This window comes from Sphingomonas sp. IC-56, assembly GCF_021043375.1.
Lineage (GTDB): Bacteria > Pseudomonadota > Alphaproteobacteria > Sphingomonadales > Sphingomonadaceae > Sphingomonas.
This window is the reverse complement of sequence record NZ_JAJNDV010000006.1, coordinates 230,687-285,515: the sequence shown is the minus strand read 5'-3', so window position 1 is coordinate 285,515 and position 54,829 is coordinate 230,687. Positions and strand designations below refer to the sequence as shown.

The following is a 54,829-nucleotide window of genomic DNA, read 5'->3' as shown; positions in this document are numbered from 1 at the left end:
CAAATCCTGTCCCCGCAACCAACAAAAAGCCCGCAAGTCACATGACTTAGCGGGCTTTTTAGCGTTCGGCGCTCTCGCTGCAGAACGGGATGTAAGCACTCCCGAAGCAAGAGAGCGCGTAATCCTGCGTATGATGCGGGTGGCGGCAGCTTTGCGCTATATAAGCACCCATCGGCAACCTATTCTGGGGGTCTTGGAAGCGGACGGTCAGCTTTTGGACCCTGCTACGGCGGCTGAGGTCAGCTCTTGGGTGGTTTGCGGACAGGCAGCTTACAGGAAGCCGAAGCATGATAGCTGCCGTTCCGGATCGCGAACGTGCGAACGGCAGCTAACGACCCAATAGCAGACATTGTCGTGCGTGCTTAAACAACGGTCGAGGAGGAGCCACATGATCGACGATATGATTTGCCGACGTGTTTTCCGAATTGACTGGCATGAGGCGGAATGCCGTTTCTACAGGCCAGAGGAGGAGCGCGGCAGCTTCTTCTGCCGCGTTCAAATCGACTGGCCGGAAGGCACAAAGACCAAGAGGGCTGGCGGCGTGGACGAAGTGCAAGCACTCCTGCTCGGGATGATGCTGGCGCACACAGACCTACTGGCTGCGCGAAGCATGGACGGCAGGGCAGTCGAGTGGCTCGATGACAGGAGCCTTGGCCTTCCCGTGCCGCCCAATCTCCGAGATTGTGACCCCGACAATCGTATGTGATGACAACCGATGTCCGCTTCCTATCCAGTTGCGGACGTTCAGCGTCCTGGCGTCGATGATCGTGCGGGAACGTCCGAGATTGGGTGGGAAGCGGCCGCTCGCCCGAGTTGCTCAGGCGCCTAGCTGCGGTTCCGAAAAGAAAATGCGGTAGCAAGTGCGAGCACCGTGAGAGCGATGAGCATAATCGTCACGAACGTCGCGTTCTTGCTTGCACCGCAGGCCTGAGGCGTCACATCCGTCCTGCAGTCACCAAACATCGAAACGAAGAATGCGACAGGCGTAATCAGCGCGAGCCACAAGGCGACGTTCAGCAGGCGCTTCATAGGCCATCTATCGTTCAAGCGAACAACGTCCGCAACTGAGGCGAAAGCCGCCTGTCTGCTTCTGGCGTCCGCTTTGCCGATCAGGACGGCTGAGATTGGGTGGTTCGCTGTCCGGCAGCTTTCGCGCGGCGAGACGGCGTAAGCGGACGTTTTTACATGAAGCTCACAACGGCAGCGATGCGTCTAAATCCTGTCGTTCAGCCTTCGCGGAGGTGATCCTGAAGGCAGCCGCTCGTTGCCCGGCGCACGCTTATGTCATGCGCCGAGTATGGCGGAACCGAGCGTAGCGGTTGAGCAGATCGTTGATTATCTGCTCGTTCGAATAGCCTGTCACGTCGTGTGGCTGGTCACTTTCGGACGAATGGGCCACTGCGCGGTAATGGAGGCGCACCCGCTCAGGTGCGGTGCGCGGCTCCGCCCATGCGAAGCTCGCCGCTCGAAAACCGCGCGCGCGCACGCCATAGCGGAACTCACCTCGATCATCGTGGGGAACCCTGAGTTCGACGTGCTCCCCCTCCTGAATAAGATCAGGTGAGAAACCGCTCTCGCGCATCTGTGCCGCCACGGCTTCGAGCGCCGGCTTGGCTGTTTCCGAAAGGAAGGCTTCTACTTCGCTCTTGTCGTGGAAACGAGTGATGGTGGCGAGGCGTTGCTGCCAACTCAACGCCGTATCAGTGGCCGAAACGGCACTCACTACCGATAGATCCATTGCTTCCTTGCCCTCGGTCTGGAGCGCGCGCAGCAAGCCATAACAAATGAACACCATCACAACCGCGAATGGCAGCGCGCTAGCGATGGCTGCGGTCTGGAGTGCCTGGAGACCGCCAGCCACCAACAGGACCGCCGCAACACCACCCGCGCACACCGCCCAGAAGACGCGCTGCCACACAGGCGGGTTCTCCGCCGCGCCCGAGGTGATCATGTCAATGACGAGAGCCCCAGAGTCCGCAGATGTTACGAAGAAGGTGATGATCAGGAGCGTCGCGACACCGGAAACGACAACCGAAAGCGGCAGCTGCTCGAGCGTCTCGAACAGGGCTACCGGAAGGTTATTGGCAACCGTGTCGGCGATACTCGCAGTGCCGTTCAGATCGATCGCGATCGCCGTGTTGCCAAACACCGTCATCCACAAGAACGTGAAGAGAGTTGGCACCAGCAGCACGCCGCCGACGAACTGCCGGATCGTGCGGCCGCGTGAGATGCGCGCAATGAACATGCCGACAAATGGCGACCAGGCAATCCACCAGCCCCAGTAGAACAACGTCCAGTTTCCTAGCCAAGGATTGGGTTCATAGGCGTATAGCCGGAAGGTGCGCTGGACGACTTCGCTGAGGTACGTGCCGACATTCTGGATGAACGCTTGCAGGAGAAACACGGTGGATCCCGCAACCAGCACGAAAGCTAGCATCAACCCGGCGAGGATGATGTTCAGTTCCGACAAGCGCTTCACGCCCCTATCCAGCCCCAAGACGACTGACAGTGTTGCCATGCCCGTAATCGCGACGATTAAGACAAGCTGCACGAGCGTGTTGCTCGGGAGACCGAACAGGTAACTGAAGCCTGCATTGACCTGGAGCACGCCGAGCCCGAGCGATGTCGCAACGCCAAACATTGTGCCGAGAACCGCGAAGATGTCGACGGCATGGCCAATTGGACCATAGATGCGATCACCGATCAGCGGGTAGAGCGCCGACCGGATGGTGAGCGGCAGACCGCGCCGAAAGGCAAAATAGGCAAGCGCCAGGCCGACGACAATGTAGATGGCCCACGCGTGCAGCCCCCAGTGGAAAAAGGTCAGCACCATCGCTTGGCGGGCAGATTCGATCGTCCGACCTTCGCCAACCGGTGGCAGCGCATAATGCTGGATCGGTTCGGCAACGCCGAAGAAAATGAGGCCTATTCCCATGCCGGCGCTGAACAGCATCGCGAACCAAGAAAGGTAGCTGTAGTCGGGTTCACTGTCGTCCGGGCCGAGTTTTACATCGCCGTACCGACTGAACATCAGGAACAGGACGAACACCAGAAAGCCCGCCACCGCCGCGATATAAAACCAGCCGAAGTCCGCAACGATCAATGCTTGAGCTTCCGCGAACACACTGCTTGCTAGCTCGGGTGCAAGGGCACCGAAGAGCGCGAAGGCAAGGATCAGCCCGGCCGAGACGAAGAAGACCGGAGGGTTGATCTCCATCCTACGATTCGCGCCTGGTTCTGCCGCCTCATTCATTACCGGTTCGCTCAACTCACCTCCTTTTAGCAGCCAAGGTTTTTTCTCAAAAACCGAACGTGGCGAAACGTCGTCGGTTGCCACCCCTTGCTGACCCAAGCGCTTCCGCTATGGCAGCCGTCAGTCCGCATCCGGCCCAGTTTTGCCCGCGCCTGGTTGCCTGAACGCGCGTCCGCTTTAGACAAGCCGGGATCCGGTCCTGAGCGTCTGCAACTGGGGCGGAAGCGGACAGGATGCTTTCAGGGTCTGATTTGCCGATCAGGAACGTCTGAGAGTGGGTGGATAGTTGCCTGTCCGGTTTCGGGAGAAGACTGGCGTAAGCGGACATCTGTTCAAGAGTGGACGGGAACGCCGCCTTAGCATCCTGGTTCTTCCCCCCGAGACCGACAGAACGCTTCATCCGCTGCGATAGCCTTCTCCCGATCAACGACAAGGAAGCGTAGCTGGCTCTCAGCCGCAATTAGTACTCGGTCCACCTCAGCCCTAGCTCCCAACGTGGATGCCGCTCGGCGTGCTTCCTTCCGCGTTGTCGACCTCAGGCCAGCGCACCGTTTCAGAATTGCGGCCACAATTTGCTCTCGCTCAGTTCGCTCCTGAGGCAGACTTTCTCCTGTCTCCTTGGCGAGCGGATCAAGGAGGCAGCTAGAATACGCGACAAGGGCGCGGGTCGCTGCCCGCGGCAGTTGGGTGGCAGGCGAACTCTGCGTTGCAAGGATCACCATCAGCGTCAGCGCGGTCATCATATGCTCCCCGAAGCCGTCCTGAACTGCCGAAGGTCATCTCCAATGAGGTATGAAGGCTTCACTGACTGTCGGCAACTGACTGGCGCTTGGCATAGGCGGAAGTTGGGTGATTTGTGGTCAGTCCGCTTTGAGGCGACAGAGGCGGAAAGCAGACGTCAAACCACCGCTGGTTCACCCGCTGAATTTGCTTCTACATACCAGACGAAGCACATCGCGTCGCGAGGATCACCTCCGCTCGCAGCGAATTCGTCTAAGTACCGGTCGAAAGCAGACTGGCCCTCGGTTAGGAAATCGAACCGCCGTTGAAGGTCCTCGAATTGGGACAGGGCGGTAACGGCTGTTCGCTCGACCTGTTCTTCCCACGGGAGGTCCGGTGGAATGACCTTCAGCGTGTCGACCTCAATCCAGTAAAGTTCACATGTGCCTCCGTTTGGAAAGCGAAACTGAAGCTGACCTCCAATGCTGACAAGCTTTGCCAACCGAGCTGCTTCGACAACCAAGGGTATATCGGCAGGCGGCCATGCCCATTCGTTTCCGCGTAGCGTGCCACGCGCGCGGACATCTTGAGGCAGCAAGCTTTCTGACTGGGTACACATTCGGCGAACATCACAGATAAGCTGGTCGTCCACAAACGGGATCGGAGCTACCGCGGCCGAACGGCCAACAATGGTGCCTTAGCGGACGGCACGGTTCTCACGGCGAGAGCGCCAGCGGCGAAACAAAAGGGCGCTCCAGATCAGTGGGGTGAGCAACGCCATCCAGGCGAAAAGTCTCAGAAAAAGCCTTGCATCAAGTGTAAATAGGTCGCGGACGATTAAGCTTATCGACAAGAGCTTACCACCTGAGAGCCCGACACCTAAAAGGGTAATCGGAAAAACCGTAATCATGAAGATGGCTAAGAGCGCCAACCGTGCTCCAAGGCTGGTCGATTGAGCTTGGGTAGTCATTACCGCCACCTTCCACGATCTGTTGGTCGCCCAAAAGGAGGCGTTGCAACGATGGCTGGTTTGTCTGAACGAGTGGCGGGTTTCGGGTCACGCAGCATCACGAATGACGGGGATTGGGGCGGAAGCGAACAGGCGGCTTTCGGCGAGTAGACGGGGGTAGCCGCCTTCCCCGACAAGGATGATTGGTTGAGAATGCTCCCGTGCTTCAGAACATCTCGTCCAGCAGCAAGTGGAACTGGAGCTTGCGGTCGTCCGCAACGGCGATGCCGTACTGCTCGAGGAACCGGTCTTGCAGCGATACGCCGAACTCCCCGAGGTTGTTCCACAATATGGCGAGGTCCTGATAGCGGTCAGCGATGCCGACCTTTCCGGCATCGATGCAACCGACTACCTCGCCATCGAGCATCAGGATGTTGTCGAGCGAGAAGTCGCCGTGTGTGACAACGGGGTCGGAGGGGATCGGCAGCAGACGCTGCATGGCTCCCCACACCTGTTCCGCCGTCCAGCCTTCGTGCTTGTCGTCAAACTCATCTTCCTCGACCAGGCCCGCTTCGATGCGCTCCCGCGCCCGTGCGAGCCGGTAGGCGTGATCGCCAGTGAAAGGACATGCGCTGATTGGGATCGCATGGAGGCGGCGCAGGAACATCGCCAAAGCATCGACGACCCCGATGCGGGTATTAGGATGCGCCTCCAGGAGTTGGTGTGCGGTATGTCCGGGTATCGCCGTCATCAACAACCAAGCCTCGTTCTGGTCGAAGACGAACCCTTCGACAGCCGGGACGGGCATATGCCTCGCCAACCAACGCAATCTGACCATCTCGTCCGCTATGTCACCAGCGGTGGAGCCTTGGCCATGCTTCAGGAAAAGGTCAGGCGCGCCGACTTTGCCGTGCAGCCGGTAAACGGTCCCGCCTGACTCTCCGATGTTATCCCGAGCCCATTCATACCCGATCAGGGGCAAGGACATGCTCGCCGGCGTTGGAATGGCTGCACATGCTTCTTCCCGATCCGTATCCATCACACGCCTACCTTTCAACGACCGGTTATGACGGTCAAAAAGGGCTGATGGTAGGGCCGCTATTAAAGCGGTAGCGGGCGAAATCTCTTCACTCGCGGATTGTCCATGCCGCGCCCGATTGCCGGGCCTACACTCCTGTTCGACTGAAACGCAATTTCGTTTTGCTGCAATTTCGCTCTCTCGTTGACCGACATCAAGAGCGCGCCCCATCGCTTGGCAAACGTCCTTCCCCATCTGCTCGCGACCGCAGTCATAGTCACATTGCCATAACATTCCGGGCCTAGCGCCCCGGCCGTACACAAGAAGCGGCTCAAGGTGTCGCGCCATAGCCTTTCGGTTCAGGAAGCGGGCGCTGCAACGTCACCTTGATCGTGCAAAAATGGGGAATGCAATGAAATTGATGTTGGTTCGCCGGGCGCTGCTGTCCGGTGCAGCGCTTGCTGTTGCCCTCAGCGCCGAGAATGCCCATGCTCAGGACACCGGCGCGGCCGGAAGCGCCGAGGAGACTCAAGCCAGCGACATCGTCGTCACTGCGCAACGCCGCGAAGAGCGATTGGTGGATGTACCAGTCTCTGTGGCAGTCGTGCGTGGCCAGCAGTTGCGCGACTTCCAGGCCGCGGGTGATGACACGCTCGCGCTCGCTGGCCGAGTGTCTGGCTTGTATGCTGAAACCACCACCGGCCGCATCTTCCCGCGCTTCTACATCCGCGGTCTGGGCAACATCGACTTCTACCTCGGCGCTTCTCAGCCCGTCTCCATCATCCAGGACGACGTCGTGCTTGAGCATGTCGTCCTTAAATCCAACCCGGTCTACGATCTTGACCGCGTGGAAGTGCTGCGCGGTCCGCAAGGCTCGTTGTTCGGGCGCAACACCACCGCCGGCATCATCAAGTTCGACACGATCCGCCCGAGCGACACGTTCGAGGGCCGGGCGTCGGCGTCGGTCGGCACCTATGCCAGCAGCAACATCGATGCGGGCTTTGGCGGGCCGATCGTCAGCGATCTGCTGTCCTTCCGCGTCTCGGGCCTCTACCAGCACCGGGATGGCTGGGTGGACAACAGCTATACCGGCCCGTCCTTTGACGGCACTCGCGGCGGCTACAACGTCATGGGCGGCTTTGATGACCGCAACCTGCGCCTTCAGCTGCGCCTCACCCCCAGCGACCGGCTGACGGTGGACCTGTCGGGGCATGGCCGCTGGTATGAGGGCACCTCCACCATCTTCCATCGCGGCGCGCTGGTCCGCGGATCGAACAGCGTCGAGAACGAACCGCGCGACCGTGTCGCGCTGGACGAGGCGATGAACAACCCGCAGGCATATGACACCTACGGCGCGTCGGGTCGTATCAGCTATGATTTTGGCGGCGTCGTGCTGACTTCGATCTCGGCGTGGGAAACGACCAAGGGCTATAGCCGCGGTGACACCGATGGCGGCGCCGCGACGCTGTTCGCCGGCCCAGCCTATTACGGCGAGTCGCAGGGCAACATCCGTGACCTCGACCAGTTCAGCCAGGAACTGCGTCTGGCCAGCCCCGGCACCGGCCGCTTCAATTGGCAGTTCGGCGGCTATTATTTCGACAGCCGCGACATCACCGATTTCTACCAGCGCCGCTTCTTCCTCACCACGCCGTTCAGCCCGACCAACGCGAACAGCAACAACCCCAACAACTGGGTGCGGCTGCGCAACACCAACACCAGCTGGGCGGGCTCCGGCCAGGTCAGCTACGCGCTGACCGACAGCTTCACCCTGACCGGCGGCGCGCGGATCACCAACGACACCAAGCGCACGCGTCTGCTCAAGACGGCGGACAGCGGCACCGGCCAGGTGACCTATACAGGCCGCCGGGACGTCGAGCTCGACGACACGCGGGACAGCTGGGATGTCAGCGCGCTGTACAAGCTGAACCCCGATGTGAGCGTTTATGCCCGCGTGGCGAGCGGCTTCCGCGGCCCGACGATCCAGGGCCGCTCGGCAGTGTTCAACTCGGACTTCACCACCGCGGATTCCGAAACGAGCCTGTCGTGGGAAGCCGGCATCAAGGGTTCGGCGCTCGATAACCGGATGCGCTTCAACCTGAACGGCTTCTACTACACGGTCGACAACATCCAGCTGAACGCCAATGACGTGAACGGCAACGGTGTGCTGCTCAACGCCGACAAGGCCGAGGCTTATGGCGTCGAGGCGGAGCTGGACTTGCGACCGATCGATAGCTTCGCCCTTTCGCTCGGCGGCAGCTGGCTGCACACCGAGATCAAGGACGATGCCGCACTGGCGCAGGTGTGCGTACTCGGCGGCGCGGTGGTGTGCACCGTCACCGATCCGATCGTGAACATCCCGGGCCGTGGCGCCTTCGCCCGCATCGATGGCAATCGCCTGCCGAATGCGCCGGAGTACAACTTCAACGTGGCCGCGCGGTATGACCTGCCCGTGCAAAACGACGGAAAGTTCTTCATCGCGACCGACTGGAACATCCAGGGCTTCACGAACTTCGTGTTGTACGACACCGAGGAGTTCAACGCGAAGGGCAACTTCGAAGGCGGCCTAAAGATCGGCTATGCAGGTGGTAACGGCAATTGGGAGATCGCGGCGTTCGCGCGCAATATCACCAACGAAAAGAACCTGAAGGGCGTGCTGGAGAACTACATGGCCGCCGTGTTCAACGATCCCCGGATCATCGGCGTGTCCTTCAACGGCAGAATGCGATGAGGAAGTGCATAGGCTCCTCCCTGCTCGCAGGGAGGAGCCTATGCATCCTTCCCGACGCATGATTTAATTTATCATACCAGTCGCGACGCTTTGTTCAATCTGCCCGTTGAATGACCGAGTTTGAGGCGAAAGCTGCCGTTCGTTTCGATCTGCGCCGGGCGCCTCGCCACATTGAGGCTATCCGCAATTCCGGCTCCTCGCCAACAACGTTTAGCCGCAATAGAAAGGCCAGGGTGACGTCAGGCAGGGTGGGCTCGCTTCACCCGCTCTACGATGGCATTGAAACGCAGCTGCGATCTATCTTCGGCGCGATTGAGGTCGTCAAATACCGGCTCAGGGATGGCGGTAAGCACCGTCTTCCACATCCGCGTCGATCGCGATGCATATGAGCGCATCGCTGCCGCCTGCCCCCTAGTATCGCATGGCTTCTGTCTCTCTGGGCAATGGGCAGGGAGCCGGCGACAATATGGGTGTCGTTACCTGCTGGCAGCCGCCCGATGCATTTGAGGGCGTGCGCGTCGATCACCTGCGCCGGGTGCAGCAAAGAGTTGCGTGCGGCACCTATCGTGAAAGCTCCCAGTCGCCTGATTGGGGTGGGGCACCTCGTCGGAGAGATCCTCGACGTCGATCCAACCACGAAGCCGGGTAAGGCACGCCTTCGGCGGATCATTGGTGAGTGGATCGGCAACGGCGCTCTCCGCATCATCGAGGGCAAGGACGACCGGCGCAAGACCGTCAAGTTCGTGACCGCCGGCGAGCCGGCGCTCGGTTGATGCTCCACCACGTTGAGGTGGAGCGGAGCACACCGGAGCAATGGAACACCTGGCTCTGCTCCACCACCACCCCTTTAGGGGTGTGGGGTGGAGCGGAGCAGCAGGAGGCCAGTGCAGGTGGAGCACTGGAGAGCTTTAGGAAGCCCACTCAGGCTGATGGAAGACGACCTCTCGCTGGGCTGCGGTGCCCCGGAACGGTGCGGTGCCGCGGAGGCTGAAATTATGATCGTGTGGCGCAGCAGCAGATTTGCTGCACTAGCTTGTGGCCCCAGAGCTGGGAATGCTTCGGTGCAGGTGAGGGGCTGTACGGCGGCTTCGGCACATAGCTAGTGGCGAGCTGATACACCCAAGCAAATTCGGAGTCAGAGGATCTCACCTTGAAATCCGATGACGAGCTTGAGGGCGGTGGTTAAGGTCGAACGATCAGCGGAGGTGGAAAGCCGAACTCCGCCGCAATTACTACTGGGGGGTGGATATGCTGATTGTTGATTATGATCGTCGAGGGTGCACGGCAGGACGGATTTCGCCGCAATGAGGGACGCCGCGCACAGCTCGGAACGCGACCGGCAGCAGCTTGAACGGCTAACTTTTTTCTCTGATGCGGTGTTCGCGATCGCAATGACGCTGCTGGTCGTCGAGGTGAAGCTGCCGCACTTGCACCAGGTGAGTGGGCCGGAACTTGGACGGGCGCTGTTAAGCCTAATACCCAACTATATCGGGTTTCTGGTAAGTTTCCTCGTGCTTGGCCGGTTTTGGCTGGTGCACCATGAAGTCATGGGGTTGCTACGTGCGAGCAATAAGCGGCTGACGGCAGTCAACCTGCTGTTGTTGCTTGCGGTGGCGTTCATGCCGTTTCCGGCAGCGGTTATCAGCGAGTACGTGCAACTGCGGGTTGGAATAGGCTTCTACACCGGATGGCTGATCGTGCTGGGCCTCCTAAACCGCCAGCTGATCCGCAGCATCGTCGCCTCACCGGAGCTGCTCGACGCAGGCCTGACGACGGATGACATGCGTCCGATTTTGCGGCGGAGTTGGATCTCGATCGCGATTGGCGTGTGCGCTTTCGTCAGCGGCATGGTCACGTGGGTAGCGGCACTCGTGGTGCTGACGTTGGGTAGCCCTCTGATCACCTTCGTCATCGGGGCGCTACGCAACGCGTAAGGATGCGACGGCCGAATGAAAGAGTAAAAGGGCGGGCTAACCTGTTCAAAGGCGAGGAGCTAAGCGCCTCCTTCACCTGTGCGACACAATCCAAGACCATCTTCGCCTCGTCGGTCCCGATGGCGCTGCTTTGGGGCGATGCGGGTTACCTGCTGTACAACGACGCCTACGCAAGCATCGTCGGCGACCTTCATCCGGCCTCGGCCGGTGCCAGCGTGTTCGAGGCGTTTCCCGACTTCGTTGACCGCAACAAGGCAGCGATGGACGCCTGCCGTGCCGGGGGCATGTTCTCACTCCACGAGCAAGAAATCGCATTGGATCGCGGAGCCGGACCCGAGCTTCGCCTGCTCGACGCGGACTACTCCGCCGTGAGGGACGTGGACGGGACCATGGCTGGCGTACTTGCCATTGTCATGGAGCGGACGGATCGGGTTGCCGCCGAGCGCGCGGCAGAGGCCGAACGCCAGCGCCACCGCGCCATGCTGCAGCAGATGCCGGGTTTTGCCGCCGTGCCGAGCGGGCCGGAACACCAGTTCGACTATGTCAACGACGCCTACCGCTCCATATCTGGCGATCGCGAGTACGTCGGCCGCACGGTGCGCGAGGTATTTCCCGACCTCGCCGGCCAGGGCATCTTCGAGTTGCTCGACCAGGTGTACTCTAGCGGCGAGCCTTACGTTGCGCGCGGTGTTCCCCTCAGCCTGGAGCAAGAGGATGGGGACATATATATCGACCATCTTTACGAGCCCATCCGCAACGATGACGGGGTCATCGGCATCTTCGTAGGGGGGTATGACGTCACCGAGAGGGTTCGCGCCGAACGGAGACGCGATGGACTGCTGGCGCTCGATGATGTGCTGCGCGGTGCGCCTGACGCAAACGCGATGGCAAGAGTTTCCGCGCAGATGCTTGCTCAGACGCTTGGCGCCTGTCGCGTCGGCTACGGCGTCATGGATGCCAGTGCTGAAACGATCACAGTAGTTTCCGAGTGGAGTATTGAAGGACTGCCAACAGTTGCTGGCGTTCATCGCTTTGCCGACTTCGGCACCTATTTCGATGATCTTCGCCGAGGCTACGCGGTCATCGTCGATGATATCTGCACCGATCCGCGCACGGCTGCCAAAGCGGAGGCGTTCGGCGCGATGGGTATCGCTGCATTCGTGGATGTGCCGATCCTGGTCGACGGGCGCGTTGTGGCGGAAATGTTCGTCCACGCCGCAGCACCTCGGCGCTGGCGGTCTGAGGACGTAGCCTTCACACAAGATGTGGCGCAGCGCACCTGGGCGGCAGTCGAGCGCATGCGCGCTGAAGATGCCGCGCGGCAGGCCCATGAGCGTCTATCGGCATCGGAGGAACGCTACCGCACCCTCTTTGAGCGGATGGATGAGGGCTTCTGCGTCCTTCAATTGATCGATGGGCCTGGCGGTCCTCTGTCAGACTATGTCCACGTGGAGGCGAACCCAGCCTACGCCCGCCATACGGGTATCGATTACATCGTCGGACGAACCGCGCGCGACGTCCTCAGTTCGGCGGAAGCCGATGACTGGGTGGCGACGTTCCGGCGCGTGCTGGAAACGGGCGAGACGGTGCGCTTCGAACGCGAATTCGAGGCGGCGGGGCGTCACCTTGAGGTCGCCGCATTCCGCCTAGACTGGGCGCAAACACGACAAGTGGCAGTCATTTTCCAGGACATTACGGCCAGGAAGCGTGCGGAACAGGCGCTTCGCGAAAGCGAAGCCCGTTTTAGGCTTATGGCTGACGCCGTGCCTCAGATCGTCTGGATCACCGATGTCGACGGCCGAACAGAGTTCTTCAACAAGCAATGGAGTGACTACACCGGAATTACTTACGAGTCGACAACCGCGGGTGAGGTCGCGGCGAAGCATGTGCATCCCGACGATGCGGTGGCGACAATGGCCGCATTCGAAGAGGCACGTCGCGCTGGTACCACGTTCGTGGTAGAGCACCGCATCCGCTCGCAGGCGGGTGAGTGGCGTTGGTTCCTTGTACGGGCAGAGCCCTATCGCGATACGAACTCAGGCGAGATCACTCGTTGGTTCGGCGTCTCCGTCGATATCCACGACCGCAAGGAAGCTGAGGCTAAGCGCGACGCACTGCTGGAACTCGATGATCGCCTCCGCGAGGCCGATGGAATTGCTGCAATGACGTTCATCGCATCTGAGGTGGTCGGACGTGCTGTGGGCGCCACCGCCGCCGGCTACTGCACGATGGATGGCGACATGGACGGCTTCGTTATCGAGCGAACCTGGTCCGCCCCAGGCACTCCGGGCATAGCGGGCCGCTACCGCATGCAGGATTTTGGGCGCTACAGCCCCGATCTGCACCTCGGTCGCGACGTCGTCATTCCAGATGTTCGATTGGACCCGCGAACCGTCGGCACCGTCGCCGCTCTCGAAGGGGCGGGCGGGCCTTCGTCAACATCCCGGTCATGGAACGAGGCCAGTTTGTCGCCGTGTTCTTCGTCCTCAACACGGCGCCTCGGAATTGGTCGGCGGAGGACCTCGCGTTCATACGCGATGCGGCAGACCGGACGCGCTCGGCGGTCGAGCGCCGAAGGGCCGAGGACGATCTCAGTGCCCTGGCGGCCTCGCTCGAGCAGCAGGTGGCCGAGCGCACGGCGGACCGCAACGAGCTTTGGCAGCTTTCCCGCGACATCATGCTCCGCTGCACGTTCGAAGGCGTGATGACCGCGGTCAATCCCGCATGGAAGGAAGTCCTCGGCTGGACCGAGAAGGAGCTTGTCGGTTCGAACCTCTTCGACCTCATCCACCCCGACGACGCGGCCCATACGGCCACAGGGGCTCGCGAACTTTCAGAAGGGATCGGGCACGCAAGGTTCGACAATCGCTACCGCCATCGTGACGGCAGCTACCGTTGGATTTCATGGTCCACGCGGTCTGCAGAAGGGCTGGTCAACGCTGTAGGCCGCGACATCACCTTTGAGATAGAACGCGCAGCCGAGCTGACCGCGGCGCAAGAGGCGCTGCGCCAATCGCAGAAGATGGAGGCGATGGGCCAGCTCACCGGCGGCGTGGCGCACGATGTAAACAATCTGCTGACCCCCATCATGGGCAGCCTCGACCTTTTGAAGCGTCGAGGCGTCGGTGGCGAACGTGAGCAGCGCATGATCGACGGCGCGCTGCAATCGGCCGAGCGGGCCAGGGTGCTCGTGCAACGCCTGCTGGCGTTCGCTCGCCGCCAGCCATTGCAGGTGACGTCAGTCGATGTGCACAAGCTCGTCGAGGGCATGGCCGATCTTGTGGCGAGCACGTCAGGGCCGCGCGTGCAGCTCGAGCTGAACCTCTCGCCCGAGCTGCCCCCGGCGAAAGCCGACGCTAACCAGCTTGAGATGGCGCTCCTGAACCTTGCCGTGAACTCAAGGGATGCCATGCCGGACGGTGGGCGCCTGACGCTCGCCGCTGCAGCCGAGACGGTCGACAGCGGGCGCCGAGCGCAGCTTGCGCCGGGGGACTATGTGCGCGTGTCGGTTGCCGACACCGGAGCCGGGATGGATGAGGCGACGCTCGCCCGTTGCATCGAACCCTTCTACTCGACCAAAGGGGTCGGCAAGGGCACGGGCCTTGGTCTCAGCATGGCGCACGGGCTCGCCGCCCAGCTCGGGGGCGCGCTCACCGTGCAGAGCAGGCCGGGCGTCGGCACGAACGTCGAACTCTGGCTGCCGGCGAGCCGGGAGGCCCCGCACAGCGTGGAGCGATCGGCGGGGAACGACGTGCGGGCGGTGGGCGCTGTGCTCCTGGTAGACGACGAGGAGCTGGTGCGGGCGAGCACTGCCGACATGCTCGCTGACATGGGCTATGCCGTCGTCGAGGCGGCCTCGGCCGAGGAGGCGCTGCGCCTTGTCGATGGTGGACTGCGCTTCGATCTGCTGGTGACGGATCACCTGATGGCCGGCATGACGGGCGCCGAGCTCGCGCGCGAGGTGCGCGCCCGCGAGCCGGACAAGCCGGTGCTAATCGTCTCCGGGTACGCCGAGGTGCAAGGCCTCGCACCCGACCTGCCAAGGCTCACCAAGCCCTACCGCCGGGACGACCTCGCCGCGAGCATCGCTACGCTGACGGCCGGAACCTAGGCCTAGCTGGTCTGTGTTTGTTCTGGAGAACAGACGGATCCCCGTTTCGGCAGCTACGCACAGCGATTACCAATGGGTGGGTGCACGAACGGCAGAAACGGGATTCCACATCCCAGAGCAGCCTTCCGTCTCCCACCAAATCGGCTTTGAACGGCCATATGAACGAACGTCCGCTTTGAGGGGGCAGACTGCGAAAGCCTTAATGACCGGGATTGGGCGCATACCTGCCATTCAGGCCAAGCGAGCGGCCAACTCCGAGGCGACATTATTAGCAGCCGCTCGCACAGGATCTCCCGCTACGTGAGCATAGCGGGCAGTGGTCTGCACCTGCGTGTGACCAAGTAGCTTGCCGATCATCGGCAGCCCGTGGCCTGAGGCGACGGCTACCGATGCGAAGGTTTGCCGCAGATCGTGGATGCGTACGTCCTTCAGACCAGCACGGGCGCGCACCCGCTGCCAGAACGGTTGAAGATCGGACAGCGGCTTGCCGCGCAGGGTGCCTGCAATCACGTGCGGGTTGAACGGCTGACGCTCAAGGGAGGCAAGGAAATCCACCGCGGCTTGGCCGAGGTGCAAGACCTTAGCACCGGTTTTGGAGTCTGGGAGGCGAAGGGCCGAGTCTCCGAGATCCACATGCTCCCACTTTAGCTTCATGATCTCGTTGAGTCTGCAACCGGTCCGAATCAGCAGCCGCACTGCTGCGATGGCGGATGCATGCTCGACCCGTTCTGCTTCCATCTCGTTGAGGACTTCCCCGAGGCGCTTTAGCTCAGCCGCGCTCAGGAAGCGTTCCCGCTTCTCCTCGAGATACTTGCGGATGTGCTTGCGGGGGTTCGAGCCGTCCGGACGCAAACCCCACATCTCGGCGAGGCTGAACATCTTGGAGACGATCTCCAGGTTCCGGTTCGCTTGGTACGGGATGTGCCGCAAATCATGGTGGAACTTGGCGATATCTGCCCGGCTGACCTCCGTCACTCGCAAGCGGCCAAGGGCAGGGAGGATGAAGCGCTTGAGGTTCCGCCGGTACTCCTTGGCCGTACTTTCCTTCACGCGGATGGAGATGTGCTCGCGATCAAGGCGTTCCGACAGCTCTCGCACCGTGACAGCCTCACGTCGGTCCTGCCGCTCTTGTGCGGGATCACCCCCAGAGCAGACATCAGCCAGTGCCTGAATGGCCATCGATCAGGCTTGGTCGGGAGTAAGCACCCCGTGTGCACCTAGGGTCAGTCTGCGGGAGCGGGTGCCGACCCGATACTGGACCAAATAGCTGCGACGCCCGGAGGGGAGGAGCCGCACGCCGAAGCCCGCGATATCACCGTCCCAGATCATGTACTCCTGAGCGCGAACCTCCGCACTCTCGACCACTCGCTTCGTGAGTTTCGCCACCTGATGCTCCTGCTACCGTTGATCGCGAACTCCGCAGTTCCGGCAGCATGGCGGAAGCAAGAGGGCGCGCGTCGCAGCGAAATGCTGCGGAACAGTCAGGCCTGAAGGGCAGGGTAGTCAACCTAAGTCACTGAAAACGCGAAGAACAAAGAAGCGCAGCGTAGTCTTGCGTACAGCTTGCCGCAGCACTCATAACCTGAAGGTCACAGGTTCAAATCCTGTCCCCGCAACCAAAAGCCCGCAAGTCACAAGACTTAGCGGGCTTTTTGGCGTTCGGCGCTGTCGCGGCAGAACGGGATGTAAGCACTCCCGAAGCAAGAGGGCGCGTAATCCTGCGTAGTCGTTCGCAAGGTGGCAGCTGTGCGCCCAAGAAGAAATAAGCGGTGTGGGGCTCACGATCAGAGGGAGGGAGGCACCCACCGATTGCTCCCTAGACGGCCACGCGTTCCAAGCCGCGGCGTGATTAACTGCTGGGGCTGGAAGGCCGCTTCTCGCAAACGCCTGGCAGGCCGAACCTCATCGTATTTTGTCGGCGCCGAAATCAGGAATGGGAATGCTATGCTCGGTAATCCACTGAGCCGTAGTCTCGAGGTCGGCCAAGTCATGGACGTCGCGGCAACCACTCGTCTCGAAGGGGAGGATCCGGGATCCCATGCACGGCCAGGGTTGCTGCCCAAGAGGATCGAATACCGCGTCGCGCCCGCGCAGCACCCAAAACGAATGATCAAAGAAATAACAGGTCGGCAGATCCTGCCGATTTGCGGAAACGCCGCCTTCTGCGACGAATGGCTCCAGCGAGCCGTCGCTTCGCAGGCGCTTCGCGCGCATTGGATGATATTCCGGATGTTGATGCGCAGGCACCACTGAGGTGGCTTCCGGATTAGCGAGCAGCAGATCGATACAAGCATCGATCTGCGCCGTGCTGACGGTACCTACATTCGCGTGCTGAACTACCAGCACATCGATTGGCCCGTCTCGCTCCATAATCTCGAAAGCGTGCCGGACGGCATCGCTGCTTTGCGCCGTCGCGCTTGCGAGCTCCGCGGGACGTTCGATCGGCCGATATCCCGCTTCCCGAGCCGTTTGCAGGATTCGCTGACAATCGCTGCTGATGTAGAAGCGGTCTACGTGACGACTGTGGCGGGCTGCCGCTGCCGTCCAGTGGAGCAGCGGAACGCCAAGCACCGGCAAGATGTTCTTGTCCTTCAGCGAGCTGCCGCCGCGCCCGATCATCAAGGCCACGATGTTCACTGGGAGATCAGCCGCATGTTGCCCTCGGTGACGGGTGTCGCCAAGCTTGCAAAAATCGCTGAGATGTCGAACCGCTCTGGACGATAAGGTGCAAGCCGTCCGGCCGCCACTCTCTCCTCGATGCCGTCGAGGAACCGTTCCGGCTGAGTAACGTCCAGGCCATCGAAATCTGCCACATGATATTGCCACCATGCGACTCGCTGGATGCGCTCGATCAGCGGCTCCGGGAAGCGGTAGCGTATGAGCCGGGCCGGCGTCCCACCAACGATGGCGAAGGGCGGCACATCCTTTGTAACGACCGCGCCGGCGGCGACGACTGCACCGTCGCCGATCGTGACCCCCTGCTGGATGAGCACGTTTTGCCCGATCCACACGTCGTTGCCGATGATCACGGGCCCGCGGTGCGACTGGAAGGGCGCGTGCTCCGGCGCTCGGCCAAAGTGGTCGCGGATGTTCGACTCGAAATAGTGCCGGAATGTGAAGACGTGGGTGCTGATAAAATCAACGGGATGATCTATGCCAAGCACCGCGCAAGACCAAGCAATGCTGCAGTAGCGAGCCACGGACGTCTCCTGCGGAAGCTGTGATCGTGAGTAGGAGAAGGCGCCTGAGTTCCAGAAGGTGCCACCTTCGAAGGTCGCGAACGGTTCGGCTAGGATAGAAGAGACCAGGCGCAACTCTTGGCCCATAATGATCACCCCATCCAGCTTATTGTGGTGGGCTAGAGAAATGTTCTTCGAGCGCAGAAAATCACGCATCTTCGAGTTGTAGTGAACGACGATAGTATCTGGATCGTACATCTTCGAAACCTACGCCGCCGCGCGAAGATATTTGTGGTGCTCGCTCGGATTGATCACTTTGTTCCCAGAGCCGACCAACTCCTCGGCCTCCCGGATCATTGCAACATAGTCGCGGAAGTCCGAGGTAGTCAGATCGACTGCCACCGCGTCGAAATGCGCCCAATCGCTATTGCCCAGCTTGACGTGCTTCTCGACCATTCGCGCGCCTGCTGCGACGGCCAGTGCTGAGGCTAGCCAACCGAAGTCGTGGCTGGAGTAGCCCGGGACGATCCGGTGGTCGGCCTGCGATAGCCCATGATAGTGCCGCACAACGGCGACGTTGCAGTCCGCCTTGGGCGTCGGATAGGCGGAGTTACACTGCAGCAGGTACAGTTCCCGGCAGTTTACGAAGCTGCCAAGCAGCCACTTTTCATACTCCAAGCCGGTCATTCCGGTCGAGAGCACAACCGAACCCCGATAGTTCCGCGCGACGTAGCTCAGATAGTCCCGGTGCTCCGAGATAGTGCTGGGCAGCTTTACCATTGCAGGATCGAACTGCAGCATGAACTCGAACGAGGGCTGATCGAGCACCGACGCGAACCAGTGTATTCCGAGTTCCTGGCACAGAGCGTCTACAAAAGCGAAATCGTCCCGATCAAGTTCAAGCTGGCGGCGATAATCGCCAAAGGTTTTTCCGAAAGGAGAGACATAGGGTGAAGCGAGCTGTTCGGCAGTGTAAAAGCTTTGAACATCACGCTTTTGCAGCTTGATGTGGTCGGCACCTGCCGCCCACGCGGCCCGGATCATGCGCTCCAGCCGGTTACGGTCGCCGAAATGATTGGTCGTAAGCTCCGCCGTGACCTGAACGCCGGCGCAAAAACGGCGCGACGTTTCCCCGTGTGAAACATGAAAGCGGCGGTTCAGGCCCTCGGCCGACAGTTGCGAAAAGGATCGGTCGCCCACATGAACAACATCCAGATCGGAATCCTTCAGCATGTACAGGCAGTTGAGGAAGAAGAATTCCTGCATGCTGATACGGAAGAACCGATCGGCGCTGTTACTAGGCGCATAATCGTGGTTGATCGCCTCCGACACGCCGGCATCTGGCCGGAAATCGAAACCAACCATGTAGACCGTCTGGCGACGACCGCGCGCGCGCGCCACCTGGCGGGCGACGTTGAGCGCCGAGAGAAAGAGAACCTCCTCGATTGCAAAGCTGTCCGAAAGGAATCGCTGCATTAGCATGTCATTATTATCGTTCTGGAGCGGCACGAACGGCGCGCGCAGCGTCTCGCGGTCAGGGGAAGTGAAATCCGTCGAAGTAACGTAGAGCCGCGATCGCAGACCATTGGCCACCACCGCCTGTTTCACCCAATCTGCATGGAACAGCGTGATATCGACCGGCGCAATCCGCTCCGCGTCGTTCACGCCGATGACCAGCGACCCAACAAAAGCGTCGGGCGAGACCGCGTCAGCCGAAGGACCCTTGCCCAGGATGAAGATCGTATCGGTGCCGTATGTCGACGCGATACCGCCGATCCGGCTCGAGAAATGCTCCATCATATGAGTGTCCATCGATCAGAATCTCGCAGTCGTTTTCGCGAGCCAGCATTAGCCCCGCGAGAAGGTCCCACGAGCGGGCGCCCTTTGGGTTTACGAACCGGGCAAGCGCACCACGCGTGACGTTAAACATATTATAGACGGCACAGCCGAAGATGCGGGCTTCGCCACCTTCAGAAATCCCCGAGACGATGGCGGGATGGATTGAGGATGAATAGCCGGTGATGCGGGAGCGCACCCGCTGAATCGGCTCGCCGGTCGCCATCCAGTCGCCTAGTTCGGGGAGCATCAACAGGCTGCCGGCATGCTCCGCGCCACGCCACAGGCTTAGCGCGACGCCCCACTCCTTCAGTCCGGAACAAAAATTTTCCGTGCCATCGATCGGGTCCAGCACGGCTATCCAGCCGTCGCGCGATCGCGGTTCCACACCCTCGCAGAAGCTCTCTTCGCCGATGAGCTGCAGCCCAGGCAGGCGTTCGCCGAGCCAGTCGGTCAGTCGCGCCTCAAGGAAGATGTCCGCCTCGGTGACTGGGCTGCCGTCCGGCTTCCACCTTACGTCGTAGCGGCGTTCGAAAAGTGAGGGCAGAGCTTCAAGGACGACGCTCCGAACCCCGCAGAGCAATGGACCGACCGAGTTGGTCACGCGGCCCAGTCCACTTCGCTTTGATACGCTTCGAACCGTTCGAGCCCGCTCTGAAGCCGGTCACGCGAGAATGGCCGCTCGACGCGGTCGAGGATTTCCGCAGCCTCAATTTTCGCAGGAGCGATAACTTCGTGCATGACGTGAAATGCGAACCAGGTGCGCGCTTGGTTGACGGAAGCTCCGGCTCGGCCTGCCCTGACGTCGCTTAGAAACGGCGTGATCTCCCCGTGCACGCCGATCCAATCGGCAGTGGGACGATGGGACAGGCGAAGCGTTGGCTTCCCGAAGAACGCGCCCGCGTAAAGCGCCTTGGTGTTCTGGACGACCAGACCATCGCAGTTCTTGATAAGCAAGGTTGTAGGCAGATACCGCGCCCCGGCGTTCGGGACCAACTGTGCCCTCGATCCGAGCGCCCTTATTGCAGAGTGGACCAGGCGATTGTCGACATGCTTGTAGTTTAGCGGGTGATCGGCGATCGCCAGCACGAACTCGTCGTCGATTGCCTCGGCCACATGGTCGATAAGATCCAGGTTGCGCGCGAAGCGATTGTGGAAGCCGGTGAATGCCTCCTCGTGCTCATATTCCAGCGGCAGGGCGATGATCTTGCGGCCTTCGGGCAGCCCCATCTGCTTCAGCACCTGGTCGCGCGGCAGGCAAAAGGGCGGCTCGTTTTCCAACCTGTTCTGCATTCGCTCCCATGTCGTGGCGAAAGCTGCGTCTAGGCTTTCACGATCCTCGTCGCTCAACACGGGCATAGCGCCGTGGTGCCAGAAGTCCCGCTGCAGTATCATTCCATCGAGCGGTAAGGCGAACGGAGAAGCGCCTGATTCCAGCAGGTGGACAATCTTACCCGGAAATCTGGACGGCGTCGCAATATCCGCGCTTCTGCAGAAGACATAGTCGGGCGCGATTTTCTGGACGAACTCGACCACGCCGTCCGAGTCCGCCGGATACGTCCTCAACGAGCGGTGGTCAGGATCATTGACGATATGCCATTCGACACCGTGAATGGAGCTGCACCCCTCCACCTGCGCCGGACCGACACCCGTATTCCGCCAGAGCGGCGGTACAACGACGTGAACCTCTGTCTCGGTGGCGAGAGCCCCAATCAACGGAGAGATCATGTGGTCGAACCACCAAGGGGTTACGACGGGTAGGTAGAAGAGAACTCGCGCCATTTTCTAATTATAGTAAACGGCTGAAGGGGCGCGGGGTACGCAGCGAAAAAGGGTGCTCCTCTCGTCTCCAGCTTGGCTGAACGAACTCGGCGCTACGCCCGCTGGGTTATCTGCGCTGCTTATTGCCTCGGGAGCCACGAGATAGGCTCCGCGTTGAGGCCGAGTGCGGAGATGCTTGGAACCGGTAGCGGAGGAAGATCAAAGACCAAACCGACTCCCGCGCCGATTGATCACGCTATGCCCTACTTGCCGAAATCAACAGCCGTTTAGATGAGGATCTCGCGGCAACGGCTTGACGGTTCGAGATTGATGCGATGACCTCCTCGTCTGCGGGGCAGTGACAGACCCTGTCGTGCTGACGCCGCCCTATTTGAAGAATTGCTCGGAAACGTTTGCCAGCTGAGCCAAGCTCGACGCGAGCTCATCTTTGCGGAACGGCTTGGTCAGGCGCGGGAGATCAGGATCGACGCCTTCGGTCTCTGCGTATCCAGATACGAGGAGAACCGGCAGTTCAGGCCTGATCGAGCGCGTAATCCGTGCAAGATCAGTTCCGGTGATGCCTGGCATCAGGTGATCGGTCAGGAGAAGGTCAAGGCGCTCGCCCTGTTCGATTATCCGCATTGCGTCTTCGCCGGACGCTGCCTCAATGACCACGTACCCCAAGTCCGAAAGCATGTCTGCAGTGCTCATCCGCACCAGTTCTTCGTCGTCCACCAGCAGCGCCACGCCCCGTGCTGCCGCTGTCAGGCTGACGTCGTCTACCTGATCCGCATCCTTCGCGGCGGTTGCGCTCTGCGGAAGCCAAAGCTCGACGTTGGTTCCGAGTCCGGGCTGGCTCTGGATACTCAAGGCGCCACCGAGCTGCGAGGCGAGGCCATGCACCATCGACAGGCCAAGCCCAGTCCCCTTGCCAATACCCTTGGTCGAAAAAAACGGCTCAATCGCCCGCGCGATGGTTGCCTCGTCCATACCTTTGCCAGTGTCGGCGACCGACAGCTTGACGTATGTCGCAGGCTTCAATCCCGAACGGTGCCCTGGACCGACCTTCTCGGCGATTGCGGCGATTCGGAGGGTACCTCCGCCTTGCATGGCGTCCCGCGCGTTAACCGCGAGGTTCAGCAGCGCCATCTCTAGCTGGTTCGGATCGGCTTTGGCCGGGGGCAGGTCGCTCTCGGCTTGAACCACGACATCAATCTGCGGACCAGTCGTGCTTGAGACAAGCTCGCCCATCCCGTTTACGAGCTTGGCGATGTCTACGGCGACTGGCTGCAGAGGCTGCCGTCTGGCGAAGGCGAGCAGGCGCTGGACGAGCGTCTTGGCGCGGTCAGCGGATTGGGCAGCGCCAGCGATCAGTCGCTGCTCGCGCTCGTTGCCTATGCCCTTGCGCTGAAGCATGTCGAGCGAACCGACGATGGGAGTAAGCAAATTGTTGAAGTCATGCGCCACGCCGCCCGTGAGCTGTCCCATCGCCTCCATCTTCTGGCTCTGACGTAGCGCTTCCTGCGCCGCTTCGAGATCGGCCTGACGCTGTTTCTCCGCGGTCACGTCACGACCATAAGCGTAGATGAGCGCACCTTCAGGCGCAGCAGTCCAGGAGATCGATCGCAACTCGCCATCCTTGGCGCGGAACCGGTTCTCGAAGGGAGGCAGCACTCCGCCTCTGGCGTGCTCGAGGGCGTGTTCCGTCGAAGCTACGTCGTCGGGGTGGACGAACTTGAACAAATTCCGTCCCAGAATGTCGGGCTCCGTCCATCCCAGAATCGCGGTCGTAGCCGGGTTGATGCGTCGAAAGTTGCCTTCGCCGTCGATGACGGCGAACATGTCGCTCGCATTGCGCCACACCCTGTCCAGGTCGGCAGAGGCCTCGGCTACCCGCCGTTCCAATGTTTCATTCAATTCGCGTAGCCTTTCCTCGGCCCGCGCGCGTTCCATTGCTCCCCTGACGCGCTCGCCGACTTCGCGAAACAGGCCTTCTTCGGATGTTGTCCATGTCCGCGGTGTCGCGCTTTGCAAGGCCAGCAGGCTTACCCAATCCTCATCCTGGAACAGCACCACATCCAGGTAAGCGCCGACTTGTCTCGCAAGCAGTCCTGATCGTGCGTCTTCGTTCAATCGCGCGTCGGTGCGAACGTCATCGATCTTGACAATCGGGCATTCGTGGTAGGCGTTGAGCAGGCCCGGTCCGAACGCCTCCAGATCATGCTCGCCGGCGAGCGATTCTACGCCTCTGGTATAGTCTCGCTCGACCTTCATCAGGCTGCCGAAGAACTCCGCATAGAAGACCCGGCTCAGGCCAAATCGTTCGCCGAGCCGCTCTGCAGCCGCAGCGGCGATCTCCGGCGGCGTGCTGAGGGAGCGCAACGCATCCGAAATCGAGAGCAGAAAGGCTTGCCGTGCCTCGCTTTCGCGTAACTCGGCCTTCGCCGTAGTCCGCTCGATCGCGTCGGCGGCCTGCCGGGCGAGCACGTCAAAGAGTTTGAGGTCGCGTTCTGGAGGCTGGTGCGGATGCTTCCAATGCGTGGACAGCATGCCGAGCGGCTTGCCCGAGCGAGACAGAAGCGGCGTCGTCTGCACCGCACGCATGCCAGTCCAGCGATACGACTGAAGGTCCCCGCTGCTTGCCGGGAGGCCACTGTCCTCCACGTCGGGCACGATCACCCGCTCGCCCGTGGTCAGTGCAATGCCGCAGGTGCTTTCAGAAGCGGCATGGACCGTCTGCCAGTAGGCCGCCGAGCGCGGGTCGTAGCCTCGGTGCGCCAGCAACTCGAGGTCGCCGGACGAGTTCAGCAGTTGAATGCTGGCGCATTCTGAGCCCATCAGCACGGTAGCAGCCGTCAGGATTGCGTCGTACACTGACTGCGGATCATCATCACCGATCAGTCGCGTGCTGACCTCCTGCAGGCGTCCCAGCGCCTCCACCTCAGCTGCCAGCGCCTGCTGGGCCTGCCGCAGGCTCGCCTCCGCCCCGTGCTCGGCCGTGCGATCGCGGAAGATCTTGAGATAGCCTCCGCCTGGCTGGTCGAGCCGCATGGTAAGACCCGAGCCCCAGAAGCGACTTCCGTCCTTCCTCAGGTGCCAGCGCTCGTTCAGCGCGCGGCCGCCCAGCTTCGCGCGGTTCAGCTCCTGACCGGGCACGCCCGCGGCGCGGTCCTCGGGCGTAAAGATGATCTCGCCCGACTTCCCGATGATGTCCACCTCCTGGAAGTCGGTGATGCGCGTTGCACCGGTGTTCCAGCTGGTGATGGTTCCGTCCTCGTCCACCATGACAATCGCGAAGTCCTCGGCTCCTTCGACAATCTGCCGGTAGCGGGCTTCGCTTTCGCGCATGCGCTCTTCCGCGGCCAGCCGGTCAGTGAGGTCGACTGTGACGACGAGGAGATTGCCGGATTGTCCATCGTCATCACTGAGACGCGAGACCCGACTGTTTGCCCAAACGGCGCTCCCGTCCGGCCGCACGTAACGCTTATCCAGCGCTGCAGCCTGACCGGCCCTCGATGCCTTGGAGAGAGCATCCACGCTCGGCTGAACGGACTCAGGGTGCGTCACATCGACTACACTCAGGCCAAGCAATTCGTCTGGCCCCCGTCCAAGGATGCGGCAGAGTTCATCGTTCACCCGCAGAAACCGTCCGCCCGGACTGACCTCGGAGAGCCCGACGGTTGCACCGGCGAAGATCGCTGCTAGTCGTGCATCGCTGGCGCGCCGAGCTTCCTCAGCGATCTTCTGGTCGCCGATGTCGCGGAAGTAGACCGACAGCCCGCCGCCAGTCGTCGGGTGTATATCGATGCCGATCCAGCGTTCCAGGATGGGCGAAACGGTCTCCAGCCGGACCGACGTGCGTTCGCGCATGGCCAGCTGGTGCGCCTCGTAAGCCTCGCTGCCGACCGCTTGCGGGAACTCCGCCCAGCAGTGCTTGCCAAGGAGGTCCTTGGCGCCACGGCCCCAACTCTCCTCGGCCTTGTGGTTGATGTAGGTGAACCGCCAATCGTCATCCACTGCGTAGAAGGCGTCGGAGATGCTTTCCAGGATCTTCGTGCCCCGATCTCGCTCGACCTCCACCTCGCGTCTCGCAGCGACATGCTCGGTCGTTTCCACCACGATCGCGAGCACGCCCGCCGGCCTGCCGTCTTCTCCAAGAACCGGCGAATAGTCGAGGTTCATGAAGACCTGTTCAGGCACGCCATGCCGATGGAGCGTCAGCGCCTCGTCTCGATAGGCGAGGCGTCCACCGGCCAGTACCACTCGCATGACATTGTCATTGAATTCGGCGAGCTCGGGCCATCCTTGACGCACATCGGAGCCAAGTAGGGCGGGGTGCTTAGCGCCAGCGATAACCGAATAGCCGTCGTTGTAGAGCATAAGCCCCGTCTCGCCCCAGAGCAGGGCCATCGGAACGGGGGACAGAAGCACAATGCCGAGTGAGGTTTTCAGGCTCTCGGGCCACTCCTCGATCGTGCCGAGTGATGTCTGCGCCCAGTCGTGCCGAGCCACCAAGCCGCCGAGCTCCCCATCGAACCTGAGCAGGCTTTCAACGAAGCTGCGCGCTTCAGCTGCGGCGGGCATTGATCATCTTCCGCTCCAAGGGGTAATCATCGGAAAACATCTACTTATGCGCACGCTTTAGTCCAGAGGTGGAGAACCAGACGTGCCGAGAATGTAGCCTCGAGCATCCGGCTATCGCTGTAATCAGACCTGACTTCAGAGGGCATCTCAAGGAGACGCAGCGTGCGGCAGCATGCGCGGAGCGCTAACGGTCGAGATCGCCTCGATCGCCGGCACAGGGCTGTACATCATTGACGAGCGAAGTCGAGCATGGCCCGCCAGGCGTTGGCCAGCCGTATGATGCGCGATCAAAGCACTGGTAGGTTCAGGGAGGATGGAGTTGCCGCTTTGACGTGGCCGACGATAATGCGCAAACCGCAGCCCAGCGAGGAGCCATCAGGCTTGAACTTGGGCATTGGAACTAAGCTGGGCGTATCGGCGGAAGCAGGGACAGAGTTACGCGCCAGGCGCCCGTGGGGACGCCTGTGGCTTGCCTTGTTGCTGCTTATCGTCGCTGTCGTTTCGGCCTTATGGCTACAGCGGCGCACGATCGCGCGTGATTTCATAGACCGGGAGCTCGGCCGGCGAGGCGTGGCCGCGTCGTACGAGCTCACGCAGCTATCGCCGTGGCGGCAGCGCCTGACCAACGTCGTTATCGGGGACCCCGCCAGCCCAGACCTCACGGCGGACTGGGTGGAGGTTCGGACGGCATTGGCGCCGTGGCGGGCGCAAGTGCTTGCCGTCCGCGCAGGACAGGTGCGGCTTCGCGGCCGCGTGGTCGGCGGGCGCGTGTCGGTGGGGGCGCTCGACCGGCTGATGCCGCCGCCGTCCGGCAAGCCCTTCGCCCCTCCCGCCCTGATCGTCGACGTGGCGGATGCGCAGGTTTCGCTGGATACTCCAGCGGGTGCCGTGCGGCTGGCGATTGCCGGCAAGGGCATGTTGAACGACGGGTTCAAGGGGGTTGTCCACGTAAGCGCGCCGCGGCTCGCTCTGGCCGGCTGCGACCTCATGCGAGCGGACGGGCGGCTGGCGGTGCAGATCCGCAAGGCGCAGCCGAGCCTGCAAGGGCCAGTAGCCGTCGCGGGCGTGCAGTGCGGCCAAACCGGGGTGCGCGGAGCCAAGGTTACAGTGAAAGCGCGGGTGAGCGGGGCGCTGGACCAGTGGCGCGGAAACGCGGCCATGCAGGCGCGAGCTGTGACTCAACCCGGGTTGCGCTTCGCTGCGGTCGACGGCGAGGTCAGTTTTCAGGGCGTGGCGAGCGCTACCCGCGGCCAGATCGAGCTTCGGTCCGGGGGCTTCGATGTGCGTGGCAACCGCGGAAAGACTGCTGCGATCTCGGGCGCTTATGGGGCTGGTGGATCGGGTCTGTCCTTCACCGGGCAGGCGCAGGTCGACTCCATGGCGCTGGCGCCTTCGCTTCGAAACCAAGTGCAGCGCCTAGGAAGCCAGGTGAACGCCGGCCCGCTTCAGCCGATCATGGTTGCGCTGAGCGGAGCTTCCGCGGCGGCCGCCCGGCGGTTCGATGCGAGCGGTGATCTGTCGCTCGCATATCGTGCGGGTGCGGGAGCGCTGACGATGTCGGGCGCGCGGGTGCGTGGTGCCAGTGGCGCGCAGGCGGATTTCGACGGGACGGCGCGGATCGGTCTGGCCGGATCAAGCACCAGGTTGCGGGCGGCCGGTACGCTTGCGGTGCGTGGCGGCGGCCTTCCGCAGGCAACGCTTCGCTTCGTGCAGGAACGGGACCAGATCCGTGGCACGGGGGCGATCGCACCTTATGCCGCGGGCGGGGCCAGGCTGTCGGTCGCGGACTTGGCGTTCCGGCTGCGCGGCGGCAGCGGCACGGCCATCGCGCTGGCGCATGTTTCCGGCAACACAGCGCAAGGCCAAATCGAGCAGTTGCGGCTTCCACTCAGCGCCACCTGGGCGCCGGGTTCGCTGAGCGTCAACACCCGCTGCATCGACGCTGCGTTTCGCCATCTCGCCGTCGGCGGCCTGGTGCTTGGCCCGCATAGCATGGCGGTCTGCCCGGAGGGCGGCGCGATGGTGCGCCTGATGCAAGGCCGGATCGGCGGCGGCATGCGGCTGCAACAGCCGCGTCTGGCCGGAATGCTTGGCGAAAACCCGCTGCGGTTCACAGCGGAGCAGGTGCGCTTCGACTTGGGGCGGCAGCGCCTCGCAATTGCCGGCGCAGCGCTGCGGCTGGGTGCGGATGGCGGGACCCGGATGGATGTCGCCGCCCTGTCGGGCGCATTGGCTGGCACGCCGGGTGGCACCTTCTCCGGACTTGCCGGACAGATCGGCGCGGTGCCGCTGCTGGTGTCGGCAGGGGCAGGGGATTGGCGGCTGGGCGCAGGGGCGCTGACGCTTGCCGGTGCGCTTCAGATCCGTGATGCCGCCGACCGAGCCCGCTTCCATCCGCTCGCCACCAACAACGCGCAAGTTCGCGTGAGCGCAGACGAGGTTCGGGCGAGCGCGACCTTGAACACGCTTCGGGGTGGCGCGAAGGTGGCCGAGGTGCGGATTGGGCATGCACTGAACAGCGGACTGGGATCGGCCGAGATCGAGGTAGACGGGCTTCGCTTCGCCGAGCAGGGGCTTCAGCCGCACGATCTGACGCCACTCACCTATGGCGTGATCGCCGAAGTGAACGGCGCGGTCTCCGGTAAAGGCCGGATCGCGTGGAGCCGGCATGGCGTGACCAGCAGCGGTACCTTTGGCACGGACGACATCGACCTTGCCGCGGCGTTCGGGCCGGTGCGCGGACTAGCCACGACGCTGCACTTCACTGACCTGTTGAACATGCGCACCGCCGCTGAGCAGGTCGCGAAGGTGGCCGAGGTCAATCCCGGCGTTCCGGTGAACGACGGCATGCTGCGCTTCCAGATACTGGGCAGCCAGCGGGTGCAGGTGGAGGGCGGACGCTGGCCCTTTGCCGGCGGGGAGCTGGTGCTGGAGCCGACCCTGCTCGACTTTTCCCAAAGCCGGGAGCGCCGGCTGACGTTCCAGGTGGTCGGCGCGGACGCCGCGCTGTTCCTGAAGGAAATGGAATTCGACAACATCAGTGCTATCGGCAGGTTCGACGGTACGCTGCCGATGGTGTTCGATGCGCAGGGCGGCCGGATCGAAGGTGGCGTGCTGGAGGCGCGGGCCGGGGGAACGATCGCCTATGCCGGCGAAGTGTCGCGCCATGACCTGGGCTTCTGGGGGAACATGGCGTTTCAGGCGCTAAGATCGCTGAATTACCGGAGCCTGTCGATCGGTATGAACGGCCCGCTTGCCGGCGACATGGTGACCGACATCCGCTTCGCCGGCGTCAGCCAGGGGAAGGGCACCAAGTCGAACTTCGTGATCCGGCGACTGGCCCGGCTCCCGTTCGTTTTCAACATCCGGATCAGCGCGCCCTTTCAGCAGCTGCTGAGCTCGGTTCAATCCTGGTACGATCCCAGCCGACTGATCGAGCGCAACCTGCCGGCGCTGCTGGAGGAGCAGGGACGCACGGCAGAGGCCGCAGCACCGCCCGCCATTCAGCCGGCCGACAGCCAGACCATGCGATTAAAGGAGCAGAAATGAAGTCGAGTCGTTCAGGAGGTCCGGTGGCGCCTCGCGTCGTGGCATTGATGGCAGCATGTGGCGGCGTATTTGCCACGAGCGGGTGCATCAACGTGTCGGCGCCGGACAAGCCGATTGTCATCAATTTGAACATCTCGATCACGCAGGAAGTGGTGTATCGCCTGGACAACAAGGCGAAGACGCTGATCCAGGAAAACCCGGGGATATTTTGATGCGCACCTTTTTGTTCTCCGCGGCGATTGCAGCGGCCCTGATCCCGGCTGCCGCGTCGGCACAGCGTGATCCGGCCTATCAGGCGGCGCGCCAGCAGGGCCTGGTCGGCGAGCAGCCCGACGGCTATCTGGGCATTGTCGGCTCGGCGACGCCGGAGCTTCGCGCGCTGGTCAACAACATCAATATCCAGCGTAAGAAGCAGTATACCGACCAGGCGGCGTCGGGTTCGACCGTGGAGCAGATGGCGTTCGTGACCGGGTGCAACCTGATCGCGCGAACCGCTGCCGGCGAAAAGTACCGCGCGCCGGACGGCCGCTGGCTGACCCGCGGCAGCGAAGCGCCAGTCCGCGATCCTCGATGTCTTTGAACACAAAGCCGGCCTAGGCTTCTCGACAGCTTTGCGTCTCGAGACCCTGTTCAACCACTCGCATCGGTCCCAAGCGGTCGCCCATGCGTGAACATGTAGCGGCGGTCATCGGGAGAACCATTATCCTCGCTCCCGACGCGTTCCATGGGCACCCAATCGTCCATTATCGTGTGAACAGTCAGCGTGAGTGTCGGTGCGACGCTCACGCTAACCATGCGTCAGTGCCTCCTCATCCGGTGAAGACCAATTCGCTGGGCGGAGCCCTACTTGGCTTTGCTCGGGCCTTCCCAGGCTGGCGTAGGCTTGCGATAGGTCAGCGCTGGCGAGCGGTTGCCGAGCATTGCGTCATACTTGAAGTCGGGGCCGCGTGCCTTGCCGAGTTCGTCCTTTGCTGCCGCGAGCACATCGGGGCTCATGAAGAGATCCGCGGCGGTCAGCGCGATGGTCTTGGCAGCAACGGCCGCTCCCTTCGTTCCGATGGAAGTGCCTGAGGCGGCAACGGCCTGCCAGCTGTGCGCAGGCGTACCCGGTACCCAGGTCGCTGTGTTGAGACCGATGGTCGGGACGGCCCAACTGATGTCTGCGACGTCCGTCGAGCCGCCTCCCTCCGGTCCCCTGTCGCGCACGCCGACCTGACGCACGCTGTCGAGCGGCCTTTGGGTAGGGAGTGCCTTCTGAAGTTCGGTGGCCCACGCGATTTCCTCAGGCGTCCAGTGCTCGCCGCCTACAACCTCCAGGTTGCGGGACATCACATCGGCGAGGGTTTGGCTGGCCAGCATCGAATAGACGCCGCCGGTCACCTCATGGTCGACCGTGGTGCCAGTGGCTATTGCGGATCCCTTCGACGCTTCGACTACGCGCGCCCAAACGTCCCGCACGATCCGCGGGTCGACGTTACGGACGTAGTAGTAGCTCTCCGCGAAGTCCGGCACGACATTGGGTGCTTCGCCGCCGCTCGTGATAATGTTGTGGATGCGCGTCGAGGACGGGATATGCTCCCGCATGAAATTAACGGCGACGTCCATCACCTGGAGCCCGTCGAGCGCGGAGCGGCCCTTTTCAGGCGAGGCGGCGGCATGGGCACTCACGCCGTGGAAGCGGAACTTGCCGGAGATGTTGGCCATGCTCTTGCCGACGGAGACGCCGTTCGCATCGGCGGGATGCCAGTGCAGCATCGCCGACACGTCGTCGAACAGTCCGGCGCGGACCATATAGACCTTACCCGAACCGCCCTCCTCGGCAGGGGAGCCATAGACGCGAAGTTCCCCCGGCACCTTGTTGGCGATCATCCATTCGCGGATCGCAATCGCCGCCTCGATGCTGGCAGCACCGAAGAGATTGTGACCGCAGCCGTGGCCCGCCGCCTTGCCCTGCACCGGCGTCTTGGTGGGGGCGCTTGTCTGGGCGAGGCCGGGCAGCGCGTCATACTCGGCCAGGATGCCGATGACCGCGCCGTTGCCCTGCTTGAAGCTGGCGACGAAGGCCGTGGGCATGCCCGCGACGCCGGGAGTCACAGTAAAGCCGGCCTTTTTGAGCCTGGCCTGGAGCAGAGCGGAGGACTTGGTCTCCTGATACCCGACCTCGGACCAGCCCCAGAGCGCCTGGGCGGTGGCCGCCAGATCCGGCGTATGCTTGTCGATGCTGGTCAGGATCGCGCTGCGCTGGGCGTCGGGGATGGCTTGTGCCTGGGCAGCCAGCGGAGCGAGGGCTGCTGCCAATAGCAGCGCGGTCTTGGTGATCATCTGGATATATCTCCTACTTGGCGCCAATGGCTGCGGCATCCGGCCGGCGCGTGTCGGCCGCGCCGAGGAACTTGTCCCCCTCAACCATGACCGACTGGACGGAACCCATGGTGTTGGAGGGGCGAACCTTGTGCCCCTTGCGCTCCAGCAGGGGGATGATGTCGGGCGAGAAGCCTTCTTCGAGCTCGATCGGACCATCGCCGCCCGCCTGGTTCATCCGTGGGCGTTCGGCGGCTTCCGCCACGTTCAACCGGTGATCAATCACGTTAGACAGCATCTGTACCATCGTCGCGATGATATAGCCGCCACCCGGGGTGCCGGTGACCAGCCAGGGCTTCTGATCCTTGAACACGATCATCGGGGTGATGGTCGATCCCACCCGCTTGCCCGGTACCGGCCGGGTCGCCTTGCCTTCTTCGCCGCTGCGGCCCCAGGCGAGATTGCCAAGCGAGTTGTTGAGCAGAATCCCCGTGCCCGGCGCCACCACATGGGCGCCATAGGATGCCGACAGCGTGTAGGTGTTGGAAACGGCATTGCCCGCAGCATCGACGACAGAAAAATGCGTCGTGTCCTTGCTCTCATAGGGGTAGGGATTGCCGTCGGGGAGCGTCTTTGCGTCCAGCGAGGCGTCGAGACGGATCAGCTTGGCGCGGGAGGCCGCATATTCCTTGCTGGCCAGAGCCTTGGCCGGGGTGCGCCAGTCCGGCCCGCCGCCCACCAGGCTGCGGTCCGACCAGACGATCTTGAGCGTTTCCGACAGAAGATGGAGATTGGCGACGCTGCCCCAGCGCTGCTCGCGCACCGGGAAGCCCTCAAGAATGTTCATGGCCTCGGCGACACTCACGCCCGAGGCGGTAGGCGGCATATAGGCGATCGGCATCCCGCGGTAACTGGACCAGATCGGCTCCGAGATTATGGGCTGGTAGCCGGCAAGATCGGCTTCGTCGATCACGCCGCCGCCCGCCTTCATTCCTGCGGCGATCTTCTTGGCGATCGAGCCGGTGTAGAAGCCATCGCGCCCCTTCGCCGCGATCATCCGCAGCGTTGCGGCGAGGTCGGGCTGCTTCCAGCGCTCGCCGGCCTTGTAGGCGCTACCGTCGGGCTTGAAGAAGACCGCCAGGGCGGCGGGATCGTCGCTCATGGCCTTCTTCTGGTCGGCATTTGCCTGCGCCTCGTCGTCGGAAAGGATGACGCCCTCGCGCGCCATCGCGATGGCGGGCGCGATCAGCGTGCCCCAGGGGAGCGAGCCGAAGCGCTTATGCGCCTCCCACAAGCCGGCGACGGTGCCGGGGATCGCCACTCCCTTCATCGAATAGCCTTTGGCCGGATCGAACTTGCCGTTCGTACCCAGCAACAGGTCGGGCGTCGTGTTGCGCGAAGCCTGCCCATAATAGTCGATGGCCAGGTCCTGCGCCGGCTTGCCGTCCTTTGCGCCCATGTGGATCAGCATATAGCCGCCGCCGCCGACATTGCCGGCGCGTGGCAGCGTGACGGCAAGGGCGAAGGCAGTGGCGACCGCGGCATCGACCGCGTTGCCGCCCTTGCGCAGGATCGCCGCGCCCACTTCCGCGGCGATCCGGTTCTGGCTGACCACCATGCCCCCGCGTCCGATCACGGGCTTATGGATTTGGTCATAGGAGACGATGTCACCGCCCGTGACGCGCTGGGCTGGTGCCTCAGAGGCTTCCTGCGCAGTTGCGGTCGCCGGCGCCACGAGGGACGCGAGCGCTAGCGAGAGGGCGATCCGCATCAGAAGCTCGCCCGCATGTTGGCGTACCAGTAGCGGCCATACGGGTTGTAGAGGGAGCCGAGGAAACCGCTGGAGCTGAGCGGCGGCGCCTCATTGGTAAGGTTGCGGACACCGATGCGCAGGCGATAGCGGTTCACGCTGTCGCGCGGGCCGACGGTGATCTGACCATAAAGGTTGTAGGTCATCTGGTCTTCGATCACCCAGGCGGTGCCGGCGGAATCGAGTAGCCCCGTGTCCTCGACATCCCCCGTATACTGCGTGAAGGCGCCGAGTTGGAACGGCCCCTTCTCCCAGGTGAGTGAGCCGGTCACCTTCCACCGGGACTTTCCGTTCCTGCGGACCAGATCGCCGGCTTCGACGATGTTGGTGCCGGCGTTGATCGTGCCCGCAGCGCGCGCGTCGATCAGGGTCTGGACCGGGGGCGAGGGCTCAAGGAAGAATTTGTCCAGATACGCCGCATTGGCGTTCAAGGTGATCCGGCCCGCACCAAAGTCGGGCAAGCGCCAATTGGCACTGAGATCCACGCCTGCCGCTTCCTGTGGCAGCAGATTGACGTACTGGTCGTTGACGTAGAGCACTCGGCCAACCGGCGTCAGGTTCGTGCCGGCGAACAATGCCACGTCTTCCGCCGTGGGTGCAGCGCGGACCACATTGGGGTCGCTGGATCCCTGCACGCGCAGCAGATAGTCGTTAATCAGCGCATTGGCCTCTCCGAACAGGCCGACGATGCCCTTTTGCGCGACATGCCAATAGTCGGCGGTGAAGGTGATCCGGCCGACAGATGAATCGAGGAAGTGCGGTTCGAGCACGATGCCCGCCGTCCAGGTCTTGGACTCCTCCGGCTTCAGGTCGGGATTACCCGATCGCCGCGCGGTGGTGGCGAACCCCTGCGAGCAGTTGGCAAAGTTGGAGATGGCGCGCGTGCGTAGTTCGGCCTCGCAGCGGATATAGTCGGTGCGAGTGTTCGAGCGGGTGACCATCGTGGCATTGATCTGCTCGAGGTTCGGCGCCTTGAAGCCCTCGGCATAAGAGCCGCGCAGGCGGATGCCCCGCACCACGTCCCAGGCGCCCGCGATCTTTGGCTTCGCGACGGAGCCAACGTCCGAATAATGCTCGAAGCGTCCGGCAAGCTGGAGCTCGATATTGCGGACCAGCGGAATGTTCATCTCAGGCGAGATTACCGGCACCGCGAGCTCGACATAGGCTGCGGCCACCGTGCGCCGGCCGCTGGTGTCCGGCGACGGGCTGGTTCCGACCAGGTCAGACCCGTTGATTGCCCCCGTGATCGAATCCGTGAACTGGATCGTGCCATCCAGACGGGGATCGCGATCGTCGAGCTGCGTCTCACGACGTAGCTCACCTCCGATGGCCATGCCTACATTGCCGCCGGGCAGGCTGATCAGGTTGGTCGTCGATCCCTTGAAGTCCCACATAGCCAACGTGGACTCGCTGACGCGGGTCGTCTTGATCCGGATCGCCGCGATCGCCGCAGCGCTGTTCGGCGTGCTGTCACGCCCGCTCAAAGGAGTGAGGCCGCTACCGTTGAAGGGGTTGTAGGCGTCAGGGGTCGTCAGGTTGATCTGACGCTGGAGCAGCGTCTGGCTGATGCCGTCGGACGTGTCGCGCACCCTTGCTTCCGAATAGAGGCCGGCGCTTTCCCAATCAAAGCCCAGGGCGCTGAAGCGGACGCCGCCGAGCAGGCGATACTGGGTGTTCAGCACATCGACATGGTTGGGGCCGGCATCGGCGAAATTGTAGCTCGAAAGCACGAGCGCCTGTCCAGCCGCCGGCGCATTGATGTTGGCGAGCCGGTTCGGGCTGCCCACTGGGCCGAATGGATTGTAATAGGCGTTGGCGGCAATCGTCAGCGGCCCGGAGGTCAGGGTGCCGGTCGAACTCTGCCAGCTGTCGCTCTGGCCATTATAATAGCCCGCCTCGCCGAACAGCTCGATCCCGTCGGCGATCTCGTAGTTGCCGTTCATGAACAGATTGATGCGACGGATGTTCGGCGTCACGTTGGTGTTGAACGCGAGCGGCGCGTCGAAGCGCAGCTCCCGGACGCCCGCTGCCGAGCTGGTGCCCGTGGCGATGCAGTTGGTGCCCCCGATGATCCCGGCGCGTCCCGCAGGGCACCCCGCGAGGCTGGTGGGCTGGATGTGGAACTGGCCTGACGCATTGGTGAGACCCGTAGTTCCCTGGCGCACGACGACGTTGTTCAGGGTCTGGAAGGATCCCCAGGGCGTCGCCGTCGATCGTCCGTCAAGCGAGGTCGAGCCTGCAAAGCGCGTGTCGGCAAACAGCGACCTCAGGTCGTTGGTGCGGGTATAATCGAAGTCGCTGGCGAGCACGCCCTCGCGCTTGTCGTAGCTTGCGAAGAGCGTGACGTTGCCGCGGCTCCCCAGGTTGTGGCCGACGAGCAGGTGGGTGTTGGTCTCGAACAAGTGCGAGCCGTCCGCCCAGCCGACCTGGCCTTCCACTTCGACGCCGCTGTAATCCGTCTTGAGGACGGTGTTCACCACGCCTGCGACCGCGTCGGAGCCGTAGATCGCCGCAGCACCGTCACGCAGCACTTCCAGCCGCTCGAGGCCGAAAACGGGAATGGCGTTGGTGTTGACCGTCAGCACCGGCACGAGATTGTCATCGGCGCGGCTGGTCGGGTGATTGACGACCCGCCGGCCGTTCAGGAGCACCAGCGTGTTGCCGACGCCCAGGTTGCGCAGGTTGATCGAACCGACATCGCCGCGCGCCGAATTGGAGCTGTTGGGTAGGTAGGAGCTGTTGAAGCTCACGTCGCCGATCTGCGGGATCGAGCGGAACAGCTCGTCACCCGAAGTCGCGCCGGTCGCGCCGATCTGCGCTTCGTCGATCACAGTCACCGGCAGTGCGGCAGTCGCCTTGCTGCCGCGGATCTGCGAGCCGACGACGACGATCTCGGCGGGGGCGCCCTCATCGCCATTCACAGCCTGTTCGACCTGGGCAGTCTCTGCCGCCTGCTCGCTCGCGGGCGCCGGCGCCGGCGCCGGTACCACCTGGTAGAGGGAGGTCCGCCGAGCCACTGGCGGTGCGTCTCGGCGCGGCACCACGCGAACGCTGTTCGGGCCAGTGAAACGATAGGTGTAACGGCTGTTGACGAGGAGCAGGTCGAGCGCGTCGGCGATGCTGTACCGTCCCTCAAGCCGGGGAGCCGACACGCGAGCGATCGCGGGATCGGTGAAAACCAGCTGGACTCCCGTCTGCTGTGCAACCTGCATCAGCGCGGCATCAAGGCGGCTGCTCGACAGATGGATCTCGTGGCGTACCGTCTCGTTGGCCTCTGCACTGGCGGGAACTGCGGCAAACGCGGCAACGGTTGCCAGAAGAATGTGGCGTGTTCTCATTTTTGGTCGACCCCCCATGATCGATGCCTGTGGCGGCATTCACAGGTATGACGCGCCGCAGCGCGCCACGCGAACCAACAGGAGTGAAATTTTTTTGTCACATGAAGCGGCGGCAAGGGTTCGCTTTTGCCGTCGCCTCGCGTCATGGGAAGGAAAGGCGCGCAAGTGCAACCATAGCGGAGAAGCGGGCTTGGCCGCCGGCCTACCAGAATTGCAGCCCACCTGGGGGGGCGATGAGGGCGCGTTCGACGCCTATCGCGCGGCGCTGCGCGCGTTCGTCGCACGCAGGGTCAGCGATCCTTGCGAGGTCGACGACCTGATCCAGGAGGCTTGTGCGCGGCTGCTCGCCAGCGCGCGGGAGCGTACGGTTGACGAGCCTCAGGCCTATCTCTTCCGTATAGCGTCCAACCTTATTGCAGACCGGCATCGCCGAATGCTGCCGGTGGTGCCGCTCGAGGCCGAAGTCCAGCCACAGGTGCGTGCGGTCCAGGAAGATCAGCGGCGAGTGGCCGACGTTCAGGCTGCATTGCAGGCAGCGCTCGATGAACTGTCGCCCCGCTGTCGCGAAGTTTTCATCATGCGTCGCTTCGACGAGCGGGGCACCGGCGAGATCGCGCGCGAACTCGGCATTTCGGCGCGAATGGTACAGAAGCATCTAAACCATGCTGTGGCGCATCTCTACGAACGGCTCGCGCACCTGATGGAGCGCGGAGCATGAACGAGCCGCATCTGGGCAAGCGCGCACCCGCCGTGTTCGAGGCGTTTCTGGAGGGGCGCGACGCCAGTCTCCATCCGGCCGACAGAGAGGAAGCCGCTGCCTTTTGGAATTGGCTCGGTGAACTGGAGAGACCTGGCTCGGCGCCGGTTCGCCAGCGTCCGGCATGGCACGCACGTGCCGCCGCGGCGGCCGCTGCGGCACTGCTGGTGTTCGGCGGCGGCCTGTGGCTGATTCACCCACAGCCTGTTCGTGAGACGGTGCAGAGCGTCTCGACCGGCCATGCTGAGCGCCGCCGCATCGCCTTCAACGACGGCTCTGTCGTAACACTCGCTGCCGACAGCCGCGTCGAAGTCGCCTATGCGGCCAAGGAGCGTCGGCTCCGGCTGGTCTCTGGCGAGGCGCTGTTCAAGGTAGCGCATGACAAGAACCGGCCCTTCATAGTCGAGACGCGGCACGGCGAAGTGGCAGCGATCGGCACCATGTTCGATGTGAGTGTCGGCAGGCACGAAGCTGAAGTGAGTGTCGTGGATGGCGTCATCCGGGTTGCTCTTTCAGAGCCGGGACGCCGCGGCGCCGGGGAGCCCATTGAGAAGCTGGCACGCAAGGGAGAACGGCTTTCCTTTGGCACCATGAAGGGCGCGGGTGGAGAAACCGGCTTCATCCGGCAGGCCGCCGATGTCGATCCCGACAGCGCGACGGCCTGGACCCAGGGAAGGCTGGTCTTCCGGGGCGAGCCGTTGAGCGAGGTCATCGCGGAGGTAAACCGCTATGCCAGAGATCGGATCATCCTGACCGACCCGCGCGTCGCATCGGTCCCCATCTACGGAGTCGTGAACCAGGGCGACACCGCCACAATCCGCGACCTCATCGCTAACCCAAACGCGGTCGAAATCACACCGCGCCAGCCTTGATAATCGCTCGATTTGCTTCGGCTTTCCTTACCCGCTTGTATTTTCCCACCGGTCAACGCTCAATGACGCGGAGTTCGCAGCGACAGCTATCGCTGTCAGGCAGCTCGGAAGCGGTAAGTCTGCTATCGTCCCATCTCCTGCCGCAGGCGACCAGCTGAAACGCTAGACAGAGGGGTTGCTCAGTCTCGGCGGTTTTGAGTTGCTTCCGCATCGCGCCGCTCCTGCATCATTGCCAGCCAGCGCCGCCTGAGCGTGGCGCGGTGTTCCGGATAGCGTTCGTCCCGAAACTCGATCGTCGAAAGCCTGTCCGTCCGAAACATCCTGAAGTCGCCGCGCAACTCGCACCAGGCGATGAGCATTCGAACCCGATCCATATAGCCGACCAGAAATGGCCACACGGTACGCTCCGTTTCGCGTCCGCTCTCGTCGACGTATCCGATGTGCAACTTACGCCCCTGCAAGCACCAGGCGCGCAGGCGTGCGACGTCCACTCCGGCGTCGAGCCGCTCGCTCCACCTGGGCGGCGTGATCACCGCCGGGTCTTCGATGGCGGCGCGCAACCGTTCCGGAACGATCGCGGCGACTTTGGCGAGCACGTCGGCGGCGGCGCGGGCAAGCCCTTGGTCGGCGTGGGCTAGCACCCATTGCGCGCCGAGCACGACCGCCTCGACCTCGTCGGAGGTCAGCATCAGCGGCGGCATGTCGAAGCCCCGCTCGAGAATGTAGCCGATCCCGGCCTCGCCCCGGATCGGCACGCGCTGGGCGATCAGGGCCGCGATGTCGCGGTATACCGAACGCCGGCTCGTCTCCAGCTCCGCCGCGATTTCGTCTGCGGTGAGCGGCCCGGAGGCGCGGCGGAGGAACTGGACGATCTCGAACAGGCGGTCGGCGCGGCGCATCAAGGAAGCCTACAGGGTGACGACCAGCGGCGCGAGTGCCGCCGATTGACCAATCGCCAGCAACGCGCTGGCTGCGACGGGGCCTCTTGCAGCTAGCCAGTGGTCGCGCCGGGTCATGCGTCCGGCTTCACCGTTGCCGCATCGCGCTTCATGGCGCGGCCGAATGTCGGCCTTGCGGCGAGGCCCGTGAGGTAGGCGGGGAGTGGCCCATCGGTTGGAAGAACGTCGCGCGCCCAGCCCAGCGTACCGCCCAGCATTACGTCCGCGGCACTGAAGCGGTCGCCGAGCAGGTAAGGACCTTTCTCCGAGGCGTGATTGAGGCGCTGCAGTGCAGACCCAAGCGCGGCCGGCGTGGGCGCATCAGCGCCGGCGGCCAGACGCTGGAAGATCGCGGGCCCGAACTCGCCCTCGATCCAGCTGATCCAGGTGAGATACGCGCCACGATCGCGATCGCCGATGCGCGGCGCCAGTCCAGCGTCAGGCAGGAGATCAGCGAGATAGATCGCCACCGCCGCGCTCTCCGTTACGAGCGCGCCGTCGTGTAGCAGCGCCGGCACCTTCTTGTCGGGGTGTGGGTTGATCGGATCGGGTCCGTCGCCGCTGCCGTCCATGTAGCGGATGCTGACGTAGCGCAGGTCGAAAGTCGCGCCCAGCTCCTCGAGCAGCCAGAGGATGCGGGTAGAGCGGGAGCGGGGCGCGTGGAACAAGGTCAGCATGATGTGGTCTCCGAGGCCCGAGTGGCCGCTTAGGCCCGCGTAGACAGGGGCTGTTGCCAGCGTGGTGGCAGTAGCGAACCATCGGTGATGAAAACCAAAAAGCAGCCTGTGCGTGATCGGCCTGCTTTCGGCGGCAAGCCACAGCTGAACTAACGGCGGCGATTGGAAGCGCTTAGCCCGCCAAGCGTGTCAGCATTTGGGCCTTTGGAGTTCCACAGGCTGGCTGAACAAACCGCGGCTATGCCCCCGAAGAACCTGCTCCGGCTTCAACGCCATTCCTAAGCTTCAGCCTACAAGGTTCGGCAGAATCAACCTGGTTCATCCGCGCCTGGAACAGCTTGCCCCCTTCTATGATGAAGATGAGCAGCAGAACGGCCAGACCTATCGATAGATAGCCGATAGCGAGCGGAAGCGTGGTGCCAGAGTAAGATTGACCGATTACGGAGGCGACGGCCACTGCGCCTATGCTGGTGATGAAACCCTGCACGGAAGATGCGGTGCCTGCGATATGACCTACCGGTTCCATTGCCATGGCTCCGAAATTAGCACCACACAGGCCAATACAAGTCATGCTGAGCGCCTGGAATATTAGGTAGCTCGTCAGCGTTTCGGTACTCGTCAGCACGACAACCAAGTGCGCCATCGATAATGCGATGAGAGCCAGGACGGCAGACTGCGAGATCAGCCTGGTCCCGAGCCGTTCAACCAGCCTGCTGTTGGCGAAGGAGGCGACGCCCATCGCGCCCGCGCACGCTGCGAAAAGCAAGGTGAAACGATCACCGGCACCGAACTCATCGACGAAAATTTGCTGAGACGAGGACACGAAGGCGATGATGCCGCCGAACGTGAGCGACGCCGCCACCGAGTAGCCGATCGAGAAGCGGTTAGTGAGCGTCAGGCGATAGCTCTGCTTCAGCGTCGAAACGGAAATCGCGACGCGCCGGGCCGAGGGCAGGGTCTCAGGCAAGCGCACCAGGGTCCAGGCCAGTACAAAAGCTGCGAACATGCCTAGGGCATAGAAGATGAAGCGCCATGGCCCGACCTCGAGCAAGCCCTGTCCGAGCGTGGGGGCGAGGATGGGCACGATGAAGAAGATCATCTGGGCGACGGACATGGTGCGCGCCATCGCCCGGCCTGACGCGCCATCGCGCACAATTGCGACCGCCAGGACGCGCGTGGAAGCCGACATCAGCCCTTGTAGCAAGCGAGCACCAAGGAGCGCAGCAAAGGTAGCAGAACTCGCAGCGAAGATGCTGGCCGCAACGAAGCCGACTAGCGTGGTGATAAGTATCGGCTTCCGGCCGAAGCGGTCTGCCAGCGGGCCGTATACCAGCTGCCCGGCACCGAATCCCAGCATGTAGACGGTCACTACCCACTGCCGATGGTTGGCTTCGCTGACGAGGAGGTCTCGGCCGATATCCGCCAGTGCCGGGAGCATCAGGTCAACACCCAGGGCGTTGACGCCCATCAGCGCCGCAATGAAGGCAACGAACTCACGCGGATGCATGCCGGCAGGTGCAGGATTGGACTTCATCAGCTGGCTATTGGGGCTAGGGACGATCAGCGCAAGGTGAAGGATTCTAACCCGCTGTTTTCCCGAACGCATTTCTGCGGATCGCAGCCAGCCTCCTCGTGGCTCTCCAATGGGCAAGTACCGGGTATAGAGATGAGAACCCGCCACCTCCCGTGATCTCACATCGGGCGCGCCCAGTTTCATTCTGAACCTGAGGGCTCCTCTAGTGCTAGGCTGCAGTCGGGGTCCAGGGGACGGGGCAGAGTCCCTCCGTGCAGAGAATTGCGCTGCGCCGTGCACCGCCAGGGCGGGCGCCTCGACGAAGCCCCGACTTAGTAAGAGTGGTCAGGTCTGGCGGCGTAATCAGATGTTCGCTACGCCTTGTGAAAACGTCCGGGTGAGGGTGAGAAAGATGAGCAACGGATTAAAGATGGCGTTGGCTCTGCTGGCGTCGAGCGCGCTGGCCCCGCTGGCGACCGCCCAAACCAACCGGGGGAGGCTCGGCGATCCCGCCGTCGCACCGCAGGAGCGTGCGCGCGATATCGTGTCGCGCATGACGTTGGAGGAAAAGGCGGCCCAACTCGGCCACACCGCGCCGGCCATTCCGCGTCTTGGTATTCCAGAGTATAATTGGTGGAACGAGGGGCTGCACGGTGTTGCCCGTGCCGGCATCGCTACTGTCTTTCCGCAGGCGATCGGCATGGCTGCGGCGTGGGACACCGCGCTGCTCCAGAAGGTCGGTGACACGGTGGCGACCGAGTTCCGCGCCAAATTCCTGGAACGCCGGCTGCCCAACGGTGGCAGCGATTTCTACCGCGGGCTCACGGTCTGGTCTCCTAACATCAACATTTTTCGCGATCCCCGTTGGGGCCGTGGCCAGGAAACTTATGGCGAGGATCCGTATCTCAGCGGGCAACTTGGCGTCGCCTATATCACAGGCCTGCAGGGCACCGACCCTCGTTTTCCGAAGGTCATAGCGACGTCGAAGCACTTTGCCGTGCATAGTGGTCCGGAGAGCAACCGCCATCGCGAAGACGTTTATCCCAGCGCCTATGACCTGGAGGACACCTACCTCCCTGCCTTCCGCGCGACGGTGACTGAAGGCAAGGTGAAGTCGGTGATGTGCGTATACAACGCCGTCTATGGCGTGCCGGGCTGTGCGAGCACGATGCTGATGGAGGATATCCTCCGGAAAAGTTGGGGCTTTGCTGGCTATGTCGTGTCCGATTGCGGCGCGGCCGCCAACATCTACCGCGCCGACGCCCTGCACTATACCAAGAAGGCGCCCGAAGGCGTTGCAGTCGGCATCAAGGCCGGGATGGACCTGATCTGCGGCGATTATCGAAACAACATGACGACCGATGCCGACAGCATCGTCACGGCGGTCAAGACCGGGCTGCTGCCGCAAGCGGTGGTAGACCGCGCCGCCGAGCGTTTGTTCACCGCGCGTGTTCAACTCGGGCTGTTCGATCCGAAACTACCGTTCGCGGAGATCAAGGCCAAGGATTACGATACGCCCGAACATCACGCCTTGTCGCGAAAGATGGCCGAGGCTTCGATGGTGCTGCTCAAGAACGAGGGCGGGTTGCTACCGATCAAGGGCAACCCCCGGACGATCGCGGTCATCGGCCCGAATGCCGATAGCGTCGATGCACTCGTCGGCAATTACTATGGGACGCCATCCAAGCCCGTGACTGTGCTCGACGGCCTTCGCGCGCGCTACCCCCAGGCAAAGATCGTCTATGCGCAAGGCACCGGCCTTATCGGCCCGGCCGAGGTTCCCGTGCCGGACGATGTGTTGTGCGTCGATGCGGCGTGCGCGACCAAGGGGCTGAAGGTTGAATATTTCAACGGGACCAATCTCGAAGGGCCGCCGACCAAAACTGAGGTCTCTGCGAATGCGCGGCTCGAATGGCGCGGCGACCGCGAGACATCGGCGCGCTGGACCGGCACGCTGGTCGCGCCGCAGAGCGGCGAGTACAATTTTCGCTTTGCAAGCGAGAATGGCTACCGTGTGTTTATCGGCGACACGCTGGTGGTCGATGAATGGGGCGTCGGCGACGCGCCTTCGATCCTGTCGGGCAAGATCGTGCTCGAACAGGGGCGCCGCTATCCGATCCGCGTAGAGGGCTTCCAGCGTGGCGCACGCAGCAGCCAGCAGCTGATCTGGAGTTTGCCGACTCCGGCCGGCGATCAGGCGGTCGAGGCCGCGCAGGCGGCAGACCTGGTGGTGTTCGTCGGCGGGCTCTCGGCGCGGATCGAGGGCGAAGAGATGAAAGTTCAGGCCCCGGGCTTCGCCGGTGGCGACCGCACCAGCCTGGACCTGCCGGCGCCGCAGCAAACGCTGCTTGAACGGCTTCGCGCGACGGGCAAGCCCATGGTGCTGGTCCTGATGAACGGCAGTGCGCTTGCCGTGAATTGGGCCGACAAGAACGTTCCGGCGATCGTGGAGGCCTGGTATCCGGGCGGCGAGGGCGGGCACGCCGTGGCAGGCTTGCTTGCCGGCGATTTCAGTCCGGCGGGGCGTTTGCCGGTGACCTTCTACAAGTCCGCCGAGCAACTGCCTGCGTTCAGCGATTACAGCATGAAAGGACGGACCTATCGCTATTTCACGGGCGAGGCGCTGTACCCGTTCGGCCATGGCCTGAGCTATACACGCTTTCGCTATGATATGCCGAAACTGTCGACGACGCGGGTGGGGGCTGACGGCAAGGTCCAGGTGTCAGTCACGGTAAGCAATGTCGGCGACAGGGATGGCGACGAAGTCGTGCAGCTCTACGTCGCGCACCCGGGAGTGGGTGCCGCGCCGGTCCGTACACTGGCCCGTTTCCAGCGTGTGCACCTGAAGAAGGGGCAAAAGCAGCAGGTGAGCTTCGCTCTTGATGCGCGGTCACTCAGCCTAGTGGATGCTCAAGGCGTGCGACGGCTGATGCCAGGAACGGTGAAGTTGTGGATCGGCGGCGGCCAGCCGATCACTCGGCTCGGTCTCTCTGCTCCGTCCGGCGTCGAGACGGGTCTCACCGTGGTGGGGAGGGCGGTACTCCCGCGGTGATGGCTCCAGGCCGATCTGCCGTAACGCCGTCAAGGACGTCCGGAGCCAATATTTGCGCAGGGCAACCGTTATTCAGCAGATGCCGCTTGCTCGGACGAAGATGTAGAACACCCTTAGCAACCTAGGCGCCATCGACGCTCGGCAATACGCCGGCTTGAGTGCCGCTGACGCCTCAAGCATGTTACTTATCTGCTCGCCATTCTACTTCGCTATGTTCCCGCTCGTGAACGGAGCGCTGCTGGTGACCTAGGAGGTGACCGGAAAGCCTTGCGCCGCGATCGCCGCTGCGCTGGCCAACTCTCTATCCGCTTGGAAGAAGCCATAAGCAGGCACCATTTCGTTGGCTCGGTCGCTGACTTGCGGCCATTGTTCCACCAACTGGTCGCCAGCATCAGGGCCGGCGCCGACATATAGGCCCTCCGTCAAAGTCACATTCGCGCGCGCGAAGTGACCGGCGCCGGCGCAGAGGATGGCGCGAGTGGGGGCTTGCTTGCCGACAAGGGCGAGCAAGGCGGGGCTAACCAGCGCCGGGTCGAGCAGCTTCAGGCTATCGTCGGACAGGACGCCGTGGGTCATCTGAGTCGCGGCAGTGGGGGCGAGGGCGTTGACGCGGATGCCGTATTTCTCGCCTTCGATTGCGAGTGTCTGCATCAGCCCGACCAGCGCCATCTTGGCCGCGCCGTAATTGGCTTGGCCGAAATTGCCGTAGAGCCCCGATGACGAGGTGGTCATGACGATGCGGCCATATTTCTGGGTGCGCATGGTTTCCCACACGGCCTTGGAACAGATCGCTGCGCCCATCAGGTGGACGTCCACGACGAGGCGGAAGTCGTCCATGGTCATCTTGGCGAAGCTCTTGTCACGCAGGATGCCGGCGTTGTTCACGAGGATGTCGATGCTGCCCCACCGCGCGAGAGCGCTGGCCACTATCTTGTCGACGTCGCTTTCGTTGGTTACCGAGGCGGCCGCGGGCATTGCTTGCCCGCCTGCCGCCTCGATCTCGGTTGCGACCCGAGCGGAACTCTCTTCGGATACATCGTTGACGACCAGCTTCGCGCCCTTGCTGGCGAGGTAAAGCGCGTGGGCGCGGCCCAGACCTCCGCCTGCGCCTGTCACGATGGCGACTCGACCTGCCAGTTCCATCAACGGTTCCTCTCCTGCTTTTCAGAAAGCTTATCGGAACATCAGTTCACTAACAAGAGAGTGAATGTTATGTGGCAGGCTTACAGATGTTGAGGAAACCGGCGGCCATGAACGAGGCCATCCGCTCCTTGACCGCCACGAAATCGTCGGATCTGCAGAGCCCGTGCGATAGCTGGTCGATGCGCCCGGTACGCGCGAGCGTGAGCATCAGCGCGCCGGTCACGAAGTGATAGCCCCAGAAGATGTCCTCTTCCGCGCAGTCGGGCAGCGCCTTTTTGAGCAGCGCGATCAGACGCAGGACGACAGGGTCGAAATGCGCGTCCATCAGCTCGGCGCCCCATTCGGGGGTATTCGCCACTTGGGCGCCGAGCGCGGCGTAATTCTTCCAGGCTTCCCCGCCCTCGATATACAGATCGAGATCGGTATCGAGAAAGGCGCGCAGCGCGCCCTCCACGGTGGGCGTGTCGCCGCAGATCGCCTCATAGTCGTCGAGCGCCTGCATCCGCCGTTCGCTGGTGACCACTGCGCGGCGGGCGAACACCGCCTGGAACAGCTTGTTCTTGTCCTCGAAATAATAGTTCAGCAGCGTGTGGTGGACGCCGACGCGCTTGGCGACGTCCTTCAGCGTGACGCCGTAGAGCCCGTGCTTGGAGAAGAGATACTCGGCGGAGTCGAGGATCAGCTCCATGGTTTCGGCGCGCTGTTCGGCCTTTTTCGACCGCCGCGCTGGTTTGACATTCTCTTGCACGCGAATGTCTTCGGTCTTCGCCATGCAGGCGTCAAGCAGGGCGGCGGGCTCAGGCGTGCGCGTATTCGGAGCGCAGGCGCACCTTGTCGATCTTGCCGGTGGGCGCGAGCGGCATGCTGGGCAGGCGGACCACTGCATCGGGGATCCACCACGGCGCCACGCGACCGCGCAGGGAGGCGAGCAGCGTCTCGTCGCTGACGTCCTGCTCGGCACGTACCTCGACCAGCAGGAGCGGGCGTTCTCCCCATTTGGGATCGGGCCGTCCGATCACGGCGGCGAGCGACACCTGGGGAAGGGCGCCGACCACCGCCTCGATCTCCGCCGGATTGATCCACTCGCCGCCCGACTTGATCAGGTCCTTGGCTCGCCCGGTGATGACCAGATTGCCGTCCGGTTCGATGCGGGCAAGGTCGCCAGTGGCGAACCAGCCTTCCGCGTCCGTCGCATTCTCAGCGTGTCCGAAATAGCGTTCGACCACTGCGGCGCCGCGTACGTGCAGATGCCCCTCGGCGCCTCGCTGATCGGCGAGAGTGCGGCCATCGGCATCAGTGAGGCGCAGGTCGACGCCGATGGCGGGCTTGCCCGAGAACGCGGCCGACCGATCCGGATCGCCTGGTATCGCGACGGTGCCGGAGGGCGAGAGCTCGGTCATGCCCCAACTCGTCTGCACGGTAACACCCAGGCGCTGCTCGATACGGTCCATCAGCGCAGGCGGCAGAGGGGCCCCTCCGACGATGATCCGCTGCAGCGACGGGAGCGAGCCCCCTGTCGCCTCGAGATGTTCGACGACGCCGAGCCACACCGTGGGTACGCCGATGCCGACGGTGACCCGCTCGGACGCGATGAGGCGTGCCAGGCTCGCCCCGTCATTGTTCCGTCCGGGCAGCACCAGCTTGCCGCCCGCGGCGGGGACGGCGAAGGGCAGGCCCCAGGCGTTGGCGTGGAACATCGGGACGACGGCGAGCACGTTGTCGCTGCCCGAAATCGCCATCACGTCGACCTGCAGCAGGCGCAGCGTGTGGAGGAAGCTGGACCGGTGCGTGTAGGTCACGCCCTTGGGCGCGCCGGTGGTGCCTGAGGTGAAGCACAGTCCCGACGCCGCGGTTTCGGGGAACCCTCCCCATGCGACGCCGCCCGAAGCGCCGCCGATCAGCGGCTCCAGCGCAGTCACCACCGGCGCGTTCTCACCAGGCGACATACCGTCGCCGTCGATCACCAGGATGCGCTCGATGGGTGTGCCTTCGTCCGCGATGCGCAACGCCAGCGGCAACAGGTCTGCGCTGACGACCAGTAGCTTCGCCTCCGACTGCCGCAGCATCGCGGCAAGCTGGGGAGCAGTCAGGCGTGGATTGAGCGTGTGGCAGACCGCGCCCATGCCCATGACGCCGTACCAGGCCTCGACATGCGCCTGGCTGTTCCAGGCCAGCGTGGCGACGCGGTCGGCCAGTCGCGTGCCAAAGCCCGCGAGCAATGACGACACCGCCAGCGCGCGGGACCGCAACTCGGCATAGCCGATGCGGTCGACTCCACCGCCGTCGCGGGCAGTCACCACCTGGGCATGCGGGTGCCATTTGGCGGCGTGGTCGAGGAACTTGTCGAGCGTGAGCGGATAGTCCTGCATGCTCCCGTCGATCATCGGCATCCGTCCGCCTTCTTCAGCACGGGCGAAAGGACGCCGGTGTTCCAGTTCCAGGGCTGATCACCGGCGGCGCCGCGGCGGCAGACCGCCGCCTCGTGCAGCGCGAACATGCCGGGGAAGAGCCCGGTGGCGGGCCGTGGCGCCTGGGCGAAAGCCATGTAGTGCCCCTGCTTGCCATAAGGCTGCCATGTGGGCTGCCCGCTCGCCACGGGCGCGCCGGTCTTCGCGAACGAGGACCAGTACGCCATCATCGCGTCGGACATCCGCCGCTCGGCGGGGGTGTCCGGAACCTTGGGCCATAGTGCGGGGGTGCCGCCGGCTGTGCCGAACACATAGGGAATTTCGGACGCGTGGAAGGCGTGCAGCCCGTTGTCGTCGGCGGCGGGATAGCCATGGTCGAACAAATAGAGATAGCCGCGCTGGCCGATCGCGGTCTGGCCGATGGCGAGCCGGGTGGAGGTCCAGCCGTACAGCGCGTCGCGAGTCGCGGCGAGCATGCTCTCACCGACTGCGTTCGCCGGGTAGAGGCGCAGGAAGGCATCTGCCAGATCGCCATAGCGGGCGCGGATGGCCGCTTCATAGGCGGTGGCGTCCGCAGGCGCAGGGGGCAGGAGGATGCGCAGCGAGCGGATCTCGCCGCTGTTGAAGCCGGCAAGCACCGGCACCGGCGCCTGTTCGCCGCGATCCCAGGTGTCGGCCAGTTGCCGCGTCAGGATCTTGCCGTCGACCGTGCCCCAGGGGCCGTAGCCCTTTGCCGCGGCATCGGTGGTGAGCTTTTCCGCGTCCATTGCGCGCAGGGTGGACAGATCGGCCGCGCCGAGTGCGGTCATGATCTGGCTTCCCGCCGCTTCGGCGGAGGGCGTGCCGTGGCGGGCCTGCTTCAGTTCGGGCGCGGAGATCATGTAGGCGCTCTGGGCGATTGCCCGCTGGAACAGGCCGCGCGCCTGCGGGCTGGCCATCAGGTACAGGGTGCTCAGGCCGCCGGCGGACTCGCCTGCGACCGTGACGTTGGCCGCGTCGCCTCCGAACGCGGCGATGTTGTCCTTGACCCAGCGCAGCGCCGCGATCTGGTCGAGCAGGCCGTAATTGCCCGAGATGTTGTCCGTAGACTCCGCGCTGAGTTCGGGGTGGGCAAGGTAGCCGAGGATACCGAGGCGGTAGTTGATCGACACGACGATCATGCCACGCGCAGCCATGCGTGCGCCGTCGTACATGCCCTCATGGCTGTAGCCGGAGGCAAGCGCGCCGCCGTGGATCCACACGAACACCGGTAGGTTGCGGGCGTTCTTGGGTGCCCAGACGTTGAGCGTCAGGCAGTCCTCGCTCATCTGTTCGGGCGGGTTGGTGTAGATGCCTGAACTGCGCGGGCGCGGCTGCACGCAGGCGGGACCAAACGCGGTTGCCTTGCGCGTGCCGGTCCAAGCCGGAAGCGCCGCCGGCGCCTTCCAGCGCATCGTACCGATGGGTGCCTGGGCGTAGGGAATGCCCTTGAACACGTGCAGGTCGCCTTGGGCATTGCCCTGCACGGCTCCCGCGGGCGTGGACACGGTGGGCGACTGCGCCAGTGCGGGCGCGGCCGCGAAGAGCGCTGCAGCGAAGGCCGCGTGGTGAAGCTGTTTCATGCTAGAACCTGGACGGGATTGGGCGTGTCACGGCGAAGCAGCCGGGCGAGCCAGAGAAAAAGCGCAATGGCGATGAGGTAGAAGGGGGTAAGCGTGTAGAGCGCCGATTGCAGGCCATGGGCATCGCCATGCGCCTTGAACCAATCGCTCGCCTGACCGACCCAGGTCGGGCCGAGGCCCAGGCCGATGAAGTTCATGACGAGCAGCAGCAGCGCGCCCGAGAGCACGCGCTGATTGGGCTTCACTTCCTCCTGCACCAGCGCCACCGACGCGGAGAGGTAGAAATAGTTGAAGGTCATCACGACCGCGAGCAGCACCAGCGCGAGCGGCCAGCTGGGCGCCCATACGAAGGCGATGTAGAAGGGCATGGCGATGGCGAGCGACACCGCAGGAGCGATCGCGTAGCCGGCGCGCGATCGCCTGGTCATGCGGTCGATCACCCGGCCCGAGATCACCATGCCGCCGCCCATGCCGAGCACGAGCACCAGCGCGTACCAGATCGCGACTTGGCCCAGCACCATGCCTTTTTCGCGCATCAGGAACAGCACGGCGAAATTGCCCAGGCCATAGGTCACGAACTGCGTCGCGCCGCTGCCCAGCGCCGCGAGCATCAGGATCGGGTGCGAGAAGAACATGCGCAGCGTCGGCCAGAAAGGCGCCTTTTCCGATGCCTGGCGCGAGCGGACGGCATCGGTGGCGCCGCGTTCGGGTTCGCGGATGAACAGCCAGACGAACAGCGCCGTGACGATACCGATCAGGCCGACGACGATGAACGGCATGCGCCAGCCGAAGCGCTCGGCGACCGAGGCGCCGAACGCCACGCCGGCGGCGGCGCCGATCGCGGGGCCCAGATTGAAGATGCCGATCGCCGCCCCGCGCTTGCCCGGCGGATAGGTGTCGGTGATGAGCGCATAGGAAGGGGGCACGCCCCCGGCCTCACCGAAGCCGACGACCATCCGCGCGACGACCAGCTGGGTGTAGTTCCCCGCGAGGCCACAGGCCGTGGTCGCGCCGCTCCAGATCGCGCAGGCGAGCGAGACCACGTTCACTCGATTGGTCCGGTCCGCCAGCCAGCCGACGGGGATGGCGATGAAGCAATAGAACATCGCGAAATAGAGTCCGCCGATCAGCCCCAACTGCCCGTCGGTGACCTGCAGCGAATCCTGGATCGGCTTGGCAAGGATGCCGATCAACTGCCGATCCAGGAAGTTGAGGATGTAGACGAAGGTCAGCGCCGCCAGCACGAACCAGGGTCGCCGCCCGCCTGTGGTGCCGGGTTCGGGCGCGGACGTCGTGGAGGGGGAGGCGGCGCGCATCGTCAGAGCCCGTAGCCGAGGCGGATGCCGATCGTGCGCGGGCGCAGCGTGCCGAAGCGGCTGACCAGGAACGCTTCGGGGTGGATGTAGATCACCGAATGATCGTCGAAAACGTTCTCGACGTAAAGCTGCGCCGAAACTGGGCCGCGCTTCAGGCCGAAGCTGACGTTGGTGTTCACATATTCGTCCGTCTCGCCAAAGGTCGACAGCGGCACGTTCGGCAGGCCCGGCGTGTTCGGGAACGAGCTGTTGTACGAGCCGACATATTGCGCGTTCACCGCCAGGGTGCCCTTGGTGTCCTTGCCCAGGTCGAAGCCGTAGGACAGGAACATCGAGCCCTGAAGCCGCGGCGCGGAGAGGCGGTGGCCGAGCACCGCGCCCGAGATCGCCGCTTCCTCAGCGCTCAGCTTGGTGATCTTGGCGTCGTTATAGGCGGCGTTGAAGCCGATGAACACGTCCTTGGCCGGGATGATGCCCATCTCGACTTCGAAGCCCTTGCTCTGCGCGGCGCCAATGTTGGTTGCGAACTGGACCGAGTCCGAGACGCGATTGGCCTGCGCCTGGATGTTGCTCCAGTCGATGAGGTACGCCGCGGCGTTGATCGTCACCAGGCCGTCGAGGAAGCGCCCCTTGGCACCGACTTCATAGCTTTTCAGGTCGTCGGACGAGGCGCCGCTCGGGATGATGATGTCGTTGGGATTGGTCAGGCTCGGGCGCCCGGCAAAGGCGTTTACGATGGGCGCGCGGAATCCGGTGGAGAAGGTCGCGTAGGTGGTCAGCGACTGGCTGGGCTTGTAGCTGACGCTGGCCTTCCACGAAGGCTTCTTTCCCGACGCCTTGATCCCCTCGGCCGCCTCATAGGGCGTGAAGGTGTTGAAGTTCACCGGGATGCCGAGCAGCGCATAGGTGAAGTAGTTCTGGCCGAAGGCGCTGGCGAGATAGCCGCCCTCCTCGGTGAAGCCTTGGGCCGAGGTGCGGCCGTAGCGCATGCCCCCAGTGACCCAGAACTTGTCGGAGAAGCGGTAGGTCAGCTCGCCGAAGCCGGCGAGTTCCTCGCTGATCTGATGGGTGTATTGCTTCTGATAATATTGGTCCGGCAGGCCGGTGAGGCCGCGCGCCGCGAGGAAGGCAAGGGACGAGCGGTAGAAATAGTCCACGTCGCGGCGGCGGTGCAGGTAGAAGCCGCCGACGACGAACTGGAGCGGGCCCTCGAGCGTGGAGGCGAGGCGGGTCTCCTGGACGAACACCTTGTCATAGGCGTTGGCGTCCAGGCCGAAGGCGATCGGCGCGCCGGGATAGGCGCCGGCAGGGAAGGTGCCGGCCAGGTCGAGCCAGAAGCGCTGGTCGAAGTCCGAATAAGTCGACGAGCTGGTCAGCGTCGCGAAGTCCGCCTGATATTCCAGCGTGGCGTTGAGGATCGTCTGCTTGCCCGTGAAGCGGTCCGGCTGGTCCGACACGCGCTTCTCGCGGCCGAGCGAAGGGCTGGTGAGCGAGGAATCGGCGGGGTCGCTGTTCTCGTACGAGCCGAGCAGGCGGATCGACAGCCGGTCGGTCGGCTTCCACAGGGCAAGGGCGCGGCCGCCATAATCCTTCAGCGTATTCGAGTTGTGGACGCCGGTTCCGACATTGTCGAGATAGCCTTCCTCGTTGCGGTAGAAGCCGACGGCGCGGATCGCGAGCTTGTCGGTGACCACGGGCACGTTGAGCATGGCGTTGTAGCGCTGGCGGAAGCTGTCCGAGCCCGTCAGGGCGAGATCGACTAGCACCGAGGTGTCGAAGTTGTTGAGGTCCGGGCTCTTGGTCAGGATGCGCATCGCGCCCGACAGTGAGCCCGAGCCGAACAGCGTGCCCTGCGGCCCGCGCAGGAACTCGACCCGCTCCACGTCGAACAGGTTCGGGTCGACCACGGTGGTGTTGCCGATCGTCGAGATCGGCAGCTCGTCCATATACACCGCGACCGAGCTTTGCAGGTTGGCGTTGTAGCCGTTGGTGGCGATGCCGCGCGCGGTGAAGTTGTTGAAGTTCTGGGTGGGCCGGTTGAGGATAACGCCGGGCGTTTCGCGGGCGATCCCTTCAAAGCCGACGATGCCCTTTTGCGTCAGTTCCTGCTGCTGAAAGGCCGTGACGCTTACCGGCACATCCTGGATGCGCTCCGCGCGCCGAGTGGCGGTAACGACCACTTCGTTCTGACCAGGCTCCGCGTCGGCATCCTGATCCCCTGAAGGGCTGATTTGCTCGACAGTGTTGCCCGGTTCGCTCTGCGCTACCGCTGGTGAAGCGCTCGCTGCCACGGCGACGGCACACGCCGACGCGAGAAGATATGCCCGCATGCTCTCTCTCCATCCCTGCCGATCATCTCGTGCCGGCTTACGTGCAAGGTGCCGCGGCTCAACATGCCTGTCAACATTCACTAACGCGCGTGTGAATAAACACTAATGTAGATTTTAGCTTCACGAGCCTATGCAGTGTCGAGCACGAGCACGAGCCTGGCGCTATCCACCAAAGCAATTCGTAAAATCCCCCATGCAGCGAGTGCGGTTGCGGAGCATCAGATCTGCTGACCTATCCGCGCGCTGGCGCTATCGCGTCGCCATGGACGATCCTCAATCGCATTCGCCTGTGAGCGTGGCAGCCCTGTATCGCTTCACGCGGTTCGCGGACTGCGGCGCGATGCGCGGGCCAATCGAGCAGGTGTGCCGGGAGCAGGGGATCCGAGGAATCCTGTTGCTCGCTTCCGAAGGCATCAACGGGACCATCGCCGGCCCGCCGGATGCCGTTGCCGCGGTCGTGGCATATATTAGGGCGCTCCCCGATTGCGCGGATCTTGAGGTGAAGCTCTCGAACGCGGCTACGATGCCATTCCACCGGATGAAGGTGCGTTTGAAAGACGAAATCGTTACCATGGGCGAGCCGGGTATCGATCCCCGCGCAAGTGCCGGTACCTATGTCGCACCGAACGATTGGAACGCGTTGATCTCCGATCCCGACACCATCCTGATCGACACGCGCAACGCCTATGAAGTGGCGCTGGGCACCTTCGAAGGGGCCATCGATCCCAATATCACCAGCTTCCGGGCCTTCCCGGCATGGTTCCGCGCTGAACGGGAGCGATTGTTAGGCACCGGCAAGCAGCCGAGGGTGGCGATGTTCTGCACCGGCGGCATCCGCTGCGAGAAGTCGACCGCGTTGCTGAAACAGGAAGGCGTGGCGGAAGTATTCCACCTGCAAGGCGGCATATTGAAGTATCTGGAGACCATGGCTGAAGACGCAAGCCTGTGGCGCGGCGAATGCTTCGTGTTCGATCAGCGCGTCGCGGTCGGGCAGGGGCTTGTCCAAGGCAGCTACGCGCTTTGCCATGCCTGCCGGAGGCCGGTGGGTCAGCAGGACCGCGCCTCGGCGCTGTACGAAGAAGGTGTGAGTTGTGCTGCGTGTCACGGCGAGCGCACGCGGGAACAACGCGCGTCCGCGCGAGAGCGCCACC

The 54,829-nt window shown here is 63.3% G+C and carries 37 protein-coding genes (1 of these 37 only partly in view); 13 read left to right on the top strand and 24 right to left on the bottom strand.

The annotated features are described in order from the left end of the window. The first annotated feature begins 388 nt into the window (after positions 1-388). Positions 389-706, top strand: a complete 318-nt coding sequence (locus LQ953_RS10660; RefSeq protein WP_231030843.1) for a DUF6968 family protein — start codon at positions 389-391, stop codon at positions 704-706. A 119-nt stretch (positions 707-825) separates the two neighbouring features. Here the strand turns inward: LQ953_RS10660 and LQ953_RS10655 are convergent, their stop codons facing one another. The 4 genes from LQ953_RS10655 to LQ953_RS10640 form a co-directional block, all read right to left on the bottom strand. Beyond that, positions 826-1,029 (bottom strand): hypothetical protein, encoded by a 204-nt coding sequence (locus LQ953_RS10655; protein ID WP_231030842.1) that lies wholly within the window; start codon positions 1,027-1,029, stop codon positions 826-828. Between the two features lie 250 nt (positions 1,030-1,279). Further along, positions 1,280-3,217: a BCCT family transporter gene (locus LQ953_RS10650; protein WP_231030866.1), complete on the bottom strand. Its 1,938-nt coding sequence runs from the start codon at positions 3,215-3,217 to the stop codon at positions 1,280-1,282. A gap of 1,453 nt (positions 3,218-4,670) precedes the next feature. Further along, positions 4,671-4,943 (bottom strand): hypothetical protein, encoded by a 273-nt coding sequence (locus tag LQ953_RS10645; protein ID WP_231030839.1) that lies wholly within the window; start codon positions 4,941-4,943, stop codon positions 4,671-4,673. Between the two features lie 205 nt (positions 4,944-5,148). Beyond that, on the bottom strand, positions 5,149-5,964 hold the full coding sequence (locus tag LQ953_RS10640; RefSeq protein ID WP_443026569.1) for an APH(3')-I family aminoglycoside O-phosphotransferase: 816 nt from the start codon (positions 5,962-5,964) through the stop codon (positions 5,149-5,151). A 388-nt stretch (positions 5,965-6,352) separates the two neighbouring features. Between LQ953_RS10640 and LQ953_RS10635 the strand changes: the two genes are divergently transcribed. From LQ953_RS10635 to LQ953_RS10615, 5 genes are all read left to right on the top strand, one after another. Next, positions 6,353-8,668, top strand: coding sequence for a TonB-dependent receptor (locus tag LQ953_RS10635; RefSeq protein WP_231030835.1), 2,316 nt, complete (start codon positions 6,353-6,355; stop codon positions 8,666-8,668). A gap of 566 nt (positions 8,669-9,234) precedes the next feature. After that, entirely contained in the window at positions 9,235-9,441 is a 207-nt protein-coding gene (locus LQ953_RS10630) for a hypothetical protein (RefSeq protein ID WP_231030834.1), read from the top strand. A 531-nt stretch (positions 9,442-9,972) separates the two neighbouring features. Continuing rightward, positions 9,973-10,602 (top strand): TMEM175 family protein, encoded by a 630-nt coding sequence (locus tag LQ953_RS10625; protein ID WP_231030832.1) that lies wholly within the window; start codon positions 9,973-9,975, stop codon positions 10,600-10,602. A gap of 2 nt (positions 10,603-10,604) precedes the next feature. Beyond that, positions 10,605-13,307 (top strand): PAS domain S-box protein, encoded by a 2,703-nt coding sequence (locus LQ953_RS10620; protein WP_231030830.1) that lies wholly within the window; start codon positions 10,605-10,607, stop codon positions 13,305-13,307. Next, positions 13,226-14,713: an ATP-binding protein gene (locus LQ953_RS10615; RefSeq protein ID WP_231030828.1), complete on the top strand. Its 1,488-nt coding sequence runs from the start codon at positions 13,226-13,228 to the stop codon at positions 14,711-14,713. Before LQ953_RS10620 ends, LQ953_RS10615 begins: the two co-directional genes overlap by 82 nt. Positions 14,714-14,944: 231 nt before the next feature. Here LQ953_RS10615 and LQ953_RS10610 read toward each other — a convergent pair whose 3' ends face one another. From LQ953_RS10610 to LQ953_RS10580, 8 genes are all read right to left on the bottom strand, one after another. Further along, positions 14,945-15,892: a tyrosine-type recombinase/integrase gene (locus LQ953_RS10610; protein WP_231030826.1), complete on the bottom strand. Its 948-nt coding sequence runs from the start codon at positions 15,890-15,892 to the stop codon at positions 14,945-14,947. Between the two features lie 3 nt (positions 15,893-15,895). Continuing rightward, complete coding sequence (locus LQ953_RS16420) at positions 15,896-16,078, bottom strand: Arm DNA-binding domain-containing protein (RefSeq protein WP_443026572.1); 183 nt, start codon at positions 16,076-16,078, stop codon at positions 15,896-15,898. 537 nt (positions 16,079-16,615) lie between these two features. Continuing rightward, positions 16,616-17,350 (bottom strand): acylneuraminate cytidylyltransferase family protein, encoded by a 735-nt coding sequence (locus LQ953_RS10605; protein ID WP_231030824.1) that lies wholly within the window; start codon positions 17,348-17,350, stop codon positions 16,616-16,618. After that, a complete protein-coding gene (locus LQ953_RS16360; RefSeq protein WP_330999410.1) occupies positions 17,347-18,150 on the bottom strand; it encodes a CatB-related O-acetyltransferase in 804 nt (267 codons plus the stop codon). The genes LQ953_RS10605 and LQ953_RS16360 overlap by 4 nt, the downstream gene beginning before the upstream one ends. Before the next feature lie 9 nt (positions 18,151-18,159). Further along, positions 18,160-19,692 (bottom strand): N-acetylneuraminate synthase family protein, encoded by a 1,533-nt coding sequence (locus LQ953_RS10595; protein WP_231030822.1) that lies wholly within the window; start codon positions 19,690-19,692, stop codon positions 18,160-18,162. Next, positions 19,601-20,332, bottom strand: coding sequence for an inositol monophosphatase family protein (locus LQ953_RS10590; protein ID WP_231030820.1), 732 nt, complete (start codon positions 20,330-20,332; stop codon positions 19,601-19,603). Before LQ953_RS10590 ends, LQ953_RS10595 begins: the two co-directional genes overlap by 92 nt. Continuing rightward, entirely contained in the window at positions 20,329-21,510 is a 1,182-nt protein-coding gene (locus LQ953_RS10585) for a hypothetical protein (protein WP_231030818.1), read from the bottom strand. The genes LQ953_RS10590 and LQ953_RS10585 overlap by 4 nt, the downstream gene beginning before the upstream one ends. A 366-nt stretch (positions 21,511-21,876) precedes the next feature. Then, complete coding sequence (locus LQ953_RS10580) at positions 21,877-26,073, bottom strand: PAS domain S-box protein (RefSeq protein ID WP_231030816.1); 4,197 nt, start codon at positions 26,071-26,073, stop codon at positions 21,877-21,879. A 249-nt stretch (positions 26,074-26,322) separates the two neighbouring features. Between LQ953_RS10580 and LQ953_RS16355 the strand changes: the two genes are divergently transcribed. From LQ953_RS16355 to LQ953_RS10565, 3 genes are read left to right on the top strand one after another with little or no spacing between them, the layout of a single operon-like run. After that, positions 26,323-29,622 (top strand): YdbH domain-containing protein, encoded by a 3,300-nt coding sequence (locus tag LQ953_RS16355; protein WP_443026568.1) that lies wholly within the window; start codon positions 26,323-26,325, stop codon positions 29,620-29,622. Continuing rightward, on the top strand, positions 29,619-29,834 hold the full coding sequence (locus tag LQ953_RS10570) for a YnbE family lipoprotein (RefSeq protein WP_443026567.1): 216 nt from the start codon (positions 29,619-29,621) through the stop codon (positions 29,832-29,834). The genes LQ953_RS16355 and LQ953_RS10570 overlap by 4 nt, the downstream gene beginning before the upstream one ends. Continuing rightward, positions 29,834-30,202 carry a YdbL family protein gene (locus LQ953_RS10565; protein WP_231030812.1) on the top strand — a complete coding sequence of 123 codons (369 nt, stop codon included), beginning with the start codon at positions 29,834-29,836 and terminating at the stop codon, positions 30,200-30,202. Before LQ953_RS10570 ends, LQ953_RS10565 begins: the two co-directional genes overlap by 1 nt. A 263-nt stretch (positions 30,203-30,465) precedes the next feature. Here the strand turns inward: LQ953_RS10565 and LQ953_RS10560 are convergent, their stop codons facing one another. The 3 genes from LQ953_RS10560 to LQ953_RS10550 are packed head-to-tail and all read right to left on the bottom strand — an operon-like array spanning position 30,466 to position 37,071. Then, complete coding sequence (locus tag LQ953_RS10560; RefSeq protein ID WP_269141433.1) at positions 30,466-31,944, bottom strand: amidohydrolase; 1,479 nt, start codon at positions 31,942-31,944, stop codon at positions 30,466-30,468. A 13-nt stretch (positions 31,945-31,957) separates the two neighbouring features. Next, positions 31,958-33,694, bottom strand: coding sequence for a gamma-glutamyltransferase (gene ggt, locus LQ953_RS10555; protein ID WP_231030810.1), 1,737 nt, complete (start codon positions 33,692-33,694; stop codon positions 31,958-31,960). Beyond that, on the bottom strand, positions 33,694-37,071 hold the full coding sequence (locus LQ953_RS10550; protein ID WP_231030808.1) for a TonB-dependent receptor: 3,378 nt from the start codon (positions 37,069-37,071) through the stop codon (positions 33,694-33,696). Before LQ953_RS10550 ends, ggt begins: the two co-directional genes overlap by 1 nt. Before the next feature lie 16 nt (positions 37,072-37,087). On the opposite strand from LQ953_RS10550, the gene LQ953_RS10545 reads away from it, so the two are divergent. Together LQ953_RS10545 and LQ953_RS10540 are read left to right on the top strand one after the other, a co-directional pair. Continuing rightward, positions 37,088-37,789, top strand: coding sequence for an RNA polymerase sigma factor (locus LQ953_RS10545; RefSeq protein ID WP_231030806.1), 702 nt, complete (start codon positions 37,088-37,090; stop codon positions 37,787-37,789). Further along, entirely contained in the window at positions 37,786-38,700 is a 915-nt protein-coding gene (locus LQ953_RS10540; RefSeq protein WP_231030804.1) for a FecR family protein, read from the top strand. Before LQ953_RS10545 ends, LQ953_RS10540 begins: the two co-directional genes overlap by 4 nt. A 179-nt stretch (positions 38,701-38,879) precedes the next feature. Here LQ953_RS10540 and LQ953_RS10535 read toward each other — a convergent pair whose 3' ends face one another. From LQ953_RS10535 to LQ953_RS10525, 3 genes are all read right to left on the bottom strand, one after another. Continuing rightward, positions 38,880-39,599: a helix-turn-helix transcriptional regulator gene (locus LQ953_RS10535; RefSeq protein ID WP_231030802.1), complete on the bottom strand. Its 720-nt coding sequence runs from the start codon at positions 39,597-39,599 to the stop codon at positions 38,880-38,882. Positions 39,600-39,712: 113 nt separating this feature from the next. Beyond that, positions 39,713-40,315, bottom strand: coding sequence for a glutathione S-transferase family protein (locus LQ953_RS10530; RefSeq protein WP_231030800.1), 603 nt, complete (start codon positions 40,313-40,315; stop codon positions 39,713-39,715). 238 nt (positions 40,316-40,553) lie between these two features. Then, positions 40,554-41,822 carry a multidrug effflux MFS transporter gene (locus LQ953_RS10525; RefSeq protein WP_443026571.1) on the bottom strand — a complete coding sequence of 423 codons (1,269 nt, stop codon included), beginning with the start codon at positions 41,820-41,822 and terminating at the stop codon, positions 40,554-40,556. A 436-nt stretch (positions 41,823-42,258) separates the two neighbouring features. On the opposite strand from LQ953_RS10525, the gene LQ953_RS10520 reads away from it, so the two are divergent. After that, positions 42,259-44,880, top strand: coding sequence for a glycoside hydrolase family 3 protein (locus LQ953_RS10520; protein ID WP_231030796.1), 2,622 nt, complete (start codon positions 42,259-42,261; stop codon positions 44,878-44,880). Positions 44,881-45,126: 246 nt separating this feature from the next. Here LQ953_RS10520 and LQ953_RS10515 read toward each other — a convergent pair whose 3' ends face one another. The 6 genes from LQ953_RS10515 to LQ953_RS10490 form a co-directional block, all read right to left on the bottom strand. Continuing rightward, positions 45,127-46,023 carry an SDR family NAD(P)-dependent oxidoreductase gene (locus LQ953_RS10515; RefSeq protein WP_231030795.1) on the bottom strand — a complete coding sequence of 299 codons (897 nt, stop codon included), beginning with the start codon at positions 46,021-46,023 and terminating at the stop codon, positions 45,127-45,129. A gap of 67 nt (positions 46,024-46,090) precedes the next feature. After that, complete coding sequence (locus tag LQ953_RS10510; protein WP_231030793.1) at positions 46,091-46,795, bottom strand: TetR/AcrR family transcriptional regulator; 705 nt, start codon at positions 46,793-46,795, stop codon at positions 46,091-46,093. Positions 46,796-46,820: 25 nt separating this feature from the next. Then, entirely contained in the window at positions 46,821-48,413 is a 1,593-nt protein-coding gene (locus LQ953_RS10505) for an AMP-binding protein (protein ID WP_330999409.1), read from the bottom strand. Then, positions 48,404-50,032 carry a carboxylesterase/lipase family protein gene (locus LQ953_RS10500; protein ID WP_231030791.1) on the bottom strand — a complete coding sequence of 543 codons (1,629 nt, stop codon included), beginning with the start codon at positions 50,030-50,032 and terminating at the stop codon, positions 48,404-48,406. The genes LQ953_RS10505 and LQ953_RS10500 overlap by 10 nt, the downstream gene beginning before the upstream one ends. Continuing rightward, entirely contained in the window at positions 50,029-51,348 is a 1,320-nt protein-coding gene (locus tag LQ953_RS10495) for a spinster family MFS transporter (protein WP_231030789.1), read from the bottom strand. Before LQ953_RS10495 ends, LQ953_RS10500 begins: the two co-directional genes overlap by 4 nt. Positions 51,349-51,350: 2 nt before the next feature. Beyond that, positions 51,351-53,678, bottom strand: a complete 2,328-nt coding sequence (locus LQ953_RS10490) for a TonB-dependent receptor (RefSeq protein ID WP_231030787.1) — start codon at positions 53,676-53,678, stop codon at positions 51,351-51,353. Between the two features lie 262 nt (positions 53,679-53,940). Between LQ953_RS10490 and trhO the strand changes: the two genes are divergently transcribed. Then, positions 53,941-54,829, top strand: partial view of an oxygen-dependent tRNA uridine(34) hydroxylase TrhO gene (trhO, locus tag LQ953_RS10485; RefSeq protein WP_231030860.1) — the 5' portion only. The gene runs 83 nt beyond the window's last position; 889 of the gene's 972 nt are visible here — the first part of the coding sequence; its start codon is at positions 53,941-53,943; the stop codon falls past the right edge of the window.

Bases quoted from the DNA above. Each gene is read 5' to 3' on its own strand.
- LQ953_RS10655 (WP_231030842.1), bottom strand. From the start codon at position 1,029: ATGAAGCGCCTGCTGAACGTCGCCTTGTGGCTCGCGCTGATTACGCCT.
- LQ953_RS10635 (WP_231030835.1), top strand. From the start codon at position 6,353: ATGAAATTGATGTTGGTTCGCCGGGCGCTGCTGTCCGGTGCAGCGCTT.
- LQ953_RS10535 (WP_231030802.1), bottom strand. From the start codon at position 39,599: ATGCGCCGCGCCGACCGCCTGTTCGAGATCGTCCAGTTCCTCCGCCGC.
- LQ953_RS16355 (WP_443026568.1), top strand. From the start codon at position 26,323: ATGGCCCGCCAGGCGTTGGCCAGCCGTATGATGCGCGATCAAAGCACT.
- LQ953_RS10645 (WP_231030839.1), bottom strand. From the start codon at position 4,943: ATGACTACCCAAGCTCAATCGACCAGCCTTGGAGCACGGTTGGCGCTC.
- LQ953_RS10530 (WP_231030800.1), bottom strand. From the start codon at position 40,315: ATGCTGACCTTGTTCCACGCGCCCCGCTCCCGCTCTACCCGCATCCTC.
- LQ953_RS10510 (WP_231030793.1), bottom strand. From the start codon at position 46,795: ATGGCGAAGACCGAAGACATTCGCGTGCAAGAGAATGTCAAACCAGCG.
- LQ953_RS10660 (WP_231030843.1), top strand. From the start codon at position 389: ATGATCGACGATATGATTTGCCGACGTGTTTTCCGAATTGACTGGCAT.
- LQ953_RS10550 (WP_231030808.1), bottom strand. From the start codon at position 37,071: ATGAGAACACGCCACATTCTTCTGGCAACCGTTGCCGCGTTTGCCGCA.
- LQ953_RS10585 (WP_231030818.1), bottom strand. From the start codon at position 21,510: ATGGCGCGAGTTCTCTTCTACCTACCCGTCGTAACCCCTTGGTGGTTC.
- LQ953_RS10620 (WP_231030830.1), top strand. From the start codon at position 10,605: ATGCGACGGCCGAATGAAAGAGTAAAAGGGCGGGCTAACCTGTTCAAA.
- LQ953_RS10650 (WP_231030866.1), bottom strand. From the start codon at position 3,217: ATGGAGATCAACCCTCCGGTCTTCTTCGTCTCGGCCGGGCTGATCCTT.
- LQ953_RS10595 (WP_231030822.1), bottom strand. From the start codon at position 19,692: ATGATGGAGCATTTCTCGAGCCGGATCGGCGGTATCGCGTCGACATAC.
- LQ953_RS10520 (WP_231030796.1), top strand. From the start codon at position 42,259: ATGGCGTTGGCTCTGCTGGCGTCGAGCGCGCTGGCCCCGCTGGCGACC.
- LQ953_RS10560 (WP_269141433.1), bottom strand. From the start codon at position 31,944: ATGATCACCAAGACCGCGCTGCTATTGGCAGCAGCCCTCGCTCCGCTG.
- LQ953_RS10580 (WP_231030816.1), bottom strand. From the start codon at position 26,073: ATGCCCGCCGCAGCTGAAGCGCGCAGCTTCGTTGAAAGCCTGCTCAGG.
- LQ953_RS10565 (WP_231030812.1), top strand. From the start codon at position 29,834: ATGCGCACCTTTTTGTTCTCCGCGGCGATTGCAGCGGCCCTGATCCCG.
- LQ953_RS16360 (WP_330999410.1), bottom strand. From the start codon at position 18,150: ATGTACGATCCAGATACTATCGTCGTTCACTACAACTCGAAGATGCGT.
- LQ953_RS10495 (WP_231030789.1), bottom strand. From the start codon at position 51,348: ATGCGCGCCGCCTCCCCCTCCACGACGTCCGCGCCCGAACCCGGCACC.
- ggt (WP_231030810.1), bottom strand. From the start codon at position 33,694: ATGCGGATCGCCCTCTCGCTAGCGCTCGCGTCCCTCGTGGCGCCGGCG.
- LQ953_RS10500 (WP_231030791.1), bottom strand. From the start codon at position 50,032: ATGAAACAGCTTCACCACGCGGCCTTCGCTGCAGCGCTCTTCGCGGCC.
- LQ953_RS10540 (WP_231030804.1), top strand. From the start codon at position 37,786: ATGAACGAGCCGCATCTGGGCAAGCGCGCACCCGCCGTGTTCGAGGCG.
- LQ953_RS10625 (WP_231030832.1), top strand. From the start codon at position 9,973: ATGAGGGACGCCGCGCACAGCTCGGAACGCGACCGGCAGCAGCTTGAA.
- LQ953_RS10505 (WP_330999409.1), bottom strand. From the start codon at position 48,413: ATGCCGATGATCGACGGGAGCATGCAGGACTATCCGCTCACGCTCGAC.
- LQ953_RS10570 (WP_443026567.1), top strand. From the start codon at position 29,619: ATGAAGTCGAGTCGTTCAGGAGGTCCGGTGGCGCCTCGCGTCGTGGCA.
- LQ953_RS10525 (WP_443026571.1), bottom strand. From the start codon at position 41,822: ATGCATCCGCGTGAGTTCGTTGCCTTCATTGCGGCGCTGATGGGCGTC.
- LQ953_RS10545 (WP_231030806.1), top strand. From the start codon at position 37,088: ATGATCGATGCCTGTGGCGGCATTCACAGGTATGACGCGCCGCAGCGC.
- LQ953_RS10515 (WP_231030795.1), bottom strand. From the start codon at position 46,023: ATGGAACTGGCAGGTCGAGTCGCCATCGTGACAGGCGCAGGCGGAGGT.
- LQ953_RS10490 (WP_231030787.1), bottom strand. From the start codon at position 53,678: ATGCGGGCATATCTTCTCGCGTCGGCGTGTGCCGTCGCCGTGGCAGCG.
- LQ953_RS10610 (WP_231030826.1), bottom strand. From the start codon at position 15,892: ATGGCCATTCAGGCACTGGCTGATGTCTGCTCTGGGGGTGATCCCGCA.